The 46,294-nt window shown below is 62.7% G+C and carries 41 protein-coding genes; 25 read left to right on the forward strand and 16 right to left on the reverse strand.

Features of this window, described 5'->3' with window-relative positions; translation table 11 throughout:
- Positions 1-345: 345 nt before the first annotated feature.
- From ACIQ2A_RS13100 to ACIQ2A_RS13110, 3 genes are all read right to left on the reverse strand, one after another.
- Complete coding sequence (locus tag ACIQ2A_RS13100; RefSeq protein ID WP_398479721.1) at positions 346-858, reverse strand: type II toxin-antitoxin system YhaV family toxin; 513 nt, start codon at positions 856-858, stop codon at positions 346-348.
- On the reverse strand, positions 848-1,174 hold the full coding sequence (locus ACIQ2A_RS13105; RefSeq protein ID WP_398479723.1) for a type II toxin-antitoxin system PrlF family antitoxin: 327 nt from the start codon (positions 1,172-1,174) through the stop codon (positions 848-850). Before ACIQ2A_RS13105 ends, ACIQ2A_RS13100 begins: the two co-directional genes overlap by 11 nt.
- Positions 1,175-1,236: 62 nt before the next feature.
- On the reverse strand, positions 1,237-1,863 hold the full coding sequence (locus ACIQ2A_RS13110) for a hypothetical protein (protein ID WP_398479725.1): 627 nt from the start codon (positions 1,861-1,863) through the stop codon (positions 1,237-1,239).
- A gap of 291 nt (positions 1,864-2,154) precedes the next feature.
- On the opposite strand from ACIQ2A_RS13110, the gene ACIQ2A_RS13115 reads away from it, so the two are divergent.
- On the forward strand, positions 2,155-4,284 hold the full coding sequence (locus tag ACIQ2A_RS13115; protein WP_398479727.1) for a response regulator: 2,130 nt from the start codon (positions 2,155-2,157) through the stop codon (positions 4,282-4,284).
- 120 nt (positions 4,285-4,404) lie between these two features.
- On the opposite strand, the gene uvrB is transcribed toward ACIQ2A_RS13115, so the two are convergent.
- Complete coding sequence (uvrB, locus tag ACIQ2A_RS13120; RefSeq protein ID WP_398479729.1) at positions 4,405-7,290, reverse strand: excinuclease ABC subunit UvrB; 2,886 nt, start codon at positions 7,288-7,290, stop codon at positions 4,405-4,407.
- A gap of 150 nt (positions 7,291-7,440) precedes the next feature.
- Between uvrB and ACIQ2A_RS13125 the strand changes: the two genes are divergently transcribed.
- Together ACIQ2A_RS13125 and ACIQ2A_RS13130 are read left to right on the forward strand one after the other, a co-directional pair.
- Positions 7,441-8,967, forward strand: a complete 1,527-nt coding sequence (locus ACIQ2A_RS13125) for a hypothetical protein (protein WP_398479731.1) — start codon at positions 7,441-7,443, stop codon at positions 8,965-8,967.
- Positions 8,968-9,189: 222 nt separating this feature from the next.
- The gene (locus ACIQ2A_RS13130; RefSeq protein ID WP_398479733.1) at positions 9,190-11,487 is read left to right on the forward strand and encodes a TonB-dependent siderophore receptor; all 2,298 of its coding nucleotides are present in this window, start codon (positions 9,190-9,192) and stop codon (positions 11,485-11,487) included.
- Positions 11,488-11,512: 25 nt separating this feature from the next.
- Here ACIQ2A_RS13130 and ACIQ2A_RS13135 read toward each other — a convergent pair whose 3' ends face one another.
- Complete coding sequence (locus tag ACIQ2A_RS13135; RefSeq protein ID WP_398479735.1) at positions 11,513-12,277, reverse strand: anti-sigma factor domain-containing protein; 765 nt, start codon at positions 12,275-12,277, stop codon at positions 11,513-11,515.
- Positions 12,274-12,852 (reverse strand): sigma-70 family RNA polymerase sigma factor, encoded by a 579-nt coding sequence (locus ACIQ2A_RS13140; RefSeq protein ID WP_398479737.1) that lies wholly within the window; start codon positions 12,850-12,852, stop codon positions 12,274-12,276. The genes ACIQ2A_RS13135 and ACIQ2A_RS13140 overlap by 4 nt, the downstream gene beginning before the upstream one ends.
- 168 nt (positions 12,853-13,020) lie before the next feature.
- On the opposite strand from ACIQ2A_RS13140, the gene ACIQ2A_RS13145 reads away from it, so the two are divergent.
- The 4 genes from ACIQ2A_RS13145 to ACIQ2A_RS13160 all read left to right on the forward strand — a co-directional run bounded on the left by ACIQ2A_RS13145 (position 13,021) and on the right by ACIQ2A_RS13160 (position 17,019).
- Positions 13,021-13,794, forward strand: coding sequence for a DUF4394 domain-containing protein (locus tag ACIQ2A_RS13145; protein WP_398479739.1), 774 nt, complete (start codon positions 13,021-13,023; stop codon positions 13,792-13,794).
- A gap of 182 nt (positions 13,795-13,976) precedes the next feature.
- Positions 13,977-14,687, forward strand: a complete 711-nt coding sequence (locus ACIQ2A_RS13150) for a glutathione S-transferase N-terminal domain-containing protein (protein WP_398479741.1) — start codon at positions 13,977-13,979, stop codon at positions 14,685-14,687.
- 55 nt (positions 14,688-14,742) lie between these two features.
- On the forward strand, positions 14,743-15,438 hold the full coding sequence (locus ACIQ2A_RS13155; protein ID WP_398479743.1) for a glutathione S-transferase family protein: 696 nt from the start codon (positions 14,743-14,745) through the stop codon (positions 15,436-15,438).
- Positions 15,439-15,537: 99 nt separating this feature from the next.
- Positions 15,538-17,019: a diguanylate cyclase domain-containing protein gene (locus ACIQ2A_RS13160; RefSeq protein ID WP_398479745.1), complete on the forward strand. Its 1,482-nt coding sequence runs from the start codon at positions 15,538-15,540 to the stop codon at positions 17,017-17,019.
- A 62-nt stretch (positions 17,020-17,081) separates the two neighbouring features.
- Here ACIQ2A_RS13160 and hemN read toward each other — a convergent pair whose 3' ends face one another.
- The 3 genes from hemN to ACIQ2A_RS13175 form a co-directional block, all read right to left on the reverse strand.
- The gene (gene hemN, locus ACIQ2A_RS13165) at positions 17,082-18,434 is read right to left on the reverse strand and encodes an oxygen-independent coproporphyrinogen III oxidase (protein WP_398479747.1); all 1,353 of its coding nucleotides are present in this window, start codon (positions 18,432-18,434) and stop codon (positions 17,082-17,084) included.
- A gap of 82 nt (positions 18,435-18,516) precedes the next feature.
- Positions 18,517-20,517: a lytic transglycosylase domain-containing protein gene (locus ACIQ2A_RS13170; protein ID WP_398479749.1), complete on the reverse strand. Its 2,001-nt coding sequence runs from the start codon at positions 20,515-20,517 to the stop codon at positions 18,517-18,519.
- A gap of 234 nt (positions 20,518-20,751) precedes the next feature.
- A complete protein-coding gene (locus ACIQ2A_RS13175; protein ID WP_398479751.1) occupies positions 20,752-20,976 on the reverse strand; it encodes a hypothetical protein in 225 nt (74 codons plus the stop codon).
- Between the two features lie 122 nt (positions 20,977-21,098).
- Between ACIQ2A_RS13175 and ACIQ2A_RS13180 the strand changes: the two genes are divergently transcribed.
- Both ACIQ2A_RS13180 and ACIQ2A_RS13185 read left to right on the forward strand, forming a co-directional pair.
- Complete coding sequence (locus ACIQ2A_RS13180) at positions 21,099-22,565, forward strand: DUF1800 family protein (protein WP_398479753.1); 1,467 nt, start codon at positions 21,099-21,101, stop codon at positions 22,563-22,565.
- Positions 22,562-23,785, forward strand: a complete 1,224-nt coding sequence (locus ACIQ2A_RS13185) for a DUF1501 domain-containing protein (protein ID WP_398479755.1) — start codon at positions 22,562-22,564, stop codon at positions 23,783-23,785. Before ACIQ2A_RS13180 ends, ACIQ2A_RS13185 begins: the two co-directional genes overlap by 4 nt.
- A 97-nt stretch (positions 23,786-23,882) precedes the next feature.
- On the opposite strand, the gene ACIQ2A_RS13190 is transcribed toward ACIQ2A_RS13185, so the two are convergent.
- The 3 genes from ACIQ2A_RS13190 to ACIQ2A_RS13200 all read right to left on the reverse strand — a co-directional run bounded on the left by ACIQ2A_RS13190 (position 23,883) and on the right by ACIQ2A_RS13200 (position 26,641).
- Positions 23,883-24,824 carry an aldo/keto reductase gene (locus ACIQ2A_RS13190; protein ID WP_398479757.1) on the reverse strand — a complete coding sequence of 314 codons (942 nt, stop codon included), beginning with the start codon at positions 24,822-24,824 and terminating at the stop codon, positions 23,883-23,885.
- Positions 24,825-24,992: 168 nt separating this feature from the next.
- A complete protein-coding gene (locus ACIQ2A_RS13195) occupies positions 24,993-25,838 on the reverse strand; it encodes a lysophospholipid acyltransferase family protein (RefSeq protein WP_398479759.1) in 846 nt (281 codons plus the stop codon).
- 209 nt (positions 25,839-26,047) lie between these two features.
- On the reverse strand, positions 26,048-26,641 hold the full coding sequence (locus ACIQ2A_RS13200; RefSeq protein ID WP_398479761.1) for a PAS-domain containing protein: 594 nt from the start codon (positions 26,639-26,641) through the stop codon (positions 26,048-26,050).
- Between the two features lie 208 nt (positions 26,642-26,849).
- On the opposite strand from ACIQ2A_RS13200, the gene ACIQ2A_RS13205 reads away from it, so the two are divergent.
- A complete protein-coding gene (locus ACIQ2A_RS13205; protein ID WP_398479763.1) occupies positions 26,850-27,203 on the forward strand; it encodes a DMT family protein in 354 nt (117 codons plus the stop codon).
- Positions 27,204-27,336: 133 nt separating this feature from the next.
- Here ACIQ2A_RS13205 and ACIQ2A_RS13210 read toward each other — a convergent pair whose 3' ends face one another.
- The 3 genes from ACIQ2A_RS13210 to ACIQ2A_RS13220 form a co-directional block, all read right to left on the reverse strand.
- The gene (locus ACIQ2A_RS13210; RefSeq protein ID WP_398479765.1) at positions 27,337-28,500 is read right to left on the reverse strand and encodes a PQQ-dependent sugar dehydrogenase; all 1,164 of its coding nucleotides are present in this window, start codon (positions 28,498-28,500) and stop codon (positions 27,337-27,339) included.
- A 415-nt stretch (positions 28,501-28,915) separates the two neighbouring features.
- A complete protein-coding gene (locus ACIQ2A_RS13215) occupies positions 28,916-29,569 on the reverse strand; it encodes a glutathione S-transferase family protein (RefSeq protein ID WP_398479767.1) in 654 nt (217 codons plus the stop codon).
- Between the two features lie 174 nt (positions 29,570-29,743).
- Positions 29,744-30,970: a glycosyltransferase family 87 protein gene (locus tag ACIQ2A_RS13220; RefSeq protein ID WP_398479801.1), complete on the reverse strand. Its 1,227-nt coding sequence runs from the start codon at positions 30,968-30,970 to the stop codon at positions 29,744-29,746.
- A gap of 209 nt (positions 30,971-31,179) precedes the next feature.
- Between ACIQ2A_RS13220 and ACIQ2A_RS13225 the strand changes: the two genes are divergently transcribed.
- The 8 genes from ACIQ2A_RS13225 (at position 31,180) to ACIQ2A_RS13260 (ending at position 38,833) form a co-directional block, all read left to right on the forward strand.
- A complete protein-coding gene (locus ACIQ2A_RS13225) occupies positions 31,180-32,382 on the forward strand; it encodes a pyridoxal phosphate-dependent aminotransferase (RefSeq protein WP_398479769.1) in 1,203 nt (400 codons plus the stop codon).
- Between the two features lie 118 nt (positions 32,383-32,500).
- Positions 32,501-33,025 (forward strand): DUF992 domain-containing protein, encoded by a 525-nt coding sequence (locus ACIQ2A_RS13230; RefSeq protein ID WP_398479771.1) that lies wholly within the window; start codon positions 32,501-32,503, stop codon positions 33,023-33,025.
- Positions 33,026-33,216: 191 nt separating this feature from the next.
- Complete coding sequence (locus ACIQ2A_RS13235; protein WP_398479773.1) at positions 33,217-33,687, forward strand: DUF992 domain-containing protein; 471 nt, start codon at positions 33,217-33,219, stop codon at positions 33,685-33,687.
- 228 nt (positions 33,688-33,915) lie between these two features.
- On the forward strand, positions 33,916-35,979 hold the full coding sequence (locus ACIQ2A_RS13240; protein WP_398479775.1) for an elongation factor G: 2,064 nt from the start codon (positions 33,916-33,918) through the stop codon (positions 35,977-35,979).
- Between the two features lie 10 nt (positions 35,980-35,989).
- Complete coding sequence (locus ACIQ2A_RS13245) at positions 35,990-36,517, forward strand: hypothetical protein (RefSeq protein ID WP_398479777.1); 528 nt, start codon at positions 35,990-35,992, stop codon at positions 36,515-36,517.
- A gap of 32 nt (positions 36,518-36,549) precedes the next feature.
- Positions 36,550-37,200, forward strand: coding sequence for a YoaK family protein (locus tag ACIQ2A_RS13250; RefSeq protein ID WP_398479779.1), 651 nt, complete (start codon positions 36,550-36,552; stop codon positions 37,198-37,200).
- Positions 37,201-37,265: 65 nt separating this feature from the next.
- A complete protein-coding gene (locus ACIQ2A_RS13255) occupies positions 37,266-38,135 on the forward strand; it encodes a shikimate dehydrogenase (protein ID WP_398479781.1) in 870 nt (289 codons plus the stop codon).
- Positions 38,136-38,203: 68 nt separating this feature from the next.
- A complete protein-coding gene (locus tag ACIQ2A_RS13260; protein WP_398479783.1) occupies positions 38,204-38,833 on the forward strand; it encodes a hypothetical protein in 630 nt (209 codons plus the stop codon).
- A 74-nt stretch (positions 38,834-38,907) separates the two neighbouring features.
- Here the strand turns inward: ACIQ2A_RS13260 and ACIQ2A_RS13265 are convergent, their stop codons facing one another.
- Positions 38,908-40,047 (reverse strand): L-lactate dehydrogenase, encoded by a 1,140-nt coding sequence (locus ACIQ2A_RS13265; RefSeq protein ID WP_398479785.1) that lies wholly within the window; start codon positions 40,045-40,047, stop codon positions 38,908-38,910.
- Between the two features lie 112 nt (positions 40,048-40,159).
- Here ACIQ2A_RS13265 and ACIQ2A_RS13270 point away from each other — a divergent pair, with 112 nt between their 5' ends.
- The 7 genes from ACIQ2A_RS13270 to ACIQ2A_RS13300 all read left to right on the forward strand — a co-directional run bounded on the left by ACIQ2A_RS13270 (position 40,160) and on the right by ACIQ2A_RS13300 (position 46,236).
- Positions 40,160-40,345, forward strand: coding sequence for a hypothetical protein (locus ACIQ2A_RS13270; protein WP_398479787.1), 186 nt, complete (start codon positions 40,160-40,162; stop codon positions 40,343-40,345).
- A 231-nt stretch (positions 40,346-40,576) separates the two neighbouring features.
- Positions 40,577-41,923 (forward strand): phosphoglucosamine mutase, encoded by a 1,347-nt coding sequence (glmM, locus tag ACIQ2A_RS13275; RefSeq protein WP_398479789.1) that lies wholly within the window; start codon positions 40,577-40,579, stop codon positions 41,921-41,923.
- Between the two features lie 274 nt (positions 41,924-42,197).
- Positions 42,198-43,037 carry an outer membrane protein gene (locus ACIQ2A_RS13280; protein ID WP_398479791.1) on the forward strand — a complete coding sequence of 280 codons (840 nt, stop codon included), beginning with the start codon at positions 42,198-42,200 and terminating at the stop codon, positions 43,035-43,037.
- A 149-nt stretch (positions 43,038-43,186) separates the two neighbouring features.
- On the forward strand, positions 43,187-44,014 hold the full coding sequence (locus ACIQ2A_RS13285) for an outer membrane protein (RefSeq protein WP_398479793.1): 828 nt from the start codon (positions 43,187-43,189) through the stop codon (positions 44,012-44,014).
- A gap of 95 nt (positions 44,015-44,109) precedes the next feature.
- Complete coding sequence (locus tag ACIQ2A_RS13290; protein WP_398479795.1) at positions 44,110-44,463, forward strand: hypothetical protein; 354 nt, start codon at positions 44,110-44,112, stop codon at positions 44,461-44,463.
- A 243-nt stretch (positions 44,464-44,706) separates the two neighbouring features.
- Entirely contained in the window at positions 44,707-44,943 is a 237-nt protein-coding gene (locus ACIQ2A_RS13295; protein WP_398479797.1) for a hypothetical protein, read from the forward strand.
- A gap of 120 nt (positions 44,944-45,063) precedes the next feature.
- Positions 45,064-46,236, forward strand: a complete 1,173-nt coding sequence (locus ACIQ2A_RS13300) for a phosphoserine transaminase (RefSeq protein WP_398479799.1) — start codon at positions 45,064-45,066, stop codon at positions 46,234-46,236.
- The last annotated feature ends 58 nt before the right edge of the window (positions 46,237-46,294 follow it).

Genomic DNA, 46,294 nt, shown 5'->3' on the forward strand with positions numbered 1-46,294 from the left:
GCCGTTCGCCTGTGCCGTCTCAGCCGAACTATCGGCAGCCCCTCGTAATGGGGGCGGACGGTGACCCCCGGCCTCCCGAGTCCTGCTTGCGAGGCAGGCCGCGGGCTCCGTATCCTGCCCCACCGCTCAAGACGCCCTCGAGAAGCGCCCCTCGTGAACAGGACGGGGGAAGGTATATTATCCTTTAGGAATGTTGTCAAGGCGCGCGATGCGAAACTGTAGGGTGGGCAAAGGAGCGGAGCGACGTGCCCACCATCGCCTGTATGCAGCGGCTGGTGGCCCGCTTCCGCCGTCGTGCGTCGCGCTTTGGCGGACAAGTCGCTTTGCCCTTCCGACAGGCTGAAATCACTCGTCCTTCGAGCGCTTCAGCAGCTCTGCCGCTGTTCGAGCCGTCTCGGGCGCCGTGCATTCGGCAAGAAGACGATCCCAATCGTCAGGCGGATTTCCGTCATTCAGCATCGATGTGAATACAGCATAGGCGTCCGACTTCGAGCCATAGGTGCGCAGGGTCGTCTCGTCGTTAAGCCAGCCGTAAAGAATGATCTTCGCTTTGGTGTCGAAACGGAAAAACAGGCGAAAGCGACCGTTGCCGAACTTGTCGCGAAACCAGTGTTTGTGGTCGCTGCCGAGCGTGCCGCCGAGACGATAGCGCTTGTCGGCTGGATCGTTTGGAATGCGATTCAAGACGATGGTCCTGATCGACTTCAAAAGCTTGGCTTTCGGACTGGTGCGATGTGCTGACGGATTTTTGCTTCGCTCGCTCTCGATGTCTGCGATCAAGCGCGCGAGGCGATCTACGAAAAGTGGATGAAAGTAAACTGTCCACCCGTTGATGATCAAGGGGTGCTCAGAAGCCAACGTCGCCTTCGATTGGATCGTCCGGATCGCACTCGACGCCTTCGGTCAACTGTTCGATGCGCTCCATCAACTCGGGCGACAGCGTCTGTAGCCTGTCCGGATTTGCTTCGATGTCTTTTGCGAGAAAGGTCAGAAAGGCAGCGATCGCCGGATCGTTCTCCACGTCGTCCGCACGTCGCAACGTGACGCCGTTCTCATCGACGAGAAATGCAAGCTGGTCGCCTTCGCTGAGGCCGAGCGCCTGACGCACGGATTTTGGGACAGTGGTCTGTCCCTTTGCCGTGATGGTGCTGGTTTCTTCGAATGTGCGAGCCATCGGATTGCTCCGCATTGCTGATAATCTAAAGTAAGGATTATTCCTTACTTCGTCAAGGCTTGCTATTCGGCGTACCCCACACTCCAGCTCACCAGCACCGGCTTCACCGCCAGCAGCTTGGCGTCCGATGACGACAGCTTCTTCTCGCCGATCAGGCCCGCATGTTTCTTCGCGTCCAGCGCCATGCCGGGCGAGAAGCGGAGCATCAAGCCGCAGCCGCCGGGGAGGCTGGCGAGCTTGCCTTTGAGATCGACGACATAGCCGCCATAGTCCCATTCAAAGCCGTTCAGCCTGAACGGCTGGCCGTTGAGCTTTGCGACCTCGTCCAGCGTCATGCCGATGCGGATGCCTTCGGGGCCGGTCCAGGTCGAGGGCTTCTTCGCGCTCGCCGACGAGAGACCGCTGCGCTTCTTGTCGTCCGTCCATGTCACTTCGAGACGGCGTGACGGATCCGCGCGATAGAGCACGCTGGCTTCGAACGTCTCGCCCTCGGCGCCATCGACTTTCTGGATCGCAACATTCGGCGCGCCAAAGGCCTGCTGCAGTTTTGCGTGCGAGGAATCTTTTGCGAAGGGGCCGCTGCAGGCGAGGGTGAGCGGCGCGACGGCGGATGGCGGTGCGGATTGCTGGGCATGTGCGGCGGTGATGGCGAGCAGGAGCGCGGGCAAAGCGAGCAGGCGAAGCGACATCAGGGTTCCCCAAGATTGGTATCTGCATCTGTCGCGGAACTGGGCGTTTATGTTCAATTCCGAACAGCGACGCGCACCGGTTTCAGGCAGTGTCGCGCGCGACGCGGTTTCGCTGCGCATGGGGATCAGCGAGCGCTGCGGCGGGCGTTGCGGGTTCAGCCGCCGCCCGCCGTGGTCGTCGCGTGTCCGTGAATGGAACTGCGGGTTCCTGTGTCCTGTCGTGTAGCCAGCCTGTTGCCGGTAGCGTAACGTGACTGCACCGGCTGCGAGCCGATCGCTGCAAAGGACATCATGGACATCGACCATATCGCGCGCGCGCAATTGCTCGAAGGCATCGAGGCGCTGGCGGGAGCGCGCAGCATCGACGCCGTGGTCGATGTGCTGCGCCGCTATGCCCGCGATATCGCCGGGGCCGATGGCATCTGCGTGATCCTGCGCGATGGCGATCTCTGTCACTACGCCGCCGAGGATGCCACCGGGCCATTGTGGACCGGGCAGCGCTTTCCCATGGCCACCTGCGTGTCCGGCTGGGTGATGCTGAACCGGCAGGCGGCGATGATCCCCGACATCTATGGCGATGATCGCGTGCCGCATGATGCCTATCGGCCGACATTCGTGCGCAGCATGCTGATGACGCCGGTGGGATCCCCTGAGGTGACGGCGGCGATCGGCGCCTATTGGGCGGAAACGCTGACGCCGCAGCCGGCGACCATCGAACGGCTGGAGACCCTGGCGCGCGCCGCCGCCATCGCCTTCGAGAGCGCAAAGCTGCTCGACGCGCTCACGATCAGCGAGCGCCGCTTCGAGGGCATCGCCGACAGCATCGACCAGATGATCTGGTCGACGCGGCCCGATGGTTTCCACGACTACTATAACAAGCGCTGGTACGACTACACGGGCATGCCATCAGGCTCGACCGATGGCGAAGCCTGGAACGGCATGTTCCATGCCGAGGATCAGGAGCGCGCCTGGGCGCGCTGGCGGCACAGTCTCGAGACCGGCGATGTCTATGAGATCGAGTACCGGCTGCGGCACTGGAGCGGCGAATATCGCTGGGTGCTCGGCCGCGCCTGGCCGGTGCGCGACGACCATGGCGTGATCACGCGCTGGTATGGCACCTGCACGGATATCAACGAGCTGCGCATGGCCCAGGACGATCTGCGCGAGCTCAATGCCTCGCTGGAAAGCCGCGTGGCGGAGCGCACCACCGAATTGCAGCGCCAGATCGACGAGCGCGAGCGGATGGAGACGACGCTGCGGCAGATGCAGCGGCTGGAAGCCGTCGGCCAGCTCACCTCCGGCGTGGCGCATGATTTCAACAATCTGCTCACGGTCATTCTCGGCAATCTCGAATTCCTGCAGCGCGATGCCGGCCAGACCGCGGATCCGAAATTCGGCCGGCGCGTCGCCAATATGAAGCAGGCGGCCGAGCGCGGCGCCAAGCTGACCGCACAGCTGCTCGCCTTCTCGCGCCGCCAGCGGCTGGAGGCGAAGCCGATCGATCTCAACGACACCGTGTCGAGCATGCAGGATCTGTTGCGCTCCTCGATGGGCGGCAGTGTCGGCATCGAACTGGTGCTGCATCCGCAATTGTGGTCGGCGCTGGTGGACCAGACCCAGCTCGAACTCGTGATCCTCAACCTCGCCATCAATGCGCGCGACGCGATGCAGGTCGGCGGCGCGCTGGCGATCGAGACCGCCAATGCCACCGTCGGCCCGCCGCAGCGGCCGGAGGAGCCGGCGGCCGGCGACTATGTCGTCGTGTCGGTGGCCGATACCGGCAGCGGCATGTCCGAAGCGGTGCTGGCGCGGGCATTCGAGCCGTTCTTCACCACCAAGGAAGTCGGCAAGGGCTCCGGGCTCGGCCTCGCGCAGGTGTACGGATTTGCAAAGCAGTCCGGCGGCGGGGTGCGGATCGAGACGCGGGTCGGTGAGGGTACGGTGGTGAAAGTCTATCTGCCGCGCGTCATCGACGCCTCGCCGGCGCTGGCTGTCGATGATGGCGCGATGCTGGACCTGGTGCCGGGCTCGACGCGCGTGCTGGTCATCGACGACGACAGCGCGGTGCGCGAGATCACGGTCTCACTGCTGCAGCAGATGGGCTGCAGCGTCGAGGACGCCGGCAGCGGCGGCGCCGGACTCGATCTGCTCGCGCGCTCCGAGGCGGCATTCGATCTGGTGGTGCTGGACTTTGCGATGCCGGGGATGAACGGCGCGGAAGTGGCGCGCGAGATCGCGAAGGATTTTCCCGAGCTCCCGGTGCTGTTCGTGACCGGCTATGCGGATCTCACGGCACTGCGCGAAGTCGGCGAGGACCGGATTGCGCAGAAGCCGTTCGATCACGCAGAGTTCGCCGCGAAGGTGAAGCGGCTGCTGGGTGTGGAAGCGGGCAGCAGCAATGTGGTGGCGATGCGGCGGTAGATGCTGTCGTCCCCGCGAAGGCGGGGACCCATAGCCTCCGACGATGCAATCGAAACGGCAGCGCCTATTTCAACTATCTCGACAGCGTGTATGGATCCCCGCCTTCGCGGGGATGACAAACTACTTCTTCTTCCACCCGCCCCGTTGCCCCGGCGCGCCAGCCGTCGATCGCGGCGATGGTCCGAATTCCGGTCCCGACTCCCGCGAGTTCTTCGGCTGGAAGATCTTGCTCTCCATGCCCGGACCCATTTCATCCAGCGTCGGCTTGCGCGCCTTGCTGCTGAACTTGCCGCGGGCCTTGCCCTGGGCGGCCTTGTCGAGCTGGGCCGGCAGATTGGCGGCGCTGCCGTATTTCTTCTCGCCTTTATAGGCACCGCCGCGTGCGGCGACGCCACGCTGCTTGATGGTGGGATCGTCCACGACAGCGAGCTCGGTGGCGCGCAGACGCTTCACCTCGTCGCGCAGGCGCGCGGCTTCCTCGAAGTTCAGATCGGCCGCGGCCTCGCGCATGCGTACTTCGAGATCGGCCAGCACCGCCTCGAAATTATGGCCGATGGCAATGGCATCATCGGCCATGCCACCACCGCCGATATCGACCAGCACGCGGTCGCCTTCATAGACCGAGCCGAGAATGTCGCCGATCGACTTCTTCACGCTTTCCGGCGTGATGCCATGGGCGGTGTTGTATTCGACCTGCTTCTCACGGCGGCGATCGGTCTCGGCGATCGCGCGCTGCATCGAGCCGGTCATCTGGTCGGCATAGAGAATGACGCGGCCATCGACGTTGCGCGCGGCGCGGCCGATGGTCTGGATCAGTGAGGTTTCGGAACGGAGGAAGCCTTCCTTGTCGGCATCGAGAATGGCGACCAGCGCGCATTCGGGAATGTCGAGACCTTCGCGCAGCAGATTGATGCCGACCAGCGCATCGAAAGCACCGAGGCGGAGATCGCGGATGATCTCGATGCGCTCGATGGTGTCGATGTCGCTGTGCATGTAGCGCACGCGGATGCCCTGTTCGTGCAGGAATTCGGTGAGGTCTTCCGCCATGCGCTTGGTGAGCACGGTGATCAGCGAGCGATAGCCCGCCGCCGAGGTGGCGCGGACTTCGCCGAGGAGATCATCGACCTGGGTGCGGGCCGGGCGGATATTGACGGGCGGATCGATCAGGCCGGTGGGGCGGATGACCTGTTCGGCAAACACACCGCCGCTTTCCTGCAGCTCCCAGCCCGACGGCGTCGCCGAGACCGCGACGGTCTGCGGGCGCATCATATCCCATTCCTCGAAACGGAGCGGGCGGTTGTCCATGCAGGAGGGCAAACGGAATCCGTATTCCGCCAGCGTCGCCTTGCGGCGGAAGTCGCCTTTGAACATGCCGCCGATCTGCGGCACGGTGACATGGCTCTCGTCGGCGAAGACCAGCGCATTGTCCGGCACGTATTCGAACAAAGTCGGCGGCGGCTCGCCGGGCCGACGGCCGGTGAGATAGCGCGAATAGTTCTCGATGCCGGCGCAGGCGCCAGTGGCTTCCATCATTTCGAGATCGAAGGTGGTGCGCTGTTCGAGCCGCTGCGCTTCCAGCAGGCGGCCCTGATTGTTGAGCTGGTCGAGCCGCCACTTCAGCTCTTCCTTGATCGACTTCATGGCCTGGATCAGGGTCGGGCGCGGCGTCACGTAATGCGAATTCGCGTAGATCTTCACGAATTCCAGCTCGTCCTGCTTGTGGCCGGTGAGCGGGTCGAATTCCTCGATGCTCTCCACGGTGTCGCCGAACAGGTTCACGCGCCAGGCCCGGTCTTCGTAATGCGCCGGGAAAATGTCGATGACATCGCCGCGCACCCGGAACGTGCCGCGCGTAAAATCGTGCTGGGTGCGCTTGTATTGGAGTGCGACAAGATCGGCGATCAGCTGGCGCTGGTCGATGCGCTCGTCCTTCTTCAGCGCGAAGGTCATGGCGGTGTAGGTCTCGACCGAGCCGATACCATAGATGCAGGACACCGAGGCCACGATGATGACGTCGTCGCGTTCCAATAGCGCGCGCGTCGCCGAGTGGCGCATGCGGTCGATCTGTTCGTTGATCGACGAGTCCTTCTCGATATAGGTGTCGGTGCGGGGGACGTAGGCTTCGGGCTGGTAGTAGTCGTAGTAAGAGACGAAATATTCGACGGCGTTGTCAGGGAAGAAGTTCTTGAACTCGCCATAGAGCTGGGCGGCCAGCGTCTTGTTCGGCGCGAGGATGATCGCCGGGCGTTGCGTTGCCTCGATCACCTTGGCCATGGTGTAGGTCTTGCCGGAGCCGGTGACGCCGAGCAGCACCTGGGTGCGGTCGTTGCGGTCGATGCCCTCGACCAGTTCCTTGATGGCTGTGGGCTGGTCGCCCTTCGGCTCATATTGCGATTTCAGCTCGAAGCGCACGCCGCCTTCGGATTTCTCCGGGCGTGGCGGACGGTGTGGCGTCCAGACTTTCTGATCCTTGAACTCCGGGCGGCCATCGCGCACCAGCGCTTCCAGCGCATCGGCGGTCGCCTGCACACCGAGCGCTTCCATCTTGTTGCGCGGCGGACGCGCGGTCAGCGCCTCGGCATCCTCTTCCTCGGTGGTGAAGCCGAGCTGCTTGGCGAGTTCCGGATCCAGCGTCGGGATCGAGGCCGAGGTGTTGTAATTGGCCTGCGGCGCCTCCTCCAAACCCTTCTGCTCGCTCAGGCGTGGCGCATAGGGCGCGACCACGGGCTGCGGGAACGGTTGCAGCGGCGTCGGGCGCATACCCTGGTCGCCTTCAAACTTCTTCGGCGTCGATTTGCGGGCGCGGTGCACCGCGGCCTCGCCGCCGGAGCGGCGCTCGAAGGAATTGCTCGGCGGCGGCTGCAGGCCGGTGCCCGAGCCCATGCCGGCATCCCCCCGATTGATGGCGGGATTCAGCAGTTCCGCGAGCGCCGGTCCGATCGGCTTCACCTCGGGCGTCTTGATTGATTTTGCGGGCTTTTTCGGAGTGTCGGGTTTCTTCGCCATGGCCGGAATATGGGATGGCAGAGGTGGCATGACCAGTGTCAGATCAAGATGCAATTTTAGATTGAATGACAGCTATCCTTCGTCTTTACTGGGGTCTTTCAGGGAGGTCGGGATGGCATTTTCGCCGACATGAGCCCGACATTTTTGGTCATGGCCGATTTTCAGATCACCAAGGCTCCACCGTTGCGTTTCGATGGCGATTTTCACCTGAAGCCGAATGACGGCTACGAGCCCAGTGACGCCGAACGACAATATGTCCAGCGCATCCGTGGCTTTCTCGATCGCCTTGCACTGGAAGACGGTGCCGACAGAGCGGCCAACTACCCAAAGCCGCCACTGACGGTTCGCATCGATGCGCGCAGGGCCGCTGCGGCGGCGCTCGAAGCCGACGCGGAGAAATTCGTCAGCGGCATGAATTCCGCGGGTGATGGATCACGTCTGGATGCGATTGCGACCGCCTATGACGCGACGGTTCCCAAATTCGGATCAGCCGATCCTGCCGTGCCGCGATTTGAGGGAGACTTCGACCTCATCGTCATTCCGGGCTATCAGCCAACGACAGATGAGGCTGCGTTCTTCGATAGTATCAAGCGCGCGGGGCAGGAGTTCGCTGCGGACAAGCGTCTCGATCCCAATGGCGGGTTCACGCAGAACGTGATCAATGCCAGGGAAATACAGCGGAAATCGAGTGCCGACGCCTTGCGGCGCCAGGTGGACACCTATTGGAGCAATCCGCTGTCGGCAAAGGATGCGGCTGAAAGCGTGATGCTCCTGCGCGGCCGCTATCAGGCGCGTCGCGACCGGCTTACACGCTTGCTGTTCAATGTCCGGCTGACGCCAGATGTCGATCAACCGATCGACGAGACGACGGAACGCGCCCTGGATATCAGCCTGTTCGGTGGTCTTGCGGCGCCACAGGACAAACCTTCGGCGGAGAAGCAGGAGCTTTACGTCCAAATTCACAAGACCAATACCGTCATCCGCACCGTGTGCGAACGTCTTCGCGAGCGTGCGCAGACGGGATTGCGTGCCCGGACTTTCGGTGCCGACAGCGGGGCGGAGCGGCGCGCGCGCATGTTGATGAACGAATTTCTCGTGAAGCTTCACGGCATCGCCGTTATCGGCCTTGAACTCGAATTTCCGGAGCTCGCGAAGCTGACCTTGGCCGAACTGCAGAATGAGTTCTACACGCTTGAAGCCGGACGCATCAAGAACATGTATGTGCGTCGGCTGGGTCTATGGGCAGGTGCCGCGGCGCTGTGCTTCATCGGCTACTATGTCTTTCTTCAGTCGCGAGCCGAAAGCTGGCCGTGGAGCTATGATCACAAAAGCTTTTTGCTTGCAGCATGCGGAGCCGCCATCGGGACGTGGGCGTCGTTCTCGGTACGTCGGGACAAATTTGCGTTCGATGATCTCGTGATGGCCGAAGAAAACGCACTCGATCCTCCGCTGCGGATCGCATTCGTCACCGTGCTGACGATGGCCGCGTGCCTGCTATTCTGGAACAACGCGATCAATCTCGAAATCGGTGGCCTCAAGACACATCCGGAGCACTTCAAGCTGGCCGGCTCGGTGGCGCTATTGATTGGCCTGTTTTGTGGACTCTCGGAGCGCGCGCTGGCCACGGCGATCGCCGGCCGCGCGGCGTCCTTCGTGAAAGGCGTTGGCGGAGGCTGAACACGAAACAAGGGTGCATCGGATTTGCGCTCGGACATTTCTGCGAAGGATATGTGCGCATCACTGTCGGACGGAATATCGGTGTCGAACCAAGTTGCAGGATTGTCGGGAGATAATTCGCGGTTGCTAATTCTGGACTAATTCCAGTTCACCAAGCTCTCTGGCCGCTTCTGGCATTTCAGGTGTCCAGATACTCTCTCTCGTTCTTGGGGAGAGTCTGGAATGCAATCGAAATTTGTGTGGGCTTTATCGACGACCGCATTGGTCGCCATCGGCGCGTCAGCTGTCGTCACCGCCGGCCATGCGCAAACAGCACCCGGGACGGTGCTGCCTGGCGTGACAGTGGATGCACCGGCGCCGCGCCGTGCTGTGACGACCGCGAGACCGCGGTCGCGCGATGCGCAAGGCCCCCGAAGCACAGCAAATCGTCGCCCGGCAACGCCGCCTGCGCCCGCGGCAGTACCGGCGCCCACGCTCGAGCGCGCCGATGGTCCGGTCTCCGGCAATGTCGCCACCCGTAGCGCGACCGGCAGCAAGACCAATGCGGCGATCATCGAGATTCCGCAGACCGTCAATGTGGTTACCGCCGACCAGATGCGCTCGCAGGGTGCGCTCAGCGTCAGTGAGGCGCTGCGCTATACGCCGGGCGTCACCGTCGAGCCCTATGGCGCGTCGGGCGTCTATGACGTGTTCACGCTGATCCGTGGTTTCCGCGCCGATCTCTATCTCGACGGGTTGAAACTGCCGAAGGGCGTCGTCGATGGCCTGTCGAGCTCGGTTGTCGATCCCTGGATGCTGGAGCGCGTCGAGGTGCTGAAGGGACCGGCGTCGGGGCTGTATGGCGCGGGTTCGCCGGGTGGCATCATCAATATGGTGAGCAAGCAGCCGACGACAGAGCCGATCCGGGAAGTCGAATTGCAGGGCGGCAATTTCGGCCGCGTGCAGGGGGCGTTCGATCTCGGCGGTCCCATCGATGCGCAAAAGGAATTTCTGTATCGCGTCACCGGCGTGGTCGGCCGCGCCGATGCGCAGACCGATTTCACCAATAACGAATATTACTGGGTCGCGCCGTCGCTCACCTGGCGGCCGAGCATGGATACCAAGTTCACGATCAGTGGCGGCTACAAGCATGACGAGGGCGTGTGGTCGTTCTTCAACTATCTCCCGGCGCAAGGCACCATCACGCCGATCAACGGCCGCAAGATCTCGACCGATCTCTTCACGGGCGAGCCGAGCTTTGACCGCCGCCGCTCCGACCAGGGCTGGATCGGCTACAATGTCGAGCACCGCCTGAACGACACCGTGACCCTGACGCAGAACCTGCGTTTCAACAGCTCCGAAAGCCAGATTCGCGCGGCCGCCACCGGACGCTTTCCGCCCGATATGGATGGCAGCCTGACGCGACTGCCGATCGATGTGGCGTCCAACACCACGACCTTTGCGATCGACAACCGGGCGAACCTGAATTTCACCACCGGACCGCTGCAGCATGACGTGGCGGTCGGCATCGACTATCTGCGCGAGGACATCGACTACAAATTCAAGGCGAGCTTCGACACGCTGCCGCTCAATCCGTTCGCGCCGGTCTATGGATTGCCGGTCAGCACGCCGGACATGTTCGTGCAGAATTTCGCCTCGACGCTGGACCAGGTCGGCATCTATGCGCAGGATCGCATCCGGCTCGGTGGCTGGCTGTTGACGCTGGGCGGCCGGTTCGACAGCGCGACGTCGCAGATGCGCGATCGCGGCGATGGCACCACCGATCCGGTCCGGACCACGCAGAATGATACGGCTTTCACCGGCCGCGCGGGGCTGACCTATCTGTTCGACAATGGCGTCGCGCCCTATGTGAGCTATTCGACCTCGTTCCAGCCGGAAAGCGGCATCGACGGCGTCACCGGTGTCGCATTCCGGCCGAGCACCGGCCAGCAGATCGAGGGCGGCATCAAATATCAGCCCTTTGGCACCAAGACGATGCTGACCGCGGCCGTGTTCGACCTCACGCAGCAGAACCGGCTGACCACGGACACCAGTTTCCTGCAGCGGCAGATCGGCGAAGTGAATGTCCGCGGTGCCGAATTCGAGGCGAAGACGGAGATCGCGAAGAATCTCGATCTGATCGCATCCTATGCCTATCTCGAACCCTATATCACGCAGAGCGCAAATCCTGCCGAAGTCGGCTTCCGGCTGAGCACGATCCCGACCCATCAGGCCGCGATCTGGACGAACTATCTGTTCGACGGCGGCGCGCTGGCGGGCCTCAGCCTCGGCGGCGGCGTGCGCTACAATGGCAATACGACAGATACGGCCAATGTGGTGCCGGTACCGTCCTATGCGCTGGTGGATGCGCGCATCGGCTATGACTTCGGCTATCGGACACCGCAGCTCAAGGGCGTTCGGTTGGCGCTCAATGTCAGCAACCTGTTCGACAAGACCTATGTCAGCCAGTGCGATGGCGAGCTGATGTGCACCTATGGTTCGCGGCGTCGGCTGCTGGCGACGCTGAGCTATCGCTGGTAGGACCGTCAGATGGCAAGAGAGGCGGTTAAAGCGCCCGCGCGGTATTGCCCTTGAACAGGATCGGCCCCGTCGGCCGGCCGATGGGTGAGCCGCCTTCCGGCTCCAGGGTGATCTCGAACAACTGGTCCGCCACTGTCTCCGGAAGCGTATCGAGGTCGAGTTGCAGTGTGCGCGACTGGCCGGTCAGCCCAATGGACTTTGGTCCGATCGCACGATCCCACAACGTCCAGACCTGCAGCGTGCGGCCGGCGGGGACCTCGATGTTCTGCAGCGGGATCAGTTCGACACGGCCGTTGGAGAAAGCATTGACGATGGCGCCGGCCTCCCTGGTCGTGTCATTGACCAGCACGGCGACATAGACGGGCTTGCTCTGTGCCAGCGCGATCAGTTCGTTGCGGAGCTGCCGCGAGGTGCCGAGCGCGCCGATCAGGATCACGGCGAGCAGCAAAGCTGCGAAGGCGCTGCCGATGCCGGCGCCGCGCCAGAAGCGGATATTGTGCCACAGCGTGGCGCCACCAAGCGCGGCACGCGCGCCGGGCAGCGGGATGGCGGGTTTCACCCTGGTGGAGTCGGCGATGCGGCCCCACAGGTCCGAGCTTGGTTCGAGTGCCTCGGCTGTTGCGTCGAGATCGGAAAGGCGCTCGCGCCAGACATTCACAGCTTTGGCAAAGACGATGTCCGTCGTCATGCGCTGCTCGGCGGTGGCGAGCTCGGCGCCTTCCAGCAGGCCCATCACATAATCGGCCGCGAGATCGTCGTCGGGGCGCGCGGTGTCGTCGTGCATGCTCATCCCATGCACTCCTGCAGGGAGAACAGGCTGCGGCGCACCCAGCTCTTCACGGTGCCGAGTGGCACCTTCAATCGCCCGGCGAGTTCGCCGTGGCTCATGCCATGTGCATAGGCCAGCACCACGACGTCGCGTCGCGGCCGGTCGATGCGTTCGAGGCATTTGCGCAATGCGGATGTCTCCGGCATCTGCGTCATGGTCGCCTCGCAATCGATATCGAGGGCGCTTTCGTCCGAGGCATCATAGCGATGTTCGTTGCGGTGAATGCTGAGCGCGCGGTTGCGCACCACCGCATAGAGCCAGCCGCGCGCCGCGCCGCGATGCGGATCGAACGAGGCGGCGCTGCGCCAGATCCGCACGAAGGCGTCGTGAACGGCTTCTTCGGCCAGATCCTGCCGGAACAGGATGCGCCGGGCGACGCCAATCATCCTTGGCGCTTCGCTGGCATAGATCATCTGCAAGGCCGCCCGATCGCCTGCGGCGCAGCGCGCCAGCGCGGCGGCGAGCTGCGCTTCGCGTGCGAACGCATCGTTCGCCTCGTCGCGCGGCACCTCGGTGATGGCTGCAGTCCCGGTCATGTTCATGCTCTTGCATAGTCACTCTACCGTGGCTGTGCGGCATTTGGATGCACCGGTCCCGGATTTATTCGCAAAAATTATTTTCGGGCGCGTGCATCCGTTTGGCTGGTGCCGCCGGTAGTCCTTGTATCGGTCCCACCGGGATCGCGGAAACACAGGGAACACGACATGACATTTCGTTCGCTTTTCGCCGCCTCCGCCGCATTGCTGATGACCACCGCCGCCGCCAATGCCGCGCAGGTGGCTGCCCTTGTCGGTGGCGACACCATCGCCACGGTCGATACCGCGCAGAAGAAGGCCACGGGGTCCGTCAAAGTCACCGGTATTTCCGGCGCGCTGGTCGGCATCGATGTGCGTCCGGCCGATGGCCTGCTCTATGGCCTCGTCGATGACGGCACCGTGGTCACCATCGCCAAGGACGGCAAGGCGACCGTGAAATCCAAGCTCGAGACCACGCTCGCCAAGGGCGTCACCGCCACCGTCGATTTCAACCCGGTCGCCGATCGTCTGCGCGTGATGGGCTCGGATGGTGTGAGCCTGCGCGCCAATGTGGATGACGGCAAGGTCACCAAGGATGGCGATCACAAATATGCTGAGACCGACATGCACAAGGGCGAGAAGCCGAATGTCATCGCCGGCGCCTACACCAATTCGGTGAAGGGCACCAAGGAAACCGCGCTGTTCAATATCGACGGCACCATCGGCGCGCTGGTCAAGCAGGCACCGCCGAATGACGGCATTCTCGGTGCTGTCGGCAAACTCGGCATCAAGCCGACGGCAGCCGCTTTCGACATCTGGTCGGATGGCACCAAGAACGAAGCCTGGCTGATGTCCGGCGATACGCTGTATTCCGTCGATCTGGCCACCGGCAAGGCGACTGAAGCTGCGAAGATTGCGGGTGTCACCGGCAAGGTGACCGATATCGCGATCCTGGGCATGTAACCGCCAATCGAGCTCTCCATGACAAAGAATGCCGCGCGAAGTTCTGCGCGGCATTCGCTCGTTGCAGGGCGGCCCTGCATGGGGTGGCAGCCCCGCGATTGACTTGCATCAGCGTTCTGGCGAACGTGTCTCATCCGCATCGCCAGCGGGACGTCAATCCTATTGATGAGCAGGACCGCCGCATGATCGATCTCTACTATTGGAGCACGCCGAACGGTCACAAGATCACGATCTTTCTCGAGGAGACGGGGCTGCCCTACAAGATCGTGCCGGTGCAGATCGGCAAAGGCGAACAGTTCAAGCCGGAATTCCTGGCGATCGCGCCGAACAACCGCATTCCGGCACTGGTCGATCATGAGCCGAAGGGCGGTAGCAAGCCGATCTCGATGTTCGAATCCGGTGCGATGCTGGTCTATCTTGCCGAGAAGACCGGCCAGTTCCTGTCAGCCGATCTCTATGCGCGTTATGACGCCATCCAGTGGGTGTTCTGGCAGATGGGCGGTCTCGGGCCGATGGCCGGGCAGAACCATCACTTCCGCAATTATGCGCAGGAGAAGATCACCTACGCGATCGATCGCTATGTGAACGAAACCAACCGCCTCTATGGCGTGCTCAACAAGCGCCTCGCCGATCGCGATTTCATCGCGGGTGAGTATTCGATCGCGGATATGGCGAGCTATCCGTGGATCGTGCCCTTCAAGAACCAGGGGCAGGATATCGACGATTTCCCGCATCTGAAGCACTGGCTGGAGCGCATCGCCCAGCGGCCGGCTGTGCAACGCGCTTATGCGTTGGCGAAAGAGGTCAATCCGAATTTCGGACAGCCGCCGGTCAGGACCGACGAGGAACGCAAGATCCTGTTCGGGCAGACGTCGAGCGTGGTGAAGAGCTGAGAGATCGCGGCCCATCATCGCTGCGTAAAGACGGCTAAGGCTTCGGAGGACATCAATGGCCCTGCAACTGTTCGAACTCGTCGGGACCGAGGACGATCGTCCCTTCAGCCCCTATTGCTGGCGGACGCGGATGGCGCTCGCGCATAAGGGGCTTGAGGCGACGTCGATTCCGTGGCGCTTCACCGAGAAGGACGCACTCGCTCGGCATCAATCGGAGAAGGTCCCCGTTCTGATCGACGGTGAGCATGCGGTAAACGACTCTTGGGTGATCGCCGCCTATCTCGAGGATGCCTATCCGGATCGCCCGTCGCTATTCGGGGGTGAAGGTGGCCGGGCGATGGGCCGAATGATCAATTGGTGGGGCGATGCCGTGGTCATTCCAGGTCTGGTCCCGCTCATCATTACGGACATTCACGCCCATCTGCGGCCGGCCGACCAGGCCTATTTCCGGCAATCGCGGGAAGCGCGTTTCAAGAAGACGCTGGAAGAGGTCGCAGCCACGCGCGAGCAGGATGTATTGACATTCCGCAAGTCGCTCGATCCGCTCCGTCTGACACTGCGATCGCAGCCCTTCATCGGCGGCGAGCAGCCGAACTATGCCGATTACATCGTGTTCGGGCCATTTCAATGGGCTCGCGCGATTTCCGGGTTCCAGTTGCTGCAGTCGGACGATCCCGTTTACGCCTGGCGCGAAAAGTTGCTCGATGCATTTAATGGCATGGCGCGGAAGTCGGCAGGTTACAACGTATAGGCTCAAAGCAGCGCTGCAGAGTGCATCGGTTGTTTTTTCGCGGGGGCAGTTGAACTAAATTACCGCTGAAATTCACGCGATTCTATTCGGCAGGATGCCATGACTTCTCAACCCATCGTCGATAGCGACGCCCTGATGTTCGACCTCGCCCCGGTCTCGCTATGGATCGAGGACTTCAGCGACGTGAAGGCGTTGTTCGAGCAGTGGCAGAATCAGGGCGTCGATGACATCGAGACATTCCTGCTCGCCAATCCCGAGCGGGTGCGGCAGTGCTCGCAATCGATCCGCATCCTCAAGGTCAACCAGAAGACGCTGTCGCTGTTCGGCGCACGCGATCTCAATCACCTGATGGTCAGCCTCAGCCTGGTGATGCGCGACGACACGTTCAAGAGCCATGTCTCCGAGCTGTCGCAGCTCTGGAGCGGCAAGACCTCGTTCTCCAGCCACACCGTGAACTACACGCTGCAGGGCGAGCGTCTCGACGTGCAGCTGCATGGTCGCGTGTTGCCGGGCTACGAAGACAGCTGGAAGCGCGTGATGATCTCCATCGAGGATGTCACCGAGCGCGAAAGCGCGCGGCGTCGCCTGGCGGTGAGCGAGAATTATGCGTTCGGCCTGTTCGCGCATTCGCCAGTGTCGCTGTGGGTCGAGGATTTCGGCGGCGTCAAGCGCCTGATCGACGAGGTGCGTGCGCAGGGCGTCGAGGATTTTCGCGTGTTCACCGATGTGCATGCGGAATTCGTCGAGCGCTGCATGAGCGAAATCCGCGTGCTCGACGTCAATGCCCGCACGCTCGACCTGTTCGGCGCGCCGGACAAGCAGACGCTGTTGCTCAGCCTGTCCGATATCTTCCGCGATGAAATGGGACCGCATTTCCGCGAACAGCTCATCGATCTATGGGAGGGGCGCCTGTTCCAGCAGCGCGAGGTCGTGAACTACGCGCTGGACGGCACCAAACTGCATCTGCTGCTGCAATTTTCTGTGTTGCCCGGCCATGAGCGGGACTGGTCGCAGGTGCAGGTGGCGCTCACCGACATCACCGCGCGCAAAAAAGCCGAGGCCTATCTCGAATTCCTCGGCACCCATGACGTGCTGACGCGAATCTATAATCGCGCCTTCTTCGTCGATGAGCTCAATCGCATGGAGCGGCGCCGCAAGAGCTCGCATCCCGTCACCATCATCATTGCCGATCTCAACGGGCTGAAGGCAGCCAATGATCAGAGGGGGCACAATGCCGGAGATGCGCTGCTGCGGCGCGCAGGCGAAGTGTTCACCTCGCTGGTGGAGAAGCCGGCGACGGTCGCCCGCGTCGGTGGCGACGAATTTGCCGTGATCCTGCCGCTCACCGATGCCACGGGGGGCGATACGGTGCTGGCGACGCTGGCGGAACTGATCGAGCTCAACAACCAGTATTACACGGACACGGCGCTCACGATGTCGGTAGGCATCGCCACCAGCGCCGACGATGAAAAGCTGGAAGAGGTGGTGAAGCGCGCCGACATCCAGATGCTGCATGCCAAGCGCGGCTATTACGAGCAGCCCGGCCGCGATCGCCGCAGCCGCACCTCGCGCAATCTGTAGCTTTGTCTTTTGAGCATGATCTGATCCGAAAACCGGAAGCCACTTTTCGGGATCGTGCTCTGTCAGACGGCGCGGCTATGCACCGCCGTCGATCGCGCCAGATGGGCATCGAAGGCGGATGCCACGCTGCGGACAAGGAATTCGGCGCCGCTGCTGACTGACAGCCGGTCGTCGAGAAGCATTACAGCGCCGTCCGCCACGAGCCTGTCGATCCGCGCGCGATCGATGATCGCCGAATGTGGATCCTTGCCGTGCAAATGGGATACCTGCGGCAGATCCACCGCCATGTCGCACATGACGCGCTCGATGAGATCGGCGCGGAAGCGATCGTCTTCCGTCAGGAGGTAGCCTTTCACTGTTGAAAGCCGGCCTTCGGCGATGCGCGCGAGATAATCCCGCACCGGCACCGCATTCTGCACGAACCCGTCAGGCATGCGTCCGATGGCGCTGGCGCCGAGACCGATCAGTATGTTGGCGCTATCGTCGGTATAGCCCTGAAAATTGCGATGCAGACGTCCAGCCTGCTGGGCGATGGCAAGATTGTCTTCGGGCAATGCGAAGTGATCGAGGCCGATGCGCACATAGCCGGCATCGATCAGGGCTTCGGCAATGGCTTCGGATTGCAGGTGTCGCTCGGGACTATCAGGCAGCGTGTCGTCCGCGATCTTGCGCTGATGCTTCTTGAAGGAGGGGATATGCGCATAGCCAAACACCGAGAGGCGATCGGGCCGCAGCGCGATGCATTTGGCGACCGTGTCGAGGCATGAGTCCACGGTCTGCAGCGGCAGGCCGTAGAGCAGATCGAAATTGATCCTGCCCACGCCGGCATCGCGCAGCGATTGGACGGCGGCGGCGGTCTGTTCAAAACTCTGCAAGCGGTTGATGGCGCGCTGCACGGCGGGATCGAAGCTCTGTATGCCCAGGCTGGCGCGGTTGACACCGCACTGTCCGAGCGCCTCGGTCATGTCAGCGGTGAGTGTGCGCGGATCGATCTCGACGGCGATCTCGGCGTCGGGGTGCACGGCATAGGAAAAATGCAGCGCGCCCATGAGATCAATGAAGGATTGCGGCGACATGATCGTCGGCGTGCCGCCGCCAAAGGCGATATGCGAGATCGGCTGCCGATGGCCGATGGTCTGTGCCACGATCTTGGCCTCGCGGCGCAGGGCGGCCGTGTAGATAGCGATCGGCTCGTCGCGCTTGGTGAGTGATGTGTGGCAGCCGCAATACCAGCACATGGCGCGGCAGAACGGGACATGCACGTAAAGCGACGTCGGCTGCGAGGCCGACAGTGCCGCCAGCCAGTTTGCGTAATGCGCCTCTGTGATCGACGGGGAGAAATGCGGCGCTGTTGGATAGCTCGTATAGCGCGGCAGCCGGTCCTGCCCGTAGGATTTCGCCCAGTCCGATCGCATGGTGTTCGTCCTCTTGCTGAGGACAGCCTAGAACCGGTCGAAGGGCGGGGCTTTGCGATATCTCAATTGCTCAGCCTGATGCCTATCCCTGTCGGCCCCGCATATGCGCCTCGATCGCCAGTTCCGGAGTGCCGAAGCGGGCGCGATAGACCTGCAGGTTTTCCAGCACGCGTTGCACGTAATTGCGTGTTTCCGCATAAGGAATGCGCTCGACCCAATCGACGACATCGACATTGGGCCGACGCGGATCGCCGTAACGCTCGATCCACTGTCGCACGCGGCCGCGGCCGGCATTGTAGCCGACGAAGGCGAGCACATGGTTGCCGTCATAGTCGCTCAGCAGGTTGGCGATCTCCGCCGAGCCGAGTTGCAGATTATAGGCGGGATCGTTGTGCAGGCGGTCATTGCTGAAGGTGAAGCCCATGCGCCGCGCCAGCGTCTGGCCGGCGGCGGGTGTCACCTGCATATAGCCGGTGGCCAGCGCGCCGGAGGTGATGCGCGGATTGAAGGCGCTCTCGGTGCGGCTGATGGCATAGACCAGGCTCTTGTCGGTCTTTGCGCCGATCGGGGCAAAATCGGGCAGACCGGTGGCGGGAAACGCGTAGCTGTCGAAAGCGAGCCCGCGATTGAGCGCGGCGCGGCCGACGGACAGCATGGCGCCGGGATCGCGGTGCTTTCGCGCGGAATCGCCCACCATGGCCAGCAAGGCGATGTCGTTGCTGCGCTGAAGATCGCCAACGAAGGGCACGACAAGGCGGCGATTGCCAGACGCATAGAGAAGCTCGACGGCGCGCAGGAGCTCGCGACTGGCAGGCGTGGCGGGCTGAGACTGAGTGATCGTCGGCGGGCTGCGCAGCCGGGTATGGCGGCAACCGATCCGCGCACAAGCGAGCTGGCCGTAATAGGTGGTGCCGTGCTGGGCGGCGAGGGCGTAGTGCTGCTGCGCAGACGCGCGATTGCGGCCGGTGTCAGCAGCGCGGCCGAGCCAGTATTGCGCACGCGCCAGCGCAGTGGGGCCGTTTGTGAGTGCCGGGATCTCGTTGAAGTGACGCGTCGCCGTCTGGTGGTCGCGCAGGAAGCGCAGCGCGATCCAGCCGGCCATGAAAGCGCGATCGACGCGATAGGTTTCCTTCTCTGGCGCGGCATCATGCGCCAGGCGATAAGCGAGCTTGGCCTTGCCATCGTCCAGCAGCGAGCGCACCAGCGCGCGGCGTTCGACCCACCAGATGTCGGGACTGTTGATCACGCTCTGATCGCGCGGCGCCGACAGCATGAGCTGCGCTGCCTCGCTGTCACGGCCGCTGCGGCGCAGCCACTGGATACGGGTGAACTGATAGGCGGCATCGCTGCGGACATTGGCGGGTACGGCGGCGAGCAGGGCAGCGGTGTTGGGCTTCTTGCCGATCACCGCGGCACGTGCCGACACGATGGCGATAGCGCCAGGACCGAGATGTTTTGCGGCGCGCATCGCGTTGCCGAAGTCATTGGCATAGAGCCGGCTATGCATGCGGGCAGCGTGATCAGCCTGAGTCAGCCGCGTCCCGAACAGTCTCAGGACCTCCGTCTCGGTGCTGGTTGAAAAGCCCTCGCTGCGCCAGGCCGAACTCGCATAGCGAATGGCACGGGCGTCGCCGAGCGAAGCGAGGGCGCGGGCCATCGCCAACTGCCCGAGTGCGGTGCGCGGTTCACGCCCGCTGAAGAAAGCGCGCACGGTGGTTGCATCGGCGCGCTCGATCCACAGCCGCGCCTCGGCGCGCCGCTGCATCAATGTCATGCCGGGCCAGGCCGGATTGGCGTGGATGAAATTGGCGTAGCGCGCGAATTCAGTGCCGCCATCGGCGCGCAGGATCACCCATTCCGCCAGCTTGCGCCCGAGCGGATCGCGGATGTGGTCGCGCACGGTCGTGGCCGCATCGAGCTTGCCGGCATTGGCGAGGCGCGTTGCTTCCGACACGGCTTTCAGATCGTCGCGCGACAGCAGATGTTGTGCGGCATGCGAGGTGCGCGCATCGGCGGCGAGGAAGATGCCGACAGCGATGGTCGCGAGAAGCGCGCGGCGAATGGAGACAGGCAGATTGATCACAGGGCTTTCCGATGCAGGCGGATGACATCCGCACGTCTGGCTTTCGCTCAACCTCGACGGAAAACCTTCATGAAATGCAAAGCATCCGACGCCGCAATGTCAGCCAAGATGGGGGATTTGTAATGTTGCATCGTGGTTGGAAGATATGGCCGCGCGGCGCGTCATGACACGCAACATTTTGCGGTGGTCCTTGTGCGCGCAGCGTCGATATGTCCGATCACGGACGAGGTTGGATCAGACCGATGTGGCGCGCGCATGCGCGGCTGCAGCCTTGCGCAGGCAGTCGCGGCACAGGCAATCGCCGCCGGTGGTCGGCATCGGCAGTTTCGCTGGCTCTTCGGCACACCAGCAATTGCCGGAGAGGTCGCAGCCGAATTCGGTACCGCAGGCCGAGCAGGTCAGGCTGCGGCTCGGCGCGGCATCGCCGGGCAAGCTGTCGGTTCCTGTCCGATTTGTCATGCAAACGGCCTCAATTTCCGTGCGATCTTCATGTGGCATTCATGTGCCGGAACCGCATATCCGGATCAGACCATCGCCGCCACGCCTGCATCATAGGGCGGCGATGCGCGAAGGAAACCCCGATGGCTCGCGACCCGCAAGGCGCGTTGATTGCGCTTAATCGTTTCGGCTTCGGCGCCCGTGGCGGGGCATCGGGCGATATCGTCAATGCCGCGTCCGATCCGCGCGGTTATGTAAAGGCGGAACTGGCGCGCCCGCAAGCCGCGATGCTGGAACTGCCGGGGCTGCAGGCCACGCCGGAACTGGCCCAGGCGATGTTTGCCTATCAACTGGAAGTGCGCACGGCGCGGGAAGCGGCTGCCAAGGCGGCTCCCGTCGAGGCGAAGAAGAAACCGGAAGCGCCGGCGATGACCGGCAACACGACCATGACGGTGCAGCCCGATGCGCCAAAACCTCCGCCGGCACCGATGCCGCAGAATGTGGTGCAGAAGACATATCGTGCCGAAGCGCTGGCCCGCATCCAGCGCGCGACGATTGCGGAAGGCGGCTTCGTCGAACGGCTCGTGGTGTTCTGGTCGAACCACTTCTGCATCTCGGCGAGCAAGGGCGAGCCGGCGCGGATGTGGGCGGGCTCGTTCGAGCGCGAGGCGATCCGGCCGCATGTGCTCGGCAAATTCGCCGATATGCTGCGTGCGGTGGAGCAGCATCCGGCGATGCTGTTCTTTCTCGACAACCAGCAATCCATCGGCCCGAATTCGCGCGCCGGCCAGAACCAGAAGCGCGGGCTCAATGAAAATCTCGCCCGCGAGATCATGGAACTGCACACGCTGGGTGTCGGCGGCGGCTATACGCAGACCGATGTGACGTCGCTGGCGCGTATCATCACGGGGTGGACCTATGTGGGCCGCGAAGGCCGGCTTGGTGCGCCCGGTACGTTTGCTTTCAATGCCAATGCTCATGAGCCCGGCGCGCAGCAATTACTGGGCAAGACCTATGACGACACCGGCGTTGCGCAGGGCGAGTTGGCGCTTGCCGATATCGCGCGGCATCCATCCACGGCAAAATTCATCGCGCTCAAACTGGCGCAGCATTTCGTGGCGGATGCGCCGCAGCCTGCGCTGGTGGCGCGGCTGGAGGGCGTGTTCAGGAAGACCGATGGGGATCTGAAAGCGGTGGTTTTGGCTCTGCTGGACTCGAATGAGGCCTGGCAGGCGCCGGTCACGAAGCTGCGCACGCCCTATGAATATCTTATTGCCACCGGGCGATTGCTCGCGCGTATTCCCGAGGATCCCAATCGCTACTTTGCCGGGTTACAGGCACTGGGCCAGCCGCTGTGGACGCCGGCGGGGCCGAATGGTTTCCCGGACAGCAATGCCGCATGGGCCGTGCCGGAAGGCATGAAACTACGGCTCGATCTGGCGGCGCAGGTATCGTCGCGAATTCCCGACAGCATGGATCCACGCGAATTGCTCGAGATCGTCGCAGGCGAGGCAGCGTCCACCGAGACGCGCCAGACTGTCGCGCGCGCGGAGACGCGGCAACAGGCGCTGGCGCTGTTGCTGATGTCGCCGGAATTCCAGAGGAGATGACGATGGAGTGTTGTGAAAGCCGGACGCTTGCGCCGACGCGTCGCTCGTTGCTGCTCTCCGGCGCCGCCTTTGCGGCCTGGGCTTACTTGCCGAAATTCGCACGCGCGGCCGATGCGCGCGATCCACGGCTGATCGTTGTGATTTTGCGCGGCGCGCTGGATGGGCTCGCAACGGTCGCACCCTTGGGCGATCCCGATTATGCGGGGCTGCATGGATCGATCGCGCTCCAGAAGGACGGCGCGAATGCCGCCATCGGGCTCGATGGTTTCTTCGGCCTGCATCCGGCGATGCCGGAATTTGCGCGGATGTATCGCGACAAGCAGGCGGCCATCGTGCATGCGGTGGCGACGTCCTATCGCGAGCGTTCGCATTTCGACGGGCAGGATGTGCTGGAAAGCGGCTATCCCGGTCCCGGTCGCGTGCAGTCCGGCTGGCTCAACCGCGCCATCGAGGCGCTGCCGCGTGGTGAACGCGTGACTTCCGGTCTCGCAGTCGGGCCGACCACGCCGCTGGTGCTGCGCGGCGCCGCGCCGACGGTGGGCTGGTCGCCGGTCAATCTGCCCAATGCGGCGGATGATACGGCGATGCGGCTGCTGCAGCTCTATGGCGATCGCGACCCCGCTTTGGCTGCGGCGCTGTCGCAGGGCTTGAAGCTCGACAAGCTTGCGGTTGGCACCGACATGAAGCCGAAGGGCGGCAACGGTGTCGATGCCATGAAGCAGGTGGCGCGCGGTGCTGCGAAGCTGATGGCGGCCGATGACGGACCGCGTGTCGCGGCGCTGGCCTTCGATGGCTGGGATACACATGCGCAGGAGGGCGGGCCGGTCGGGCGCCTCGCGCAATTGCTGGGTGGGCTCGATGCGGCGCTGGCGGAATTCCAGAGCGGACTCGGGGCGCATTGGCGCGATACGGTGGTGGTGGTCGCGACGGAGTTCGGGCGGACCGCAAAGATCAACGGCACCGCCGGCACCGATCACGGCACCGGCACGATCGCGCTGCTGGCCGGTGGTGCTGTGAAGGGCGGGCGTGTGATTGCGGATTGGCCGGGGCTGGCGAATGGTCGGCTGCATGATGGCCGCGACCTGGCACCGACGACAGATTTACGCGCGGTGCTGAAAGGCGTGCTGCACGATCATCTCGGTCTTGGTGAGCGCGTGCTGGCGGAACGGGTATTTCCGGATAGCGCGCTGGTGAAGCCGGTGAAGGGGCTGGTCGGGTAGCCACCGGCCTCTCCCCCGTCATTGCGAGGAGCGAAGCGACGCGGCAATCCAGTCTTTGGCAAAGAGCTGGATTGCTTCGCTTCGCTCGCAATGACGGCTAGCCCAGCGTGATCTTGTCGATCTCCGCCATATCTTCCGCACTCAGCTTCCAGCTCGCCGCTTTCACATTCTGCTCGATCTGCTCCACCCGCGTTGCACCGGCAATGACGCTGGAGACCTGCGGCCGTGCGGCGAGCCAGGAGAAGGCGAGTTCGAGCAGCGTATGGCCGCGCTCCTGCGCGAAGGCGTCGAGTTTCACTGCCATCGCCTCGTTGCGCGGCGTTGCCGAGCGGTCACGCAGTGCCGGTGCCTTGGCGAAGCGGCTGTCGGCGGGCGGCTCCACGCCGGGCTTGTATTTGCCGGTGAGCAGGCCGTTGGCGAGCGGGAAGAACGGCAGCAGGCCGAGATTGTATTGCTGAGCTGCGGGCAGCAGGTCTTTCTCGATGCCGCGGACGACCAGGCTGTATTCGTCCTGGCTCGACACGAATGGTGCGGTGCCGAGCTGACGCGCGGTGAATTCGGCTTCCGCAATGCGCCAGGCCGGGAAATTGGAATGGCCGATATAGCGGACCTTGCCCTGGCGGACGAGGTCGTCGAGGGCTCGGAGCGTTTCCTCGATGGGCGTGCGGTCGTCGAAATCGTGCTGCTGATAGAGATCGATGTAATCGGTCTTCAGCCGCTTCAGGCTGGCTTCCACGGCATTGAAAATGTAGCGGCGCGAGGCGCCCTGTTTGGTGCCGTCGGTGCTCATGGGCTTGGCGTATTTGGTCGCCAGCACGATGTCCTTGCGACGGTCGCCCAGCACTTCACCGAGCACGGTCTCGGAGCCGCCCATGCCGGCATAAATGTCGGCGGTGTCGAACAGCGTGATGCCGAGATCGATCGCCTTGTGGATCACTTTGCGTGACGTCTCCAGATCCGTTCGCTGGCCAAAATTGTTGCAGCCGAGGCCGACGGCCGAGACGCGCAGGCCGGAGCGGCCGAGATTGCGGATTTCCATGGGAGTGCCCTGTGAACGAAGCGAGGGCGCGGACTATTGCGCGACATGGGCGATGCTGCAAGGCAGGTCGCAGCCGTAGGGCGGATCAGGCGAAGCCGTCATCCGCCGCGGAGTTTCTGCTATGAAGTCGGCCGGCGGGTTGCGCTTCGCTAATCCGCCCTACGGCAATCACGCGATTGCCGGCGCCGCTTCTGCAACCGGTTCGGCCGCGGGCTGCACCGCTTTCTTCGGTGGGCCAGCGCGAAGCGCGGCCGTGGTCATCTGGCGTACAGCATTCTCGGCCTGACGCGCGATCGCCTTGCGGTCCGCCGTCATGTCGTAAGCCACCGCATCGCCCCAGGTGACGGTGACGTCGATGGCGCCGGAGGTGAGGATGCCGATCAGATGCGGCACCAGCTCGACATCGCCATACCAGGCGACACGCTGATTCAGCGCACGGCCCACGGGCAGGCCACCGAAGCCGACATAGGCGATGGACATCGGCTGCACCATGACCTTGTCGTGATGGGTGGATTCGCCAAGCGCGTGATGCACCGAGCCGACCAGCGCTGAGCGGAATGGCAGCACGCGAATGCCGTCGCTCGACGTGCCTTCGGCGAACAGCACCACGGCATCACCGGACACCATGCGGTCGCCGATCTCGCGCGCGGTGGCGCCGGTGGTCTGGCGGCGTTCGCGTTCGACGAAGATCGTGCGCTGCATCTTCGCCAGCCAGCCGAACAGCGGCCATTCGGCCACCTCGCTCTTGGCGACGAACACCACCGGTGTCCTCGCGCCGATGACGAGGATGTCGAGCCAGGAGGCGTGATTGGAGAGGATCAGCAGCGGCGCGGTCTTGCTGCGGGTGCCGACCTCATGGATGCGGATGCCGATCACCGCGCAGAGCACGGTGTGGAAAATATGCGGGATGACCTGCTGCAGGCGCCAGCGAAAGGCGATGCAGGCGAGTTGCAGCGGCGCCAGCACCAGGATCATCGTGAGCATCGAGACGGCGACGGCGACGAGACGGATCATGGGGCTCTTATACCGATGCGGACGCCGCAGGTAAAATCGGCAAAAAGAAGCGGTCCCGGTCAGCGCGGCAACTGACGGAGACCGCTGGGAAACAGCCCGTCGGCGACGGGGGGAAGCGACCGGCTGCAGGGAAAACCTAGCTGCGCCGGGTGACATCGCCATGACAGCGTTAACTATCCACAGGCTGCAACTTGGGCTAGGCCCCAGATTTACTCCGCCGCGTCTAATCGGTTGTCGAACACATCGCCGCCGCGCAGCGCGAGATAGTAGTCGCGGTCGGTCCTGGCGTCGTTATGGCGGATCAGGTCGGTGACCGGTGTGTAGCTCAGCATCCGCCCGCCATCGGGGAGCACGGTGCAGCTCAGGCGCAGCACGCGGCCGCTGGCAAGGCGCAGCGTTTCCGGGGCCGGATTGCCGCCGCGGATCTGCTCGATGCGGCGGGCGATGAAGTGATCGACCTCGTCATCGGGGATCGTGTAAGCGCGCGTATCGCGCGCGTGATACATCAAGGCGATCAGCGGAGGCTTGCTGTCGGCCTTGGCGTCGGGGAGCGCGAAATAGTCGCGGAAAGCGCGGTTGATAAATTCGGCGCGGGTGTCGGCATTGAGCAGCACGATGCCGATATCGATGCGATCGAGGGCGGCGGTGAGGCGTTCGGCGGTGGCGTGTTGTTCGGCTGCGCGTTGGCGGGCCGCACGGCGCTTGCGATGCAGGCGGACGCCGAGCGTGATCCCCAGGGCCGCGATCACGATGATTGCGGTCTCTATTCCCGGATCGAGAAACATGCGCCAGTCGATCTGCATCGGGCTCACCCGTGTCCGTACAGAGGTATTAATCGCACAGTGACGCGTGGTTGCGTCTTGGCCCACAGTTTCCCTGTGCCATCGCTAAAGCGGTGTGGATGGCGGTGGCGGCATTTTCCCAATGTTCGGTTCAAATGCTATCGAAGCCGTGGGAACCGGCAGCGGCCGCCGGATGTTAGCGCCGCGCTCTGACAGGGATAATCACCGGATGCCGACTTTCATTTCGCCGCTGCTGCTGCCGATCCTGATGCTGCTGGCCTCGAACATTTTCATGACCTTCGCCTGGTATGGGCATCTGAAATTCAAGGAAGCATCGCTGCCGCTCATCATCATGATCAGCTGGGGCATCGCTTTCTTCGAATACTGGCTGGCGGTGCCGGCCAATCGCTGGGGCAGCGAGGTCTATAACGCCGCGCAGCTGAAGACGATGCAGGAGGTGATCACGCTGATCGTGTTTGCCGCATTCTCGGTGCTGTATCTGAAGGAGCCGCTGGGGTGGAATCACGCGCTGGGCTTCGCGTTCATCGCGCTCGGGGCGTTTTTCATTTTTCACAAGTGGTGAGCTGTTGTAACGCTCCGTATGTCGTCGCCCGGCTTGACCCGGCGCTCCAGTATACACAACTGGGCATGATGATCACTCTTGCCAGTGTTTACTGGGTTACCCGCTTTCGCGGGTAACGACAGGAATAGCGGTGTCACTTCCCTGCCGGCGTAATCCGCAGCAGGCGACCCGCTGAACTATCTGTCAGCAGCCATAGCGCGCCATCCGGTCCTTGCCGGACATCGCGAATGCGCTCGTTTAGATTCTGCAGGATGCGCTCCTCTGACGTCACCGCATTGCCATTTAGTTGCAGCCGTACCAGGAACTGTCCCGCAAGGGCGCCGGTGAACAGGCTGCCGCGCCAGCGGGGAAACAGGTCGCCATTGTAGAAAGCCATGCCGGACGGCGCGATCGATGGCACCCAGTTCTTGATCGGCTGCTCCATGCCGGGCTTCGATGTGCTCTCGTGCAGTTTGGCGCCAGAGTAGTCGATGCCGTAGCCGATCACCGGCCAGCCGTAATTCTTGCCCTTGCCGATGATGTTGACCTCGTCGCCGCCGCGCGGGCCGTGTTCGATTTCCCAAAGCTCGCTAGTCGCGGGATTGATAGCAAGGCTCTGCGGATTGCGGTGGCCGTAGCTCCAGATCTCTGGCTTGGCATCGCTGCGGCCGACGAACGGATTGTCCGGCGGTGCCGCGCCATCGGTGGTGATGCGGACGATCTTGCCGAGATGATTGGCAAGATTCTGTGCTTCATTGCGGCCGCTATAGTGCTCGCCGAGCGTGACAAAGAGATTGTTGTCGGCGGCCTGCACGATACGGCAGCCATAATGGTTGCCAGTCGAGAGCGGGCCGTCTTGACGGAAGATGACCTTCACATCGTCGAGCCGGGGTGCGGCGCCATCGACGAGTTTCGCGCGCGCCACAGCAGTGCGGCCGCCATTGCCGGCGCGTTCCGAGTAGCAGAAATAGATCGTGTTGTTCTGGGCAAAGCCCTTGTCGGTGATGACGTCGAGCAGGCCGCCCTGGCCGGTGGCCATGACGTCGGGCACGCCCTTCACAGCGGTCGACAATTGTCCCTGCGGGGAGACCACGCGCATGCGGCCCGGTCGCTCGGTAACCAAAATGCGGCCTTCGGGCAGGAAGGCGAGCGCCCATGGATAGGACAGGCCGGAGGCAGCCGTCTGCACGTCCAGCCGGCCGGCCGACGAGCCGAACGAGGTCGGTTCGCCGCGGCTCGTGGTGGCGATCAAAAATGTCGTCGTCACCACGATTGCAATCATCAGCGAGGTCGTGACCCAAACCACCGGCCGTTTCATCGGGCACTCTTCATCACACGGACTCCATCACGGAGGCGTCGTTACGGTTTATGCTGCGATGCGTAACGGCATCGCGATGTGCTTTTGTGCTTGTTGCGACCGTCAGAGCGGCATCGCGGATACGCCGCGGGTCGATAGCATCGTGAGAGCGAGAATGACGCAAAGTGACAGGCAGCCGACCGCCAGCGATGCCGCGACGGCATTGATCAACCTGACAGATGCAACGGGCGCGGGGCGCACCTGAAAACCAACAACCCCGCGAAGCGACCGGATCATGGCCGTAAATCCTTCAAATCGCGAACGAATCATCCGCGTACTAAAATTTACTGCGGCGACGGGCGAGATTGCGGCGCGAAATGGGGCAACTGTGGCGGGAAAGTGGCATTTGAGCTTTTTATGCTCACGAATGCGCGAGTTATGCCCCTGCGATCACGTCCAGGGTATCATATTCCGTCGAGACCGGGTGCCAATCCATAGTGACGAAGCCGGGCTGCTGCTCCACATGTCGTAGCCAGCGGCGGATTGACGGGAAGCTCGCCAGGTCGAAATCGCACTGCTCGGCCACGTGGGTGTAGGCATAGAGCGCGATGTCGGCGACGGTTAGCTGGTTGGCGGCGAAGAATTCGTGGGTCTTGAGGTGATTCTCCATCACCTGCAGCGCCGCATAGCCGCGCTCCATCCAGTCATCGAGGGCGTGGGTCTGCAGGTCGCGGCCGCCGCGCACCAGACAGAGCCAGAAATAGGCGGCGCCGATATTGGGCTCCAGCGCATGCTGTTCGAAGAACATCCATTGCATCGCCTCGGCGCGGTCCATGCGCGATTCCGGTGCCAGTGACGTGCCCACGGCGACATACCACAGGATGGCATTGGATTCGGCGAGATAGCGGCCTTCGGCAATCTCGAGCAGCGGCACCTGGCCGCTCGGATTCTTCGCGAGGAATTCCGGTGTCCGGCTCTCGCCGCGGAGAATATCGACTTCGACGGCGCGATACGGCGCATCGATGAACGCCAGCGCAAGGCGGACCTTGTAGCTGTTGCCGGAGCGCTGCATCGAATAGAGCTTGTACATTCGCCGGGGTCGATCTTTCGGGTGATGCGGGGCGACCTCAGCGTCGCATTGCGCCTAGACAATGATGCCCCGAGCGTCCGCTCGCAAGGGTCGGATACTGGAAAAAGTCGAAAACCACCAAGGACTTTCGACATCCGAAAAATTGAATCTGCCTAGCTTCGCGCGTGCGAAAGATCACGCTGTCGCGACTTTGTCGTGATGGTGCAATGCTCTTTGGTCGATGGCGGCGCGTCTTACGATGATGACGTAGAGCGCGATCATCGTGAGCAGGCCGAGAGGCAGATGGATCGCGCCGGCAATGCTGCGCGTGAGCAGGGGCATGATCCAGGCGAGAGCCAGCATCGTGATCTCGTAAGGCCTGAAACCATGTTGAAGGCCGTGGCCGGCGCAATAGGCGATGGCGATGGCCAGGACCATGAGGTCGTAGTCGAGGACGTAAGGCGTGGCGAGCAGGCTGGCGATGGCGAGGGCCGATGCCTTCAATGCGAAAGCGGCATCGCTGCGCCACAGCCAGGCCAGGCTGACTGCGAGACCTGCAGCGAGCAGTCCTTGCGCGGCATAAGCGACCGGGAGGCCGGCGCCCCACATGCGCATCGCCGAGAAGATCGACTGGATCTTTGGCCAGCCGGTGCCGCCTTGTTCGAGGACGACATCGCGTGTGAACGCAGTGGACTCCGCGAAGGCGTGCCAGATGCCGGTACCGAAGATGATCGTGCTGAACGCGATGAGCGCGATCACGGTGAATGCGGCGCCGGCGATGCTGCGCCAATATCCGCCGGCCAGCAGTGCGAGCGGAATCAGTACGCCGAATTGCGGCTTGTAGGCGATGAGGCCGATCAGAACCCCCGCAAGCCATGGGCGTCGATCCAGCAACAGCAAGGCGCCGCCGAGCAGTGCGGTGGTCAGAAAGCCGTTATGTCCGTGGCCGAGATTGACGAAGACCGCGGGGAAGGCGGCTGCGACCAGCAAAGTATCCCGCCGCGGCAGGATTGCGCCTATCGCAACGCAATAGGCGGCGAAGCTCGTGATCTGCCAGAGTGCCAGGCCCCAGAGATAGGGGACGAGGGCGACCAGCGCGGCGATGACGAGGAAGAAGGGCGGATAGTGCCAGCCATAGAACGGCACATCACGGCCGCCAAAGACGGCGATTTCGGAGGCATGCTGCAAGGCCGGATCATACGCATCCGCGGCCTTGCCCTGCCAGACGAGTGTGCCGGCCGCATAGACATTCGAGAAGTCGGTGCCGAGCGGCTTGCCGTTGCGATCGATGGCGCCATCCGCAAGGGCGGCCCATGCGATGATGGCCAATACACCCATGGCGAGCACGATCACGCTATAGATGCGGATGCGTTCCGAGGTCAGCCAGGTGCCGCTGATGATCTGTTGCCGGATACCGGACATTTTCACTCAAAATCGCCGATTGCGGCTGCGGGTTAACCTATCCCGCTCACTTTAAATTTCCCTGAAATTGCATGGCTTCCAGATGCGTTTGCAGCCCAACTGCCTTGCGATGCCAGGTCGCACGCACTAGGGTGCGCCGATCCCAAGCAGGATCGTAATTTTATCGCCGCGGACCGCGGGTCTCCGGCTGTTTCCCCAAGGAGAAGATGATGTCGTTCTTGTCTAGCGCTCTCGACCGCGTGAAGCCGTCCGCAACGATTGCGGTCACGGATAAAGCGCGTGCGCTGAAAGCCGCTGGTCGCAACGTCATCGGCCTTGGTTCGGGCGAGCCCGATTTCGACACCCCGGCGAACATCAAGCTGGCCGCCATTCACGCCATCGAGGCCGGCAAGACCAAGTACACCGCCGTGGACGGCATTCCCGAGCTGAAGGACGCGATCATCGCGAAGTTTCAGCGCGAGAACGGCGTCACCTACAAGCCGAACCAGATCATCGTCGGCACCGGCGGCAAGCAGGTGCTGTACAATGCGCTGATGGCGACGCTGAACCCCGGCGATGAAGTCATCATCCCGGCGCCGTACTGGGTGAGCTATCCGGAAATGGTGGCGCTCGCAGGCGGCACGCCGGTGTCGGTGACCTGCACCGCGGAATTCGGTTTCAAGCTGCAGGCCGCAGCCCTGGAAGCTGCGATCACGCCGAAGACCAAGTGGGTTATTCTGTGTTCGCCGTCGAACCCGACCGGTGCGGCCTACAAGAAGGCCGAACTGCAGGCGCTCACCGATGTGCTCGTGAAGCATCCTCACGTTTGGGTGATGACCGACGATATGTATGAGCACCTCGTCTATGACGACTTCGAGTTCACGACCGTCGCGCAGATCGAGCCGAAACTTTACGACCGCACCCTGACCGTGAACGGCGTGTCGAAGGCTTACTGCATGACCGGCTGGCGCATCGGTTATGCCGGCGGCCCGGCGAACCTGATCAAGGCGATGTCGACCATCCAGTCGCAGTCGACCTCGAACCCGTCGTCGATCGCGCAGTGGGCAGCCGTGGAAGCGCTCAACGGTCCGCAGGACTTCATCGCGAAGAACAATGCCGTGTTCAAGGAGCGCCGCGATCTCGTGGTGGCCATGCTGAACCAGGCTTCGGGCATCGAATGCCCGCGTCCGGAAGGCGCGTTCTACGTTTATCCGTCCTGCGCCGGCACGATCGGCAAGACTGCGCCTTCGGGCAAGGTCATTGCCAATGACGAAGACTTTGTGACGGAGTTGCTGGAAACCGAAGGCGTTGCGGTGGTGCAGGGATCGGCCTTCGGCCTCGGCCCGGCATTCCGTATCTCTTACGCGACCAAGACGTCGGACCTCGAAGATGCCTGCAATCGCATCCAGCGCTTCTGCGGAAATCTTCGGTAACCAAGAAGCTGCGAAACTTTTGACGATTTCGGGGCTTAATCGCGGAAGCGCCATGTTTTTGACACGGCGCTTCCATCACTGTCCCACGCTATCAAAATCCCCAAGGTGGAGTTCTACTATGCGACTTTCCAAGATGATCGGCCTTGCGGCCGTGGCGCTCTCGGCGTCGGTTGCGACCGCGAATGCCCAGCAGCCCGGCCAGGTGCAGGTTGGCGTGCTCGAATGCCGTGGTGGCCAGAACGTTGGTTACGTGCTGGGCTCGAACGCGCATTTGAACTGCGTTTTCCAGAGCGCCGGTGGCCGCGCTGAAGGTTATGTCGCCAACATCCGCCGCTTCGGCCTCGATCTCGGCTTCACCGACAACACCACCGTTCAGTGGGCGATCTACGCTCCGACCACCCGCGTGCCGCGCGGCGGTCTCGCCGGTCAGTACGGTGGCGTCGGCACCAACGCCTCGGTCGGCGTCGGCTTCGGCGGCAACTTCCTCGTCGGTGGCCCGAACAATCTGTACGGCCTGCAGCCGGTGTCGGTGCAGGGCCAGACCGGCCTGAACGTGGCTTCGGGCGTCGTCCAGCTGCAGCTGGAATCGACCGGCCCGCTCAGCGGTCACCGCTACAAGAAGCAGCGCCGCAACCGCAACTAAGCGATCGCGCTGACTAAATGACAAGGTTAACGAAAGGGCTCGCGCAAGCGGGCCCTTTTTGTTGGGCGTGTGGCAGGCGGCCCGCTGTCATTGAGCGGTATCATTGGATATGGATAGTTCGTTGACGCGGATGTGATCGGGTTTGCCGCGTCGTCGATCCAAGCATCACACCGTCATCCGGAGATCATTTGATGAGCCGCCTCTCACTCTTTCTCGGCCTCGCTGCCGCAACCATTGTCACCTTCAGCGCGCAGGCGCAGCAGCCGGTACAGCTTGGCGTTCTCAACTGCCGTGGTGGTGCCAGCGTCGGCTTCATCGTCGGTTCGGTGACCAATCTCGGCTGCGTGCTGACCGGTACCGGCCGTGCCGATCAGCCTTATGTAGCAACCATCCGCAAGGTCGGCCTCGATATCGGTATCACGCAGGAAACGGCGCTGGCATGGGCTGTCTTCGCGCCGGTGAACTATTCGGGGCAGGGCGATATCTCCGGCAATTATGCGGGCGCGCAGGGCTCCGCGTCATTCGGCGTCGGTCTCGGCGCCAATGTGCTGGTTGGCGGCTCGCAGAACTCAATCGCATTGCAGCCGCTGAGCTTGCAGGGATCCACCGGCATCAATATCGCCGCCGGTCTCGAAAGCCTGGAGCTGCGTCCGGGGCGGTAAGTCGTTCTGTAGAAACGATGTAAGGGTGGGCAAAGGCGCTGTTGCGCCGTGCCCACCACAGTCGTCTGTGAATGCAAGGGCGGGCACGCTTCGCTTTGCCCACCCTACACGACGCCAATTCTGCCATCGCAGCGCAGCGACGTTTCCGTCTTGCCAAATTGCCGAACCGGGCGGAGCATCCTTGCGCCGACCCAATCACGGGCCGAGCTCCAGATCAGGAGGCGGCGTATGGGACAAGACCTGAGAAGTCCCCCAATCCCTTTTAAACCCGGCGGTCCACGATGTATTGCACTCGTGGGCCCTTTCCAGAGCGGAAAAACCACACTGCTGGAAGCGATCCTCGCGCGCACGGGAGCGATCCCGAAAGCCGGGAGTGTCGAAGCCGGTAACACCATCGGCGATGCGACACCCGAGGCACGCGCACACAGAATGGGTGTCGGTCTCACCACGGTGACGACGACATTCATGGGCGATGACTACACCTTCATCGATTGTCCCGGCTCTGTCGAATTCGCGCAGGACATGCGCGCGGCACTGCCGGCCGTGGACGCGGCGGTGGTGGTCTGCGAAGCCGATGAGCGCAAGTTGCCGCAGTTGCAGCTGATCCTGCGCGAGCTGGAAGAGCTGCACATTCCGCGCTTTCTGTTTCTCAACAAGATCGACCGCGCGCATCAGCGCGTGCGCGAGACGCTGGCGACGCTACAGCCGGCTTCGCGCGTGCCGCTGGTGCTACGGCAGATTCCGATCTGGAACGGCGATCTTGTCGCCGGTTTCGTCGATCTCGCGCTGGAGCGTGCTTTCGTCTATCGCGAGCACAAGGCGTCCGAAGTCGTGAAGCTGGACGGCAACGACCTCGACCGCGAGAAGGAAGCGCGGTTCTCGATGCTGGAGAAGCTCGCCGATCACGACGATGCGCTGATGGAGCAGTTGCTCGACGATATCGCGCCGCCGGCCGACGCCGTGTTCGACGATCTCGCGCGTGAACTGCGTGAAGGGCTGATCTGTCCGGTGCTGATCGGCTCCGCGATCCGCGAGAATGGCGTGCTGCGCTTGATGAAGGCGTTGCGCCATGAGGCGCCGGGCGTCGCAGATACCGCGCGTCGCCTTGGTGTGCCTGCCGGCAAAGACGCGCTGGCCTACATCTTTAAGACCAGCCATTTGCAACATGGCGGCAAACTGTCTTACGCGCGCATTCTGCGGGGGCAGATCGATGATGGCGCGACCGTCATCGCATCATCAGGTGAAAGCGGCCGCCTTTCCGGCATCCTCGCGCTGACCCATGGCGGCGACAAACGGGGGCACGCAAATACGGGTGACACGGTTGCGCTTGGCAAGCTCGATGTCGTCAAGACAGGCGAAGTCTGTGCGACCGGAAAAGCCGCACCCGATGCCCTGCAGCTCGGCGCTGCTCCGTCGCCTGTGCTGGCGATGGTGCTGGCATCGATCGACCGCAAGGATGATGTGAAGCTCGGTCAGGCCCTGTTGCGGCTAACCGAGGAGGATCCGTCACTCAACTCCATCAATGGCGCACAGAGCCATGGTGTCGTGCTGTGGGGGCAGGGAGAGATGCATCTGCGCGTCGCCGTGGAGCGGCTGCGCGATCGCTTCGGCATCCATGTGAAATCGCATCCGCCTGCGATCGGCTATCGTGAAACCATCCGCAAGCCGGTCACCCATCGCGGCAAGCACAAGAAGCAGTCCGGCGGCCACGGCCAGTTCGGCGATGTGCTGCTGGAGATCGGCCCGCAAACCCGCGGCGAGGGCTTTGCGTTTCACGACAAGGTGGTCGGCGGCGCGGTGCCGCGCAACTACATCCCCGCCGTGGAGGAAGGGGTCGTCGATGGGCTCGCCCGCGGGCCGCTCGGCTTTCCCGTCGTGGACGTCAAGGTGACGTTGACCGATGGCGCCTATCACAGCGTCGACTCCTCCGATCAGGCGTTTCGCACGGCGGCGCGGATCGGTGTCAGCGAGGCCTTGCCGCATTGCCAGCCGGTGCTGCTGGAGCCGATCCATGCAGTGGAGATCGTATGCCCGTCCGACGCGACGGCGAAGATCAACGCTATCCTGTCCGGCCGGCGCGGCCAGATCATCGGCTTCGACACCCGCGAGGGCTGGACGGGCTGGGACGTGGTACGTGCCCAATTGCCCGAAGCGGAGATCGGCGATCTCATCGTCGAACTGCGCTCGGCGACGGCGGGAGCGGGGAGCTTCACCGGCAGCTTCGATCACATGGCGGAAGTGAACGGTCGGACTGCCGACCAGATCGTGGCGGCGCATCGCGTGGCGGCGTAGTATCGGCGCCATGGCGCTTGGACCGCGGGTTGTGATCATCGGCAATAGCGGCTCGGGCAAGACCACGCTGGCGCGTGAGCTTGCCCGACGCGAAAACATGCCGGTCACCGACCTCGACCGCGTGCACTGGCAGGACGACGTCACGGTGAAGCGCGATGAGCACGTTGCGGCGTCGATGGTGGCCGAACTTGCTGCTGAGCCACTTTGGGTGATCGAGGGCGTCTATGGCTGGCTCGCCGCAGTCGCGCTGCCATCTGCGACCACGTTGATCTGGCTCGATATGCCGTGGCAGGTCTGCCAAGACGGGCTGACCGAGCGAGGCCCATGGAAGGGCGCCGCGGACACCGACCATGCAGCCTTTCTCGACTGGGCCGAGGCCTATTGGCGGCGCACGACCTCGACGTCGTTTGCGGGCCACCAGTCGCTCTTCGATGGCTTTACGGGCACCAGATTGAGATTTCAGAGCCGCGCCGAGCAGGCGGACTTCCTCATGAATTCTGCTCAGAGCTCTTGCCCTTCCGCCTCCGCTTTTGAATAAATGCGGTAACGCGGTGGGGAAGTCGGGCGACCATGCTGACTGTGAAAAGTAATCTCGCGCTGGCCTGTGCCTTGAGCGCGCTGGCTGGCTATGTCGATGGCGTCGGTTTCATCCATCTCGGCGGGCTCTTTATTTCCTTCATGAGCGGCAATTCGACCCGGCTTGGTGTGATGATCGCCGAGCTCAACTGGCCGAAGGCGCTGGAAGCGCTCAAGCTGATCGCGCTGTTCGTGGTCGGCGCCGGCCTCGGCAGCCTGGTCGGTCATGGCCGTGGCAGGCATCGCCAATGGATGCTGCTGGTGACAGAGACCCTGCTGCTCGGTGCGGGCGGGTTGGCCTATCAGATGGGCGCGCCCGATCTCACCATCATCGCCATCGTGCTGGCGATGGGTCTTGAGAATGCGATGTTTCAGGCCGATGGTGGCACCACGGGCATCGCGCTCACTTACATGACCGGCACACTGGTTCGGATCGGACAACTCCTCGCTGCTGCGCTGCAAGGCGGATCGCCTTGGGCGTGGTTTCCAAACTTTTTGCTGTGGAGTGCAATGGTGACCGGAGCGGCGATCGGCACGGTCGCCTATCTGCATCTTAACCTGGGCGCCGTGTGGCTCGCCGCAAGTGCAGCATTGTTGATCGCGGTGATCGTCGCCCTTGCAGCGTGGCGCAAGCCTGCCCGATGATCGCCATCAGCCCCATGCATGATTCTCATGCGACGACCGCTTCCGGTTGAAGCGAAGGAAAGACCATGTCCGACGCTACCAAGCCCCGTGCTGCCTGCCTGATCGGTTGGCCGGCCGCGCATTCGCGCTCGCCGCTGATCCATCATCACTGGCTGCGCCATATGGGCATCGAGGGCGGCTACACAATCGAGTCCGTGCCGCCGGAAGAGGTGGCTGACTTCGTGATGAATCTGTCGCGGCGGGGCTATATCGGCGCCAATGTCACTATCCCGCACAAGGAGCGCGTGCTGAAGCTGACGGCGCCAGATCGCCGCGCGCGTGCCGTCGGTGCAGCGAACACGCTGTGGTACGATCACGGCACGCTGCGTGCGACCAATACCGATGTCGAAGGTTTCATCGACAATCTCGATCACTGTGCACCTGAGTGGGACCACGCCGACGATGCGCTCGTGCTCGGTGCCGGCGGATCGTCGCGCGCTGTCGTGTTCGGCTTGCTCGAACGTGGCATCAAGCATGTCTATGTCGCCAATCGCAGCATCGAGCGTGCGCAGGAGCTTGCAAAGTTGTTCGGCGAGCGCGTCATTCCGCTGGCGTGGCACGCTGCAGCGAGCAAGCTTCCGCAAGCCGCGCTGCTGGTGAACACGACGTCGCTCGGCATGAAGGGGCAGCCGGACCTTGTCATCGATCTCGGTCTGCTGCCCGACAATGCGGTGGTTGCCGATCTCGTTTATGTGCCGCTGGAAACCCCGCTGCTCGCAGCGGCGCGGGCGCGCGGGCTGCGCACGGCGGATGGTCTCGGCATGCTGCTCTATCAGGCAGTGCGCGGCTTTGAATTGTGGTTCGGGCAGCGGCCGGAAGTGACGCCGGAACTGCGTGCCGAAGTGGAGGCCGATCTCACGGCGGCCTATTTGGCCGATCGTCTCACAGTGACGTGAGGCGGGAATAGCGCTGATGGCGCAGGGTTTCCATCTGAAGGCAGGGACAGCTTTCAAGGAAACACGACATGGTTCATCTGATCTCGACCTCGGCCCGCATGCTGGCGGGCGCGGCGCTGGCGGCATCTCTCACTCTATCCAGCGCTTCCGCACAGCAGCCGCAGCCACTGCGCATTCGCGGGACCATCGAGAGCGTGGATGGCGCCATGCTGACCATCAAGGCGCGTGACGGCGCCGAGCGGAAAGTCCGGCTGTCGGACAAAGCGACTGTCACCGGCATCACCAAGGCGGCGCTGACCGACATCAAATCCGGCGATTATATCGGCGTCACCGGTATGCCGCAGGGGGATGGCACGCAGAAGGCGATCGCGATCCATATCTTCCCGGAAGCCATGCGCGGCACGGGCGAGGGCACGCGACCGTGGGATCTCAAGCCCAACAGCAGCATGACCAATGCCACCGTCGATCAGAAGGTCGAGGCCAAGGACGGCCAGATGCTGACGGTGAAATACAAGGACGGTGAGAAGAAGGTGACCGTTGCGCCGGACACGCCGATCGTCACCTTCGTACCGGGCAGCAAGGACGAGCTGAAGCCGGGCGCTCAGGTGATCATCATGGGCGCCGACAAGAAGTCCGATGGAACGTTCGAGACGGCGCGCGTGAATGTCGGGCGGGACGGTCTGACGCCGCCGATGTGAGATAAAGCAGCGATGCTCTCGTCATGGCCGGGCTTAACCCGGGCATGACGGAGTTTTCGTTGAGGCTCGCGGAGTTACTGCACCAGCACGTGCTTGTCGATTTCGGCGATGTTGTTCACGCCGCAGAGTCCCATCGTCACGCTGAGCTCGTTGCGCAGGATGTCCAGCGCCTTGGTCACGCCGGGGCCACCGTAAGCACCGAGGCCATAGATATAGGCCCGGCCGATCATGCAGGACTTGGCGCCGAGCGCGAGCGCGCGCATCACGTCCTGGCCGGAGCGGATGCCTGAGTCGAACATCACTTCGATCTCCGAGCCGACTGCATCCACGATGCCGGGAAGCACCGAGATCGACGACGGTGCGCCGTCGAGCTGGCGGCCGCCATGGTTCGACACCACCATCGCCTGGGCACCGACCTTCACCGCCTCGCGGGCATCCTCGATGTCGTGGATGCCCTTGATCACGATCTTGCCGGGCCAGATGCTGCGGATCCAGTCAAGATCCTTCCAGTTCAGCGTCGCGTCGAATTGCTGGGCGGTCCATTGCGACACCGATTCCAGATCGTCGGTGTTCTTCACGAAGCCGGCAATATTGCCGAAGTTGCGGCGCTTGGCCTGCAGCGTGCGCACCAGCCAGGAGGGATGGCTGATGAAGTCGATCATGTTCTTGAGATTGTAGATCTGCGGCGGCACCGAGAGGCCGTTCTTGATATCCTGATGGCGCTGGCCGATCACCTGCAGATCGACGGTCAGCACCAGGGCGCTGCACTTCGCCTTGATGGCGCGCTCGATCAATTCCTTGATGAAGCCGCGGTCCTTCATCACATAGAGCTGAAACCAGAATGGCTTTTCGACATTCTCGGCGAGGTCCTCGATCGAATTGATCGACATGGTCGATAGCGTATAGGGGATGCCGAAAGCCTGGGCCGAGCGGCAGGCGTGAATTTCGCCGTCGCCATATTGCATGCCGGTGGAGCCGACCGGCGCGCAGATCAGCGGCATGGTCGCCTTTTCGCCGAGGATCGTCGTCGAGGTGTCGCGATTGGCGATATCGACGAGGATGCGCTGGCGGAATTTCAGCTTCTGCAGGTCTTCGGTATTGGCGCGGAACGTGTCCTCGCTATAGGAGCCGTGATCGACGTAATCGAAGAAGGCCTTCGGCACGTTACGCTTATGTTCAAGACGAAGGTCTTCGATGCAGGTGATGTGCTTCATGAAAGCTCCCAGCCGTTCTTGCAATTTCTTGTTGGACGGTCATCTAGCATGGTTGGATGTTCCGCCACATCCTTCTTGTCATCATCATGTCGTCGAATCCCGAGGGACAGCCATGACGCGTTCGAAATCGCACGACAGCAGCAAGTCGCATGACAAGGCCGCGGCTGCCGCCGAGAAGCAGCAATTGGAGCAGGCCCTTGAAGAGGGACTGGAGGAGACTTTTCCTGGCTCGGATCCCGTCAGCGTGACCCAGCCGGCCCATTCAAAGGCCGATGGTCACATCAAGCGCAGTCGATAAGACCTCCGGTTCCCTTGCGCCGGATGGCCGATGAGCCGATTTAGCTTATTGTGATCAGTATGTTACCTATTGCTGGCAATTGCCGGCGCCGGTAATGATTCATCACATTTCTTGAAGGGAATTTAGCCAGTGCGGGCTTATAAGTCCGTCACATATGAGGCGATGCGCGCACGCGAGTCGCCTGGACGGAGAATTGGCGCCTGCGACGGGCAGGCGTGACGGGGGGTTACCATGAGCCGCAAATATTTCGGAACGGATGGCATTCGCGGGCGTGCCAATGGGCTGATCACGCCGGAGCTGGCGCTGAAGGTGGGGCAGGCTGCCGGCATCGTGTTCCAGCGCGGCGATCATCGCCACCGGGTGGTGATCGGCAAGGATACACGCTTGTCCGGTTACATGATCGAGAATGCCATGGTGGCGGGTTTCACCTCGGTGGGCATGGATGTGCTGCTGGTCGGCCCGATGCCGACACCGGCGGTGGCGATGATCACGAAGTCGATGCGCGCCGATCTCGGCGTGATGATTTCGGCGTCGCACAATCTATTCGAGGACAATGGCATCAAGCTGTTCGGCCCGCTCGGCTTCAAGCTCTCCGACGATGTCGAGAAGCAGATTGAGGAATTGCTCGACGAAAACCTCGATCGCAAGCTCTCGCAGAGCGCCAGCCTCGGTCGCGCCCGCCGTATCGATGGCGTGCATGACCGCTATATCGAATTCGCCAAGCGCACGCTGCCGCGCGACATCAGCCTCGAAGGGCTGCGCGTCGTCGTCGATTGCGCCAATGGCGCGGCCTACAAGGTCGTGCCGGAGGCGCTGTGGGAACTGGGCGCCGACGTCATCTCCATTGGGGTCGAGCCGGATGGCTTCAACATCAACAAGGAATGCGGCTCGACCGCGCCGGAAGCGCTGAGCCGCAAGGTGCGCGAGATGCGAGCCGATATTGGTATCGCGCTGGACGGCGACGCCGATCGTGTCATCATCGTCGACGAGCGCGGCCATGTGGTGGACGGCGATCAGTTGCTCGCCGTCATCGCGCAGAGCTGGAAGGATGACGGGCGCCTCGCCAAGCCAGGCATCGTCTCCACCGTGATGTCCAATCTCGGTCTCGAACGCTTTCTGCAGGGCCATGGCATCGAACTGATCCGCACCGCGGTCGGCGATCGCTACGTGCTCGAGCAGATGCTGCAGCATGGCTACAATGTTGGCGGCGAGCCCTCGGGCCATATCATCATGTCCGATTATGCGACGACGGGTGACGGCTTCGTTGCGGCGCTGCAGGTGCTGGCCGTGGTGCAGAAGCTTGGTCGCCCGGTGTCGGAAGTCTGCCACCTGTTCGATCCGCTGCCGCAGATCCTCAAGAATGTGCGCTATCGCAGTGGCAAGCCGCTCGACGATGCGGGAGTGAAGTCCACCATCGCCGCTGCCGAGCAGCGCCTCAACGGCCATGGCCGCTTGTTGATCCGTCCGTCGGGCACAGAGCCGGTGATCCGCGTGATGGGCGAGGGCGACGATCGCGAGATGGTGGAAGAGGTCGTTGATACGATCGTGCATGCATTGGGCCACGCGGCGGCGGCCTGATCGCCAGCCACGTCTAGATAGTTAAGAGATCGAAAACGCCGCGCTCATGCGCGGCGTTTTTGCTTGTCTGGAACTACACAATCGTAAATCGGCGTTAGGAGTTTGGGCGCTCGCGTGGCGGATGATGAAGGTCGTGCATTTTACCGTCATCAATTATCAACCTTAATTGTTAGGGTTAAGTGCCGCTTAAGACATTGGTGTCATCGTCCGTTTGTGAGTTTCCGAGTGAGAGGCCTCGTTTGTTTGCCTCTCTGGCCCAACAAGGATGAAGCCAATGCGTAGCGTGAAATTTATTTTGGCCGCAGGTGCGGCTTCTCTGATGTCGACCGCTGTTTTCGCCGCCGACATGGCAATTGCTCCTCCGCCCCAGATGTACGCGCCCCCGCCGGTCGAGGATTTCGGCGGCTGGTATCTGCGCGGCGATATCGGGATGACCAACACCAACCTCAAGTCGCTCCACAGCGACCTCTACGGCACGCTGCCGGCGACCGCAGTTGTCCAGCGCAACGGGCAGGGCTTCGCTAGCGGCGTATCTTATGGCGTCGGTGTCGGCTATCAGTTCAACAATTGGTTCCGCGCTGATATCACCGGCGAGTATCGCGGCAAGGTCAAGTTCAGCGGCTCGGATTTCATCACCTACAATCCGGGTGGCTTCCAGAGCAACACGTTCGATGGCGGCTACAAGAGCTGGGTCGGCCTCGTGAACGCTTACGTCGATCTCGGCACCTGGTGGTGCGTGACACCGTTCGTCGGCGCCGGCGTCGGCTTCGCCAATGTGACCACAACCGGCATCATGGATACCAGCCTCGCCAACGGCGCGCCGGGTACCTATTTCGCCGATGGCGCGTCGAAGACCAACCTTGCCTGGGCTGCCCACGCTGGTCTGGCCTACAAGGTCAACAACAACTTCACGGTTGAACTGGCCTATCGCTATCTCAACATGGGCACCGCGGTTCACGGCGTCGGTCGTTCATATGACGGCACCAATGCTGGCCAGTCGTCGTTCCAGTACCGCGACCTGACCTCGCAGGATGTTCGCCTCGGCGTGCGCTGGAATCTGGATGCTGCGCCGGCCTACGCGCCGCCGCCGCCCCCGCTGATCCGCAAGGGCTAAGCGTCCTTCGACGTCGCTTCGACTTAATACTGCTTAACGGCGCGGGATCATCCCGCGCCGTTTTGTTTTGCGTGGGCGGTATGATGGCAACCAACGGTTAAGGTTAACCGGGGATGATCAACTCAGTTGGTGAGTTGAGGAATTTCGTGATGCGTAGCTTTCTGATCGCCGTTGCCGCTCTCTGTTTCGGGCAGGCCGCGCAGGCCGCCGATCTCCCGTTCCTCCGAGGTTCGTTTCAGGATGAACCGGTTGCGCCGCGGCGCATGTGGGACGGTTTCTACATTGGTGCACAGGCCGGCTATGGCTCCGGCGATACCAAATTCGGCGGCTCCAATTCCGACCTGACGTCGAGCATCGTCGCCAACACGCTGGTTGGCAGCGAGACGGGCGTCACCTCATGGCCGCTCAGTTTCTCCAATCAGTCCGGACACTCCGAAGTGTATGGCGGGTTCGCGGGCTACAACTCGCAGTGGGACGATATCGTCATCGGCCTGGAGATGAGCTACGTTCACGGCAAGTTTGGCGGCACGTCGTCCGGTGAAATGGCGCGCTACAGCCTGCTCTCCGACAACAACTATCATTCGGTCACATCGCGCGCATCGAGCTCTATTGCTATCAGCGATATGGGTACGTTTCGCGCCCGTGCGGGCTATGCGTTCGGCAACTTTCTTCCCTATGCGTTCGGTGGCCTCGCGCTAGGCCAGGCCGATATCGTGCGTACCGCGTTTGTCGGCGATTTCGTTACCGCAGGGCCGGGGTCCACGACGCCAGCTAGTCTGCTGGGGCGGCAGCTCAGCCGCTCGCTCGAGGACGGCAAGTATAGTCATCTGATTTATGGCTACACCGCCGGTCTCGGTTTCGATATGGCGATCGTCGGCGGCTTGTTCCTGCGCGGCGAGTGGGAATATGTCCGCTTCACATCTCAGGTGGACACGTCGATCAACACCGTGCGGGCAGGCCTCGGCTACAAGTTCTGACGCTGGATGGCGCGCAGAGTTCACCATGCCGTGCGACACGGAACGCGGCATGGTCGGCGTCGTTGGCTCTTCGTCAATCATGATGGGAGCCATCCATGAGAATACGTCTTCCACTCGCTCTATCTGCAACCGCTGTCGTTCTGGTCTGCGTAACCTCTGCCGCATCGGCGCAGGGAGTCGGCGTCAATGGCGGCACTGCTGGCTCGTCCAGCATCATCGATACCCCGGTCGCACCACAGCCATCACCGGGCAGCGGTGGGGTATCGTCGGCGCCGGGCGCCGCGACGGTTTCTCCGGGAATCGGTACCACCGGAATGGGTGGTGGGCGGAGTCAGCCGGGTGCGCCGAACACCACGGTACCGGGCACCATCGGCACTGGCGCGTCACCGAGCGGTCTACCTGGGGATAATCCGAGCGCGCCGGGCTTCCCCGGCAAGGTTGGGCAATAGCGCAATCGTTCGTCTGGTGATCATCACGAAAGCGGAAACGAAAGAGCAGCAACGCAATTGCTGCTCTTTTCCGTGTGATCGTCCGCCTAACAAGGATGTCTTGCAGCAGTTGGTATCATGCGACGGCGCGGTTCTGTGATCGGGTTAATGCGGCATAAACCAGCGCGGCCCTGACGGGGTTTGTTTCGGAACGGCCCGGACGTAGCGACGTATTTATCTACGTCTGGGGCGTTGGAATGAAGCATGAAAAATTACTCCATTGAGAAGGTCGGCGCCGACTACGTCGTGAAGGTCGATGACCAGAGCGTGATGAAAATGGGCAGCCGGCGCAGGGCTGCGCAGCTTGTCATCGATGCTCAGGAATTGCTGGAGGAAGCGCCTTTGGCGCCGCCGGAATCACCGCCCGACGAAGGTGAGGCCGGTACGGCATCCTGCACGCATGACGATACGTGCAGGGGATCAGCCGAGAGCACTGTCTGAGCGCATCATCAATCACCCGTGAAGGCCCCGAAGTCGCTTGACGCTTCGGGGCCTTTCCCATATTTGCGGATGCGGGACACCTCCCCCCAACGGGAGGCTTACTATCTGGAAGGATAGACGATGACTGTAGCGAAGCCCGCTTCGCGGCCTGCCGTGCCGCATTTCTCTTCCGGCCCCTGCGCCAAGCGCCCCGGCTGGACCCCCGAAAAACTTAAGGACGCCGCTCTTGGCCGCTCGCATCGTGCGAAAATCGGCAAGAACAAGCTCAAGCTCGCGATCGATCTGACGCGCGACGTGCTTGAGGTGCCCGCCGACTATCGCATCGGTATCGTGCCGGCCTCGGACACGGGCGCCGTCGAGATGGCGCTGTGGTCGCTGCTCGGGCCGCGCCCGGTCACCACGATTGCGTGGGAATCTTTTGGCGAGGGCTGGGTTTCGGACATCGTCAAGGAGCTCAAACTCAAGGATGTCGTGAAGCTGCATGCCGGCTATGGCGAGATTCCCGATCTCTCCAAGGTCGATCAGAATTCGGACGTCGTCTTCACCTGGAATGGTACGACCTCTGGCGTGCGCGTGCCGAATGCGGACTGGATCAAGGCCGACCGTGAAGGCCTGACCATCTGCGACGCCACCTCGGCCGCTTTCGCGCAGCCGCTGGATTGGGCGAAGCTCGATGTCGTCACCTTCTCCTGGCAGAAGGCGCTGGGCGGCGAAGCCGCGCATGGCATGCTGGTTCTCTCGCCGCGCGCCGTGGCGCGTCTCGAGAGCTACACGCCGCCGTGGCCGCTGCCAAAAATCTTCCGCATGACCAAGGGTGGCAAGCTGAACGAAGGCATTTTTGTCGGCGAGACCATCAACACGCCATCGATGCTGTGCGTCGAGGACTATCTCGATGCGCTGGATTGGGCCAAGTCGGCCGGTGGCCTCAAGGGGCTGATCGCGCGTGCCGATGCCAACACCAAGGTTCTGTCGGATTGGCAGAAGAAGACGCCGTGGGTGGATTTCCTCGCGGCTGATCCGGCGATCCGCTCCAACACCTCGGTGTGCATGAAGGTGGTCGATCCGGCCATCACCGCGCTCTCGCCCGATGCTCAGGCCGACTTTGCCAAGAAGCTGGTCGCACTGGTCGAGAAAGAGAATGCCGGCTTCGACTTCGCGCATTACCGCGATGCGCCGGCCGGCCTGCGCATCTGGTGTGGTGCGACCGTCGAGGCAAAGGACGTCGAGATCCTGACGCAGTGGATCGACTGGGCCTTTGCCGAGACCAAGGCGACGCTCGCCAAGGCGGCGTAAGCGACGATCTTTCTTACTTCACCTCTCCCCGCTGGGGAGAGGTCGACCGCAAAGCGGT

Source organism: Tardiphaga sp. (assembly GCF_044336785.1).
GTDB lineage: Bacteria > Pseudomonadota > Alphaproteobacteria > Rhizobiales > Xanthobacteraceae > Tardiphaga.

Excerpts from the sequence above, each read along its gene's own strand:
- ACIQ2A_RS13230 (WP_398479771.1), top strand. The coding sequence starts at position 32,501 with ATGCGACTTTCCAAGATGATCGGCCTTGCGGCCGTGGCGCTCTCGGCG.
- uvrB (WP_398479729.1), bottom strand. The coding sequence starts at position 7,290 with ATGGCGAAGAAACCCGACACTCCGAAAAAGCCCGCAAAATCAATCAAG.
- ACIQ2A_RS13110 (WP_398479725.1), bottom strand. The coding sequence starts at position 1,863 with ATGTCGCTTCGCCTGCTCGCTTTGCCCGCGCTCCTGCTCGCCATCACC.
- ACIQ2A_RS13265 (WP_398479785.1), bottom strand. The coding sequence starts at position 40,047 with ATGAAGCACATCACCTGCATCGAAGACCTTCGTCTTGAACATAAGCGT.
- ACIQ2A_RS13290 (WP_398479795.1), top strand. The coding sequence starts at position 44,110 with ATGAGAATACGTCTTCCACTCGCTCTATCTGCAACCGCTGTCGTTCTG.
- ACIQ2A_RS13245 (WP_398479777.1), top strand. The coding sequence starts at position 35,990 with ATGGCGCTTGGACCGCGGGTTGTGATCATCGGCAATAGCGGCTCGGGC.
- ACIQ2A_RS13205 (WP_398479763.1), top strand. The coding sequence starts at position 26,850 with ATGCCGACTTTCATTTCGCCGCTGCTGCTGCCGATCCTGATGCTGCTG.
- ACIQ2A_RS13135 (WP_398479735.1), bottom strand. The coding sequence starts at position 12,277 with ATGAGCATGCACGACGACACCGCGCGCCCCGACGACGATCTCGCGGCC.
- ACIQ2A_RS13195 (WP_398479759.1), bottom strand. The coding sequence starts at position 25,838 with ATGATCCGTCTCGTCGCCGTCGCCGTCTCGATGCTCACGATGATCCTG.
- ACIQ2A_RS13215 (WP_398479767.1), bottom strand. The coding sequence starts at position 29,569 with ATGTACAAGCTCTATTCGATGCAGCGCTCCGGCAACAGCTACAAGGTC.
- ACIQ2A_RS13115 (WP_398479727.1), top strand. The coding sequence starts at position 2,155 with ATGGACATCGACCATATCGCGCGCGCGCAATTGCTCGAAGGCATCGAG.
- ACIQ2A_RS13160 (WP_398479745.1), top strand. The coding sequence starts at position 15,538 with ATGACTTCTCAACCCATCGTCGATAGCGACGCCCTGATGTTCGACCTC.
- ACIQ2A_RS13270 (WP_398479787.1), top strand. The coding sequence starts at position 40,160 with ATGACGCGTTCGAAATCGCACGACAGCAGCAAGTCGCATGACAAGGCC.
- ACIQ2A_RS13220 (WP_398479801.1), bottom strand. The coding sequence starts at position 30,970 with ATGTCCGGTATCCGGCAACAGATCATCAGCGGCACCTGGCTGACCTCG.
- ACIQ2A_RS13210 (WP_398479765.1), bottom strand. The coding sequence starts at position 28,500 with ATGAAACGGCCGGTGGTTTGGGTCACGACCTCGCTGATGATTGCAATC.
- ACIQ2A_RS13125 (WP_398479731.1), top strand. The coding sequence starts at position 7,441 with ATGGCCGATTTTCAGATCACCAAGGCTCCACCGTTGCGTTTCGATGGC.
- ACIQ2A_RS13190 (WP_398479757.1), bottom strand. The coding sequence starts at position 24,824 with ATGGAAATCCGCAATCTCGGCCGCTCCGGCCTGCGCGTCTCGGCCGTC.
- glmM (WP_398479789.1), top strand. The coding sequence starts at position 40,577 with ATGAGCCGCAAATATTTCGGAACGGATGGCATTCGCGGGCGTGCCAAT.
- ACIQ2A_RS13250 (WP_398479779.1), top strand. The coding sequence starts at position 36,550 with ATGCTGACTGTGAAAAGTAATCTCGCGCTGGCCTGTGCCTTGAGCGCG.
- ACIQ2A_RS13260 (WP_398479783.1), top strand. The coding sequence starts at position 38,204 with ATGGTTCATCTGATCTCGACCTCGGCCCGCATGCTGGCGGGCGCGGCG.
- ACIQ2A_RS13130 (WP_398479733.1), top strand. The coding sequence starts at position 9,190 with ATGCAATCGAAATTTGTGTGGGCTTTATCGACGACCGCATTGGTCGCC.
- ACIQ2A_RS13140 (WP_398479737.1), bottom strand. The coding sequence starts at position 12,852 with ATGACCGGGACTGCAGCCATCACCGAGGTGCCGCGCGACGAGGCGAAC.
- ACIQ2A_RS13255 (WP_398479781.1), top strand. The coding sequence starts at position 37,266 with ATGTCCGACGCTACCAAGCCCCGTGCTGCCTGCCTGATCGGTTGGCCG.
- ACIQ2A_RS13280 (WP_398479791.1), top strand. The coding sequence starts at position 42,198 with ATGCGTAGCGTGAAATTTATTTTGGCCGCAGGTGCGGCTTCTCTGATG.
- hemN (WP_398479747.1), bottom strand. The coding sequence starts at position 18,434 with ATGCGATCGGACTGGGCGAAATCCTACGGGCAGGACCGGCTGCCGCGC.
- ACIQ2A_RS13295 (WP_398479797.1), top strand. The coding sequence starts at position 44,707 with ATGAAAAATTACTCCATTGAGAAGGTCGGCGCCGACTACGTCGTGAAG.
- ACIQ2A_RS13155 (WP_398479743.1), top strand. The coding sequence starts at position 14,743 with ATGGCCCTGCAACTGTTCGAACTCGTCGGGACCGAGGACGATCGTCCC.
- ACIQ2A_RS13150 (WP_398479741.1), top strand. The coding sequence starts at position 13,977 with ATGATCGATCTCTACTATTGGAGCACGCCGAACGGTCACAAGATCACG.
- ACIQ2A_RS13240 (WP_398479775.1), top strand. The coding sequence starts at position 33,916 with ATGGGACAAGACCTGAGAAGTCCCCCAATCCCTTTTAAACCCGGCGGT.
- ACIQ2A_RS13145 (WP_398479739.1), top strand. The coding sequence starts at position 13,021 with ATGACATTTCGTTCGCTTTTCGCCGCCTCCGCCGCATTGCTGATGACC.
- ACIQ2A_RS13105 (WP_398479723.1), bottom strand. The coding sequence starts at position 1,174 with ATGGCTCGCACATTCGAAGAAACCAGCACCATCACGGCAAAGGGACAG.
- ACIQ2A_RS13300 (WP_398479799.1), top strand. The coding sequence starts at position 45,064 with ATGACTGTAGCGAAGCCCGCTTCGCGGCCTGCCGTGCCGCATTTCTCT.
- ACIQ2A_RS13180 (WP_398479753.1), top strand. The coding sequence starts at position 21,099 with ATGGCTCGCGACCCGCAAGGCGCGTTGATTGCGCTTAATCGTTTCGGC.
- ACIQ2A_RS13200 (WP_398479761.1), bottom strand. The coding sequence starts at position 26,641 with ATGCAGATCGACTGGCGCATGTTTCTCGATCCGGGAATAGAGACCGCA.
- ACIQ2A_RS13175 (WP_398479751.1), bottom strand. The coding sequence starts at position 20,976 with ATGACAAATCGGACAGGAACCGACAGCTTGCCCGGCGATGCCGCGCCG.
- ACIQ2A_RS13235 (WP_398479773.1), top strand. The coding sequence starts at position 33,217 with ATGAGCCGCCTCTCACTCTTTCTCGGCCTCGCTGCCGCAACCATTGTC.
- ACIQ2A_RS13225 (WP_398479769.1), top strand. The coding sequence starts at position 31,180 with ATGTCGTTCTTGTCTAGCGCTCTCGACCGCGTGAAGCCGTCCGCAACG.
- ACIQ2A_RS13185 (WP_398479755.1), top strand. The coding sequence starts at position 22,562 with ATGACGATGGAGTGTTGTGAAAGCCGGACGCTTGCGCCGACGCGTCGC.
- ACIQ2A_RS13285 (WP_398479793.1), top strand. The coding sequence starts at position 43,187 with ATGCGTAGCTTTCTGATCGCCGTTGCCGCTCTCTGTTTCGGGCAGGCC.